51 protein-coding genes (2 of these 51 cut by a window edge) are annotated in these 55341 nt (G+C 74.9%); 25 read left to right on the forward strand and 26 right to left on the reverse strand.

The window, feature by feature from the left end; genetic code table 11:
- A protein-coding gene (locus tag A6F73_RS29580; RefSeq protein WP_063350570.1) for an alginate lyase family protein crosses the window boundary here: on the reverse strand, window positions 1-452 show its start. Its footprint begins 745 nt before the window's first position; the window shows 452 of its 1197 coding nt (coding positions 1-452); it begins with the start codon at window positions 450-452; its stop codon lies off the left edge, out of view.
- A gap of 187 nt (window positions 453-639) precedes the next feature.
- Here A6F73_RS29580 and A6F73_RS41710 point away from each other — a divergent pair, with 187 nt between their 5' ends.
- Window positions 640-807 carry a hypothetical protein gene (locus tag A6F73_RS41710; protein ID WP_159398569.1) on the forward strand — a complete coding sequence of 56 codons (168 nt, stop codon included), beginning with the start codon at window positions 640-642 and terminating at the stop codon, window positions 805-807.
- Window positions 808-997: 190 nt separating this feature from the next.
- Here A6F73_RS41710 and A6F73_RS29585 read toward each other — a convergent pair whose 3' ends face one another.
- Window positions 998-2335, reverse strand: a complete 1338-nt coding sequence (locus A6F73_RS29585) for a DUF5685 family protein (RefSeq protein ID WP_063350571.1) — start codon at window positions 2333-2335, stop codon at window positions 998-1000.
- A gap of 294 nt (window positions 2336-2629) precedes the next feature.
- On the opposite strand from A6F73_RS29585, the gene A6F73_RS29590 reads away from it, so the two are divergent.
- Genes A6F73_RS29590 through A6F73_RS29600 form a run of 3 tightly spaced genes read left to right on the forward strand, consistent with a single transcriptional unit; the run spans window position 2630 to window position 5393 of the window.
- Window positions 2630-3193, forward strand: a complete 564-nt coding sequence (locus A6F73_RS29590; protein ID WP_063350572.1) for an XRE family transcriptional regulator — start codon at window positions 2630-2632, stop codon at window positions 3191-3193.
- Window positions 3190-4668: an MFS transporter gene (locus tag A6F73_RS29595; RefSeq protein WP_244293546.1), complete on the forward strand. Its 1479-nt coding sequence runs from the start codon at window positions 3190-3192 to the stop codon at window positions 4666-4668. The genes A6F73_RS29590 and A6F73_RS29595 overlap by 4 nt, the downstream gene beginning before the upstream one ends.
- A 38-nt stretch (window positions 4669-4706) precedes the next feature.
- Window positions 4707-5393, forward strand: a complete 687-nt coding sequence (locus A6F73_RS29600; protein WP_063350573.1) for an alpha/beta fold hydrolase — start codon at window positions 4707-4709, stop codon at window positions 5391-5393.
- Between the two features lie 56 nt (window positions 5394-5449).
- On the opposite strand, the gene A6F73_RS29605 is transcribed toward A6F73_RS29600, so the two are convergent.
- Window positions 5450-6889 carry a DUF2252 domain-containing protein gene (locus A6F73_RS29605; RefSeq protein WP_079136390.1) on the reverse strand — a complete coding sequence of 480 codons (1440 nt, stop codon included), beginning with the start codon at window positions 6887-6889 and terminating at the stop codon, window positions 5450-5452.
- A gap of 250 nt (window positions 6890-7139) precedes the next feature.
- Here A6F73_RS29605 and A6F73_RS29610 point away from each other — a divergent pair, with 250 nt between their 5' ends.
- Together A6F73_RS29610 and A6F73_RS29615 are read left to right on the forward strand one after the other, a co-directional pair.
- Window positions 7140-8156, forward strand: coding sequence for a LacI family DNA-binding transcriptional regulator (locus tag A6F73_RS29610; protein WP_244293547.1), 1017 nt, complete (start codon window positions 7140-7142; stop codon window positions 8154-8156).
- Window positions 8157-8257: 101 nt separating this feature from the next.
- Window positions 8258-10708 (forward strand): polysaccharide lyase 8 family protein, encoded by a 2451-nt coding sequence (locus A6F73_RS29615; RefSeq protein WP_063350575.1) that lies wholly within the window; start codon window positions 8258-8260, stop codon window positions 10706-10708.
- Window positions 10709-10746: 38 nt separating this feature from the next.
- Here A6F73_RS29615 and A6F73_RS29620 read toward each other — a convergent pair whose 3' ends face one another.
- Window positions 10747-11307, reverse strand: coding sequence for a DinB family protein (locus A6F73_RS29620; RefSeq protein ID WP_063350576.1), 561 nt, complete (start codon window positions 11305-11307; stop codon window positions 10747-10749).
- Window positions 11308-11372: 65 nt separating this feature from the next.
- Window positions 11373-12347 (reverse strand): DUF2690 domain-containing protein, encoded by a 975-nt coding sequence (locus tag A6F73_RS29625; RefSeq protein ID WP_063350577.1) that lies wholly within the window; start codon window positions 12345-12347, stop codon window positions 11373-11375.
- 200 nt (window positions 12348-12547) lie between these two features.
- On the opposite strand from A6F73_RS29625, the gene A6F73_RS29630 reads away from it, so the two are divergent.
- The gene (locus tag A6F73_RS29630; RefSeq protein WP_063350578.1) at window positions 12548-13339 is read left to right on the forward strand and encodes a methyltransferase domain-containing protein; all 792 of its coding nucleotides are present in this window, start codon (window positions 12548-12550) and stop codon (window positions 13337-13339) included.
- A gap of 99 nt (window positions 13340-13438) precedes the next feature.
- On the opposite strand, the gene A6F73_RS29635 is transcribed toward A6F73_RS29630, so the two are convergent.
- The 8 genes from A6F73_RS29635 to A6F73_RS29670 all read right to left on the reverse strand — a co-directional run bounded on the left by A6F73_RS29635 (window position 13439) and on the right by A6F73_RS29670 (window position 22840).
- Complete coding sequence (locus A6F73_RS29635) at window positions 13439-15244, reverse strand: beta-galactosidase (protein WP_063350579.1); 1806 nt, start codon at window positions 15242-15244, stop codon at window positions 13439-13441.
- A 52-nt stretch (window positions 15245-15296) separates the two neighbouring features.
- Window positions 15297-16178 carry a sugar phosphate isomerase/epimerase gene (locus tag A6F73_RS29640; RefSeq protein ID WP_063351655.1) on the reverse strand — a complete coding sequence of 294 codons (882 nt, stop codon included), beginning with the start codon at window positions 16176-16178 and terminating at the stop codon, window positions 15297-15299.
- Complete coding sequence (locus tag A6F73_RS29645; protein WP_063350580.1) at window positions 16175-17347, reverse strand: dihydrodipicolinate synthase family protein; 1173 nt, start codon at window positions 17345-17347, stop codon at window positions 16175-16177. Before A6F73_RS29645 ends, A6F73_RS29640 begins: the two co-directional genes overlap by 4 nt.
- Window positions 17347-18498: a Gfo/Idh/MocA family oxidoreductase gene (locus A6F73_RS29650; protein ID WP_063350581.1), complete on the reverse strand. Its 1152-nt coding sequence runs from the start codon at window positions 18496-18498 to the stop codon at window positions 17347-17349. Before A6F73_RS29650 ends, A6F73_RS29645 begins: the two co-directional genes overlap by 1 nt.
- A gap of 109 nt (window positions 18499-18607) precedes the next feature.
- Entirely contained in the window at window positions 18608-19588 is a 981-nt protein-coding gene (locus A6F73_RS29655; RefSeq protein ID WP_063351656.1) for a hydroxyacid dehydrogenase, read from the reverse strand.
- A gap of 65 nt (window positions 19589-19653) precedes the next feature.
- Complete coding sequence (locus A6F73_RS29660) at window positions 19654-20556, reverse strand: carbohydrate ABC transporter permease (RefSeq protein ID WP_063350582.1); 903 nt, start codon at window positions 20554-20556, stop codon at window positions 19654-19656.
- Window positions 20553-21416: a sugar ABC transporter permease gene (locus tag A6F73_RS29665; RefSeq protein WP_244293738.1), complete on the reverse strand. Its 864-nt coding sequence runs from the start codon at window positions 21414-21416 to the stop codon at window positions 20553-20555. Before A6F73_RS29665 ends, A6F73_RS29660 begins: the two co-directional genes overlap by 4 nt.
- 83 nt (window positions 21417-21499) lie before the next feature.
- Window positions 21500-22840, reverse strand: coding sequence for a sugar ABC transporter substrate-binding protein (locus tag A6F73_RS29670; protein WP_063350584.1), 1341 nt, complete (start codon window positions 22838-22840; stop codon window positions 21500-21502).
- 210 nt (window positions 22841-23050) lie between these two features.
- Here A6F73_RS29670 and A6F73_RS29675 point away from each other — a divergent pair, with 210 nt between their 5' ends.
- Together A6F73_RS29675 and A6F73_RS29680 are read left to right on the forward strand one after the other, a co-directional pair.
- The gene (locus tag A6F73_RS29675) at window positions 23051-25075 is read left to right on the forward strand and encodes a DUF2264 domain-containing protein (protein ID WP_079136127.1); all 2025 of its coding nucleotides are present in this window, start codon (window positions 23051-23053) and stop codon (window positions 25073-25075) included.
- Between the two features lie 9 nt (window positions 25076-25084).
- Window positions 25085-25879: a TIM barrel protein gene (locus tag A6F73_RS29680; RefSeq protein WP_063350585.1), complete on the forward strand. Its 795-nt coding sequence runs from the start codon at window positions 25085-25087 to the stop codon at window positions 25877-25879.
- 142 nt (window positions 25880-26021) lie between these two features.
- Here the strand turns inward: A6F73_RS29680 and A6F73_RS29685 are convergent, their stop codons facing one another.
- From A6F73_RS29685 to A6F73_RS29700, 4 genes are all read right to left on the reverse strand, one after another.
- The gene (locus tag A6F73_RS29685; protein ID WP_063350586.1) at window positions 26022-27086 is read right to left on the reverse strand and encodes a substrate-binding domain-containing protein; all 1065 of its coding nucleotides are present in this window, start codon (window positions 27084-27086) and stop codon (window positions 26022-26024) included.
- 140 nt (window positions 27087-27226) lie between these two features.
- Window positions 27227-27898 carry a DUF3592 domain-containing protein gene (locus tag A6F73_RS29690; protein ID WP_159398570.1) on the reverse strand — a complete coding sequence of 224 codons (672 nt, stop codon included), beginning with the start codon at window positions 27896-27898 and terminating at the stop codon, window positions 27227-27229.
- Window positions 27899-27967: 69 nt separating this feature from the next.
- Entirely contained in the window at window positions 27968-28987 is a 1020-nt protein-coding gene (locus A6F73_RS29695) for a LysR family transcriptional regulator (protein ID WP_159398571.1), read from the reverse strand.
- A gap of 143 nt (window positions 28988-29130) precedes the next feature.
- Window positions 29131-30981 carry an APC family permease gene (locus A6F73_RS29700; protein ID WP_244293739.1) on the reverse strand — a complete coding sequence of 617 codons (1851 nt, stop codon included), beginning with the start codon at window positions 30979-30981 and terminating at the stop codon, window positions 29131-29133.
- Window positions 30982-31587: 606 nt separating this feature from the next.
- On the opposite strand from A6F73_RS29700, the gene A6F73_RS29705 reads away from it, so the two are divergent.
- The gene (locus A6F73_RS29705) at window positions 31588-32079 is read left to right on the forward strand and encodes a DUF5994 family protein (protein ID WP_063350589.1); all 492 of its coding nucleotides are present in this window, start codon (window positions 31588-31590) and stop codon (window positions 32077-32079) included.
- Window positions 32080-32150: 71 nt separating this feature from the next.
- Window positions 32151-32402, forward strand: a complete 252-nt coding sequence (locus tag A6F73_RS29710) for a hypothetical protein (protein WP_063350590.1) — start codon at window positions 32151-32153, stop codon at window positions 32400-32402.
- Between the two features lie 42 nt (window positions 32403-32444).
- On the opposite strand, the gene A6F73_RS29715 is transcribed toward A6F73_RS29710, so the two are convergent.
- The gene (locus tag A6F73_RS29715; RefSeq protein WP_063350591.1) at window positions 32445-32882 is read right to left on the reverse strand and encodes a ribonuclease domain-containing protein; all 438 of its coding nucleotides are present in this window, start codon (window positions 32880-32882) and stop codon (window positions 32445-32447) included.
- Window positions 32883-33016: 134 nt separating this feature from the next.
- On the opposite strand from A6F73_RS29715, the gene A6F73_RS29720 reads away from it, so the two are divergent.
- Window positions 33017-33412: a DUF2809 domain-containing protein gene (locus tag A6F73_RS29720; protein WP_063350592.1), complete on the forward strand. Its 396-nt coding sequence runs from the start codon at window positions 33017-33019 to the stop codon at window positions 33410-33412.
- Between the two features lie 61 nt (window positions 33413-33473).
- Here the strand turns inward: A6F73_RS29720 and A6F73_RS29725 are convergent, their stop codons facing one another.
- On the reverse strand, window positions 33474-34256 hold the full coding sequence (locus tag A6F73_RS29725) for an SGNH/GDSL hydrolase family protein (protein WP_063350593.1): 783 nt from the start codon (window positions 34254-34256) through the stop codon (window positions 33474-33476).
- Window positions 34257-34476: 220 nt separating this feature from the next.
- On the opposite strand from A6F73_RS29725, the gene A6F73_RS29730 reads away from it, so the two are divergent.
- The 3 genes from A6F73_RS29730 (at window position 34477) to A6F73_RS29740 (ending at window position 37402) form a co-directional block, all read left to right on the forward strand.
- A complete protein-coding gene (locus A6F73_RS29730; protein WP_079136131.1) occupies window positions 34477-35370 on the forward strand; it encodes a ferredoxin in 894 nt (297 codons plus the stop codon).
- A 213-nt stretch (window positions 35371-35583) separates the two neighbouring features.
- Window positions 35584-36411: a dimethylargininase gene (gene ddaH / locus A6F73_RS29735; RefSeq protein ID WP_063350594.1), complete on the forward strand. Its 828-nt coding sequence runs from the start codon at window positions 35584-35586 to the stop codon at window positions 36409-36411.
- Window positions 36412-36544: 133 nt separating this feature from the next.
- Window positions 36545-37402 (forward strand): hypothetical protein, encoded by an 858-nt coding sequence (locus tag A6F73_RS29740; protein ID WP_208869128.1) that lies wholly within the window; start codon window positions 36545-36547, stop codon window positions 37400-37402.
- A gap of 15 nt (window positions 37403-37417) precedes the next feature.
- On the opposite strand, the gene A6F73_RS29745 is transcribed toward A6F73_RS29740, so the two are convergent.
- From A6F73_RS29745 to A6F73_RS29765, 5 genes are all read right to left on the reverse strand, one after another.
- Window positions 37418-38107 (reverse strand): LUD domain-containing protein, encoded by a 690-nt coding sequence (locus tag A6F73_RS29745; RefSeq protein WP_063350595.1) that lies wholly within the window; start codon window positions 38105-38107, stop codon window positions 37418-37420.
- Window positions 38104-39549: a lactate utilization protein B gene (locus tag A6F73_RS29750; RefSeq protein WP_063351659.1), complete on the reverse strand. Its 1446-nt coding sequence runs from the start codon at window positions 39547-39549 to the stop codon at window positions 38104-38106. Before A6F73_RS29750 ends, A6F73_RS29745 begins: the two co-directional genes overlap by 4 nt.
- Window positions 39546-40307 carry a (Fe-S)-binding protein gene (locus tag A6F73_RS29755; protein WP_063350596.1) on the reverse strand — a complete coding sequence of 254 codons (762 nt, stop codon included), beginning with the start codon at window positions 40305-40307 and terminating at the stop codon, window positions 39546-39548. Before A6F73_RS29755 ends, A6F73_RS29750 begins: the two co-directional genes overlap by 4 nt.
- An 86-nt stretch (window positions 40308-40393) precedes the next feature.
- Window positions 40394-41572 (reverse strand): globin domain-containing protein, encoded by a 1179-nt coding sequence (locus A6F73_RS29760; protein WP_063350597.1) that lies wholly within the window; start codon window positions 41570-41572, stop codon window positions 40394-40396.
- Between the two features lie 89 nt (window positions 41573-41661).
- Complete coding sequence (locus A6F73_RS29765) at window positions 41662-42105, reverse strand: Rrf2 family transcriptional regulator (protein ID WP_063350598.1); 444 nt, start codon at window positions 42103-42105, stop codon at window positions 41662-41664.
- A 312-nt stretch (window positions 42106-42417) separates the two neighbouring features.
- On the opposite strand from A6F73_RS29765, the gene A6F73_RS29770 reads away from it, so the two are divergent.
- The 3 genes from A6F73_RS29770 (at window position 42418) to A6F73_RS29780 (ending at window position 46039) form a co-directional block, all read left to right on the forward strand.
- Complete coding sequence (locus tag A6F73_RS29770) at window positions 42418-44067, forward strand: YncE family protein (protein ID WP_159398572.1); 1650 nt, start codon at window positions 42418-42420, stop codon at window positions 44065-44067.
- A gap of 153 nt (window positions 44068-44220) precedes the next feature.
- A complete protein-coding gene (locus A6F73_RS29775) occupies window positions 44221-44901 on the forward strand; it encodes a PAS domain-containing protein (protein ID WP_063350600.1) in 681 nt (226 codons plus the stop codon).
- Between the two features lie 7 nt (window positions 44902-44908).
- The gene (locus A6F73_RS29780; RefSeq protein ID WP_063350601.1) at window positions 44909-46039 is read left to right on the forward strand and encodes a pyridoxal phosphate-dependent aminotransferase; all 1131 of its coding nucleotides are present in this window, start codon (window positions 44909-44911) and stop codon (window positions 46037-46039) included.
- A gap of 77 nt (window positions 46040-46116) precedes the next feature.
- Here A6F73_RS29780 and A6F73_RS29785 read toward each other — a convergent pair whose 3' ends face one another.
- Complete coding sequence (locus tag A6F73_RS29785) at window positions 46117-46899, reverse strand: glucosamine-6-phosphate deaminase (RefSeq protein WP_063350602.1); 783 nt, start codon at window positions 46897-46899, stop codon at window positions 46117-46119.
- A gap of 298 nt (window positions 46900-47197) precedes the next feature.
- Window positions 47198-47605, reverse strand: a complete 408-nt coding sequence (locus A6F73_RS29790; RefSeq protein ID WP_159398573.1) for a hypothetical protein — start codon at window positions 47603-47605, stop codon at window positions 47198-47200.
- Between the two features lie 282 nt (window positions 47606-47887).
- Here A6F73_RS29790 and A6F73_RS29795 point away from each other — a divergent pair, with 282 nt between their 5' ends.
- The 7 genes from A6F73_RS29795 to A6F73_RS29825 all read left to right on the forward strand — a co-directional run.
- Window positions 47888-48649 (forward strand): hypothetical protein, encoded by a 762-nt coding sequence (locus A6F73_RS29795; protein ID WP_063350604.1) that lies wholly within the window; start codon window positions 47888-47890, stop codon window positions 48647-48649.
- Complete coding sequence (locus A6F73_RS29800; RefSeq protein WP_244293548.1) at window positions 48646-50244, forward strand: serine/threonine-protein kinase; 1599 nt, start codon at window positions 48646-48648, stop codon at window positions 50242-50244. Before A6F73_RS29795 ends, A6F73_RS29800 begins: the two co-directional genes overlap by 4 nt.
- Window positions 50245-50335: 91 nt before the next feature.
- Entirely contained in the window at window positions 50336-51436 is a 1101-nt protein-coding gene (locus A6F73_RS29805) for an ionic transporter y4hA (protein ID WP_063351661.1), read from the forward strand.
- Between the two features lie 377 nt (window positions 51437-51813).
- Window positions 51814-53136, forward strand: coding sequence for a geranylgeranyl reductase family protein (locus tag A6F73_RS29810; protein WP_063350605.1), 1323 nt, complete (start codon window positions 51814-51816; stop codon window positions 53134-53136).
- Between the two features lie 221 nt (window positions 53137-53357).
- Entirely contained in the window at window positions 53358-54056 is a 699-nt protein-coding gene (locus tag A6F73_RS29815; protein WP_208869129.1) for a TNT domain-containing protein, read from the forward strand.
- 136 nt (window positions 54057-54192) lie between these two features.
- Window positions 54193-54792 carry a GNAT family N-acetyltransferase gene (locus A6F73_RS29820; protein ID WP_063350606.1) on the forward strand — a complete coding sequence of 200 codons (600 nt, stop codon included), beginning with the start codon at window positions 54193-54195 and terminating at the stop codon, window positions 54790-54792.
- Window positions 54793-54928: 136 nt separating this feature from the next.
- Window positions 54929-55341, forward strand: the 5' portion of a protein-coding gene (locus A6F73_RS29825; RefSeq protein ID WP_063350607.1) for a hypothetical protein. It continues 55 nt past the right edge of the window; only the first 413 of its 468 coding nucleotides appear in the window; the start codon lies at window positions 54929-54931; the stop codon falls past the right edge of the window.

Here is a 55341-nt window from a genome sequence, read left to right on the forward strand (position 1 = left end):
GCGTTGCTGTTGGTGTGCTCCTGGATCACGGCCGACCAGGCGTCCATGATCTCGATCGCCTTGTCGGCGTACCGCTGGTCGCGGGTGAGCACCCACTGCAGGGCGTGGGCGTAGGCGGCCATCGCGTCGTTGCGCTCGTCCGAACAGCCGTTGTCGGGGTGGGAGCGGGACCCGCACTCGACGGTGGCGCGCGGCCGGGGCCGCCAGTCCAGCGAGGCGTACGTGCTCGACCGGAGGTCGGCGAAGGCGGACGTCCAGGGTTCGGCCCCGGCCGCCAGCTTGCCCTTGAGGAAGGCGAGTTGCTGGTCGCCGACCAGCACGCCGGGGTGCCGGAAGGCGGCCCGGGCGCCGTGCGCGGCGGGTGCGGCGGCCCCGGCGGGTGTGGTGGCGAGCGGGAGCAGGGCGGCGAGTGCCGCCGCGGCGATCAGTGTCCTGGTGCGGCTACGGCCCATGGGGAGCTGGTCCTCTCGCGGGGGAGGCGGTCGAGCGCTGATGCCATGTTAGGAAAGTTGCCTAACATGAGAAGTGAACCACCAACCCCCGCGCGCGCCAAGAGGACCGGCTCCGTTCACCGCCGCACCCGTAGGCGTGCGTTCCGCATTTATCGCCTGTTGATCGTCGGGGCGTAACGTCGGACTCATGAACGAGATAACGGCCGAGTGGCCGGGGGCGGCGCCCGAGGGGCGGATGACGGAGCAGGACACCGAGCGGTTCCGGGAGTTGCTGGCGCGCTTGGAGAACTCGCTGGCGGCGGACCGGACGGCGGACCGGGCGAGGCGCCGGGCGGCGGCCGGGTCCGATGCCTGACGGGCCGGAGCGGCGCCCGGTGGTGGTGCTGCCGCTCTGGCGGCGCGGCGAGTCGTGCGGGCCGGCGGACCGGCCCGGGGTGCCGCGGGGGCGCTCCGGGCCGGTGGCGGTCGATCAGGTGACGGCGTCGCCGCTGGCGCCGCTGCCGCCGGCGGCGCGGTGGAATCCGGACCGCTGACGGTACGGCACGTCAGCAGCTGCAGTCGCAGCAGTCGCAGCCGTCACAACAGCTGCAACCGTCGCAGCCATCGCAACCGTTGCAGCAGTTGCAAGGGTCACAGCAGTCGCCGCAGTCGCAGTCGTGCCGCTGGCACCAGCCCTCCCGGCGCTCCCGGCTGAACGGGTCGTTGTGGTCGCAGCAGAGCAACTGGCAGGTGCAGGCCATCAGCGCCCACACCGCGCAGCCGGCCAGCAGGTTGCGCGGTCGCGGCGGCTTGGCGCCGATCGGGGTGAAGCCGGGGCCCTGGGGCACCCATGGCGGGAGCGGGGTCTGGCCGGGATCCTGACCGGGGGTCTGCCCGGGCGGCGCCTGGCGCGGCGGCGCGTCGTGCGGGTGCTCCCCGGTGGTGTTGTGCGGGTGCCCGCCGGTCGTTGCGTGCGCGGATCCGTCGGGGGCGGACCCGCCGGCGACGGGTCCGGCGTTCCGGGTGCGGCAGGCGGCCGCGTGGGCGGCCGGGCCGAAGACCCGCTCGACGGCCCGCTCGGTCTCGTGCGCGAGCAGCAGGTGCACCAGGGCCCGGTCGGTCAGTTCGACCTCGCGCAGCGCGAGCCGGATGCCGTGGACGGCGTCGCGGCACAGGCGTTCGGCCTCGGTGCGGTCGGTGCCGGTGGCGGTCAGCGGGTTCCAGGCGCCGCCGGCGGCGTCGGCGGCCTGGTCCTCGGCGGCGTCGAGGAGGTGGGCGAGCCGGCCGAAGAGCCGGCCGGCCTCGGCGAGCGGGGCGGCGTTGCCGGGGCGCCCGGCGAGGACGGCGGTGTGCGCGAACGCGGCCGAGGTGGCGGTCTCGGTGGGCTCGGTGACCAGCAGGACGGAACCGCCGGGCGGCAGTGACCGCTCCAACTCGCCCTGCCGGGAGGCGGCTTCGAGCAGCACGCCGGTGTCGAAGCCGACCGCCGAGGCGCTGCCGGCGCTCTTCCGGTCCCACCGCCGGGTGACCGCGCGGGCCCCGACGGCGACCGGGCGGCGGCCGAACACGCCGTCACGGTCCTCGACGTGGTCGCGGATCTTGACCGAGGCGAGGGCGAGCGAGACGGCGGCGGCGAGCCGGGCGCCCTCGCCCCGGGCGACGGAGGCGGTGCGCATGCCGCGTAGCGGGCAGGGCCCGGCGGTGCGCCGCCAGGAGGCGTCCTCGCGGGCGGCCTGGGCCTCGACCAGGACCGAGATGATCAGGCCGTCGTAGTTGGTGGCGGTGCGGGCGAGTTGGCCGTGGTCGTCGCGCAGCGCGAGGCAGAGCCCGCACAGGTGCGCCAGCCACGATGCCTGAAGCCGTTCGGACAGCCGGTGCTTGCACGGTCTGATGATGCCGAACATGATTCCCCCTCGCCGGTGGGCCGCTGACCAGCCCTGATCCGCCGAACATCATATGATCACCGCCCCTCCCGGGCCGAGGGGTCGGAGGAGCCGAGGAGCCGAAGCCGAGGAGCGGAGGAGCCGAAGGGGCGGAGGAGCCGGAGGAACGGGAGAGGGTGCGAGGAGCACAGGGGCGCGCAGTCGAACGCAGCGCGCAGTCCCGGCCGAATCCACGCCGCCCGCCCTTCCCCACGCCCTGCCCGCAGCAGCCCGCGCCCCTGGGAGTGATCTCATATCCGGGATAGCATCGCGAATATGGGAATCGAGACGGCCGCCGACGAGCGGCTCGCCAACCGGCTCGCCGAATTGAGACTGGAACGGGGCTGGACGCTGGAGGAACTGGCCCGGCTGGCGGACGTCAGCCGCTCCACGCTGTCGCGCGTCGAACGGGCCGAAGTCAGCCCGACCGCCGCGCTGCTCGGGCGGCTCTGCGCCGTCTACGGGCGGACCATGTCCCGGCTGCTCGCCGAGGTCGAGTCGGCGCCGGCCCGGCTGGTGCGGGCCGCGGACCAGCGGATCTGGCGGGACGAGACCACCGGCTTCGTCCGCCGCTCCGTCTCCCCGCCGCACGGCTCGCTGCGCGCCGAGATCGTCGAGGGCCGGCTGCCCGCCGGCGCCGACATCGCCTACGACCGCCCCTGCGTGGCGGACCTGGAACACCACCTGTGGGTGTTCGAGGGGGTGTTGGAGCTCACCGTCGACGGCGAGCGACACCTGCTCGGCCCCGGCGACTGCCTGCGCTACGTCTCCGGAACCAGCCGCTTCCGCGCCCCCGGCCCGGACGACGCCCGGTACGCCCTGGTGGTGGTGGAACCGTGAGGCGCCCGAAGACCCGGATAGCCGCCGCGCCCCGCGAGCGCTTCGACGCCGCCGGGCGCCGCGTCCTGCTGGTCTGCGTCGCCGGCGGCTTCACCACGCTGCTCGACCAGTCCGTCCTCAACACCTCCATCCCGGCCCTGCGCGAGAGCCTGCACGCCCAGCCCGCCCACCTCCAGTGGATCGTCGCCGGCTACTCGCTCGCCTTCGGCCTAGCGCTGATCCCCGGCGGGCGGCTGGGCGACGTCAGGGGCCGCAAGTGGCTCTTCGTCACCGGCCTCGCCCTGTTCACCCTGGTCAGCCTGGTCTCGGCGACCGCCACCGCACCCGAGGTGCTGATCGCGGCCCGGCTGCTCCAGGGCGTGGGCGCCGGGCTCGTCAACTCGCAGATGATCGGCACCCTCCAGGACGTGTTCGACGGCCAGCTGCGGGCCCGCGCCCTCGGCATGTACGCCGTCACGGGCGGCCTGGCCTTCGCGCTCGGCCCGCCGATCGGCGGCGCGGTCCTGGCGGCGGCCGGCCCCGAGCACGGCTGGCGGCTGACCTTCCTGCTCAACGTGCCGTTCGGACTGGCCACCGTCGCGCTGGCAGTGCGTCACCTGCCCAGGCCGCGCCCGAGTGCCCGGCACGCCGACCTCGACCTCGTCGGCCTGCTGCTGGTCGCCGCGCTCACCCTCGCCCTGATGCTGCCGTTCGTCCAACCGCCCGGCTGGACCGGCTGGTTGGCCTTCGTCGCCGTCGCCGTCCTGCTGCTCGGCGCGCTCGCCTGGTGGCAGCGCCGCTACGCCCGCTCCGGCGGCCACCCGCTGATCCACCCGGCACTCACCCGCTCCGCGCCGTACGCGCTCGGCACCGTGACCGCGATGGCCCAGTTCGGCTCCTCGCTCGCCGCCGGACTGGTGCTCACCATGTTCCTCCAGGACGGCCTCGGGCTCTCCCCGATGGGCGCCGCACTCGTTGCGCTGCCCTCGGCGGTGGCCATGGGCGTCGCCTCCGCGCTGGCCTGGCGGGTGGTGCAGCGCTTCGGGCGGCGCACCGTCACCGCGGGCATGACCGGCTCCGCCCTGGTCATGCTGGCGAGCGGACTGGTCGCGCACTGGGCGCCCGCCGCCGTCCTGCCCTGGCTGCTGGCGCTGCTGCAACTGTTCGGCGGCGCCTCGATCGGCGTGATGGGCGCCACCAACCAGGCGTACGTGCTGCGCCACGCGCCCGCCGAGGCGGCCGGGGTGAGCGGGGCCATTCTGCAGATGGCGCAGCGGATCGCGGCGGCGGTCGCGGTCTCGGCGCTGTCCGGCGTCTACCTGCGGCAGACCGCCGGGGGCGGCGACCACCGCTCCGCCTACCTGGCCACCAGCGCGGTGTGCGCGGCGGTCGCCGCCCTCGCGGTCCTGGCCTCGGTGTTCGCCGGCCGGCGCGCGGCCCGGGAGGCGGCCGGCGAGCCCGTCGCGGTGAGCCGTGGGCGAACAGCGGTCCGCTGAGTTCTGTCCGGCGCAGGCCCGCAGTTACGGTGGCGGGCATGACCGAGAACCGGATCGTGGACCTGCCCGAGGTGGCGCTCGCCTACCGTGAGAGCGGCCCGCCGGACGGCCCGGTGCTGGTGCTGCTGCACGCCCTCGGGGAGCGCGCCACGGACTGGGACGTCGTCCTGCCCGGCCTCGCCCCCGGGCACCGCGTGTACGCGCTCGACCTGCGTGGCCACGGCGACAGCGGCCGCACCGCCCGGTACGGCCTGGAGGAGATGCGCGACGACGTGCTCGCCTTCCTCGACGCGCTCGGCCTGGCGCGGGTCGACCTGGTCGGCCACTCGATGGGCGGCGTGGTCGGCTACCTGGTCGCCCAGGCCCGGCCGGATCGGATCGGCCGGCTGGTCCTGGAGGACATCCCGGCACCGCACCCGCGCCCGGCCGGCGCGGTGCCGGACGCGCCGGACGAGCCGGTGCACTTCGACTGGGCCGTGGTGAAGGCCGTCAAGACGCAGGTCGACACCCCCGACCCGGCCTGGCTGGCGGGGATGGCCGGGATCACCGCCCGCACCCTGGTGGTCGCGGGCGGCTCGGCGAGCCACGTCCCGCAGGAGCGGCTCGCCGAGCTCGCCCGGCTGATCCCGGACTGCCGGATGGTCACCATCGAGGCCGGGCACCTCGTGCACAGTGCCCGGCCCGCCGAGTTCGTCGCCGCGGTGGCGCCGTTCCTGTCCGCCTGACGCGGACGTTCTGACGCGGACGTCCTGACGCGGACGCCTCGGGGCGGACGCGCCGGTCAGACGCCGAACTCGGCCGGCAGGCGGCCGGCGCGCACCGCCGCGACCAGGTCGGCGTGGTCGGCCTCGGTCCGGTCCGCGTACGCGACGGCGAAGGCGGCGACCGCCTCGTCCAGCGCCTCGCTCCTGCCGCAGTAGCCGGCCAGCAGGCCGGGGTCGGCGGTGTGCGCGTGCGCCCGGGCCAGCAGGGCGCCGGTGATCCGGGCGTAGTCGTCCAGTTGGCCCGGCAGCAGCGCGGCCGGGTCGACGCTGCCCTTGCGGTTGCGGAACTGCCGGACCTGGTAGGGGAGTCCGTCCACCGTCGTCCAGCCCAGCAGGGTGTCGCTGACCACCTGCATGTGCTTCTGCCCGAGCACCACCCGGCGGCCCTCGTGGCCGTCCTGACCGGCCACCGGGTGGCCCGCGCGCTCCAGGTGCGGCAGCAGCACGGACGGGCGGGCCTCCTTCACCTGGAGCACCAGCGGCTGGTCCCGGTGGTCGGTGAGCAGCACCACGTACGAGCGGGTGCCGACGCTGCCGGTGCCCACCACCCGGAACGCCACGTCCTGCACCCGGTAGCGGGACAGCAGGGTGCGCACCTCGGCGGGCACCGTCGCCACGTACGGGCCGAGCGACTGCGCGACGGCCCGCGCGGTCGCGTCGGTCACCTCGGTGAGCACCGGCGGAGCGGCCGTGAACCGCCGACCGCCGTCCGCCGTACGGGTGGTGCTGCGGGCGGCGAATCTGGCGCTGGTGTTGCCCAGCGCCTTCGCGCCGACCTTGCGCAGCACCTCGGCCAGGTCGTGCGCCTCGGTGAAGGAGACCAACTGCTCGTCCGCGACGGCGTTCCAGGCGTCCAGCGCGGGCAGCTTGGCGAGCGTGCGCATCGTGCGGCGGTAGGAGCCGGCCGCGTGCTGGGCGGCCTCCCGGGCGGTGGTCTCGTCGGCCCCGGTCTCGCGGCCGGCCAGCACCAGGCTCGCGGCCAGCCGCTTGAGGTCCCACTCCCACGGGCCGGGCACGGTCTCGTCGAAGTCGTTGATGTCCATCACCAGTTGCCCGCGGGCGTCCCCGTACAGCCCGAAGTTGGCGGCGTGCGCGTCCCCGCACAGCTGGGCGCCGACCCCGGTGGCCGGGGTGCCCGCCAGGTCGGCGGCCATCAGCCCGGCCGAACCGCGCAGGAACGCGAACGGCGTGGCGGCCATCCGCCCCACCCGGATCGGCACCAACGCGGCGATCCGGCCCGCGTTGGACGCCTCGATCGCCTCGACGGCCGTCGGCCGCCCGGGCACCGGCGAGAACTCCGCGTGCCGCTCCCGGGGGATGCGCCCGCGCAGCGTCTTCCCCCGCTCCCGCGAACGCCCGCCCTGCCCTGACGCGAACCCGGCCACCGCGAACGCCCGCCGCCCCTGCGGCGCAGCTCCGTCCACGTCGGCCGCGGCCCCGTCCGCCACCTCGGTCACCTCGGTCACCTGCGTCACCGCTCCCCACCCGTCCCTTCCGGCTCCCACCCGCCCGCGACCTGCGCGAACGGTTCTGCAGGGGGAGTGACGTCCGACGCCTGACGACGGTTCCTGAGCCCGGCGGACGCGAGGCGGCAGCCGCCCGTATCCTCGGGGCACGGCCCGCCGTCGAAGGCCGGGCGCGGAGTTGGTCGGGACCGGGGGGACAGTGGTGAGCGACGGGGGGAGAGCCCGGCGGGGCAGGCCCACGGTGAACGACGTGGCGGCGCTGGCGGGCGTGTCGATGGCGACGGTGTCGCGCGTGCTGGCGGGCGACTACCCGGTGGCCGGGGCCACCCGGGAGCGGGTGCTGCGCGCGGTGCGCGACCTCGACTACGTCGTGAACGCGCAGGCGCGGGCGCTGGCCGGCCGGCGGTCCCGGACGGTGGCGATCCTGCTGGGCAACCTCGCGGCGCCCTTCCACAACCGGGTCGCGCACGGTGTGGAGCGGCAGGCGGTGGACGAGGGCTGCCTCTGCCTGGTGGCGGCGACCGACGACGACCCCGACCGCGAACTGACGCTGGTCGAGGAGATGCGGGCGCGCGACGTGGAGGCCGTCGTGCTGGTGGGCGGGGTGGAGGACAGCCCGGGGTACCGCACCCGGATCGCCCGGCTGGCGGGCATCCTGGACGCGGCCGGCTCCAGGCTGGTGCTCTGCGGCCGGCCCGCCCCGGGGGAGGAACTGCCGCTGACGGCCGTGCACTACGACAACGCGGGCGGCGCGCGGGCGGCCGTCGACCACCTGCTGACGCTGGGCCACCGGCGGATCCTCTTCCTCGGCGGATCGGCCGTGACCACCACCACCCGGGAGCGCCTCGCCGGGCACCAGGCCGCGCTGGCGGCCCACGGCCTGCGCCACCCGGCCGAATTGACGGTGGAGGGGTGCCACACCCGGGACGGCGCGCGGGCCTGGCTGCGCCGCCGCCTGGCCCAGGGCCCGCCGGACTTCTCGGCGGTCTTCGCGCACGACGACGACGTGGCGGCCGTCGTGCTGACGGTCCTGCGGGAGCACGGGATCTCCGTGCCCGAACAGGTCTCGGTGATCGGCTTCAACGACCTGCCCGGGGCCGAGGACCTCAGGCCCGGCCTGACCACCGTGCGCATCCCGCACCTCGACCTCGGCCGCACGGCGCTGCGCCTCGCGCTGCACCGCCCCGGCCCCGAGCCGCAGCGGGCCGTCCTCGCCACCGAGCTGGTGCCCCGCGGGTCGACGGGGCCGGTCGGGTAGCCGGCCCTCCGGCCACGAGCCCGTGCCGGAAGCGTTGTCCTCGCGATAGAAAGCGCTTACTCTCCCGTCAGACAAGGGAGTTCGCGAGGAAGGACCGCCCGATGGACAGCTCGTGGACGAAGACCGGTGACCCGGCGTCGATACCGCTCCTGAGCAGGCGCGGACTGCTCAGGACCAGCGCCGCCGCCACCGCCGCGGCGGCCGCGTGGTGGCTCGGAGGGCCCACCGAGGCCCGGGCCGCCGACAACTACGACGCGATGCGCGCGGCCTGGTCCGAGCAGCTGACCGGCACCGGGTACGACCCGGCCGCGCCGCCGTTCGCCCGCGCGCTCACCGCGCTGGGCGACCAGGCACGGCGCCACCAGGCCGCGTTGAGCCCGCAGGCCGGGTCGCTCTGGCCCGACCTGCCGGTCGGCTCCGCCTCCGCCGCCGTCACGTCGACGGTCGGGCGGCTGCGGCTGATGGCCCTGGCCCTCACCCGGCCGGCCACCGGCTCGACGGGCGACCCAGGCCTCGGCGCCGCCGTCGCGACCGGCCTGGACTGGGTGCTCCAGCGCGCCTACACCGCCACCACCACGTCGTACGGGAACTGGTGGGACTGGCAGATCGGCGCCCCCCAGGCCCTGCTGGACGTGTGCGTGCTGCTCGGCGACCTCCTGACGGCCGAACGGGCGGCCGCGTGCGGTGCGGCCGTGGACCACTTCGTCCCGTCCTCGGTGGTCGACAAGTACACCGGCACCAGCACCGGGGCCAACCGGGTGGACCTGTGCCGGGTGCTCGCGCTGCGCGGTGTCATCGGCCGCTCGGCGGCCCCGGTCGCCGCCGCGCAGCGGGGGCTGTCACCGGTGTTCCGCTACGTGACCACCGGCGACGGGATCTACGCCGACGGCAGCTTCGTCCAGCACACCTGGGTGCCGTACACCGGCAGCTACGGCGAGGTGCTGCTCGGCAGCCTGAGCCGGCTGCTGCGCCTGCTCGCCGGTACGCCCTGGGCCGTCACCGACCCCGCGCTGCGCAACGTCTTCACCGCCGTGGACCGGGGGTTCCTGCCGTTCCTGTTCAACGGCCTGGTGATGGACGGGGTTTCGGGCCGCGCCGTCAGCCGCGGCGTGCAGGCCGGCGACGCGCGGCGGGCCCGCCTGGACGACCACGTGCGCGGCCACGCCCTGCTCGGGGACGTCCTGCGGCTGGCCGACTCCGGGTCGGTGCCGACGGCCCAGGCGGCGGCCTGGCGCGCCGCCGTGAAGGGCTCCCTCCAGCGCGACCAGGTGCTCCCCCACCTGTCCAACGTCCTCGCCGACATCCCCGAACTCGCCCGCGCACAGGCCCTTCTGGCGGACTCCGGCACCCGGGCGGCGGACGAGGGCACGGGCAGCCGGGTGTTCACCATGGACCGGGCCGTCCACCGCCGGCCCGGCTGGAGCGCGCAGCTCAGCCTGTCCTCGTCCCGGACCGCCTTCTACGAGTGCGGGAACGGCGAGAACCTGCGGGCCTGGCACAGCGGCAGCGGAATGCTCTACTGGTACGGCGGCGAGCAGGGCGACGAACAGTACAGCGACTCCTTCTGGCCCACCGCCGACCCCTACCGGCTGCCCGGCACCACCGTGTCGACGCGCCCGCTGGCCGACGGCGCCGGTGGCGACTGGGGCCAGGCCCGCCCGGCGACCGCCTGGGCGGGCGGGGCGAGCGACGGCGACCGGTCGGTGGTCGGCCAGGACGTCCGGGGCCTCGGCTCCACCCTGGTCGGGCGCAAGTCCTGGTTCTGCCTGGACGATTCGATCGTCTGCCTCGGCGCGGGCATCGGCTGTACCGACGGCGTCGCCGTCCGCACGACCGTCGACCACCGCAACCTCGGGGCCCGCGAGGACCGGGAGTTCGTGCTGGACGGCGTCCGCCAGCCCGCCGACCCCGGCTGGAGTCGGCGGGCCGACGGCGTCCGCTGGGCGGCGCTCGCCGGGTCGGGCGCCTGGGTGTTCCCCGACGGCGCCACCCTCGACCTCGCCCGCGAACGGCGGACCGGGGCGTGGGCCGACATCAACCGGGGCGGGGCGCCCGACCCGATCACCCGGACCTACCTGTCGATCGGCCTCGACCACGGCACCGACCCCGTCGACGGGACGTACCACTACGTGCTGATGCCCGGGGCCGGCCCGGACCAGGCGGCGGCCCGCGCGGCGGCCCCGACGGCCACCGTGCTCGCCAACACGGCCGACGCCCAGGCGATCAGCGCGCCCGGACTCGGACTCACCCTCGCCAACTTCTTCGCCCCAGGCACCGTCGGCCCGCTGACCGTCTCCGCCCCCTGCTCCGTCCTGCTCCGCGAGAACGGCGGCGACCTCTCCGTCGCCGTCGCCGACCCCACCCGGAAGGCGTCCACCGTCCAGCTGACGCTGGCGCTGGACGGCTACCGGCTCGCGAGCGGCGGCACCGGCATCACGGTGCTCTCGGACTCCGGGCCGCTGGTGCTGCGCTGCGCGGTGGCGGGCACCGGGGGAGCGAGCCTGTCGGCGGTCTTCCGGCGGAGCGCCGCCTTCCAGCGGGGCGCCGCCTGACGGGGCCGGCCGCCGAGGTCAGCGCACCGGGACGGGCCTCACTGGCCGACCCGCCCGTCGAGGCACTCGCGCAACAGGTCGGCGTGCCCGCAGTGACGGGCGTACTCGTCGATCCTGTGCACCAGCAGCTCTCGCACCGCGATGCCGCTCTTCCCCAGCCGCGTGCCCAGGTCCGGGTGCGCGGCCAGGGCGGCGTCGGTCGCGGCCTGTTCGCGGGCCAGGTCGGCGAACGCCGCGTCGACCTCGGCCTGCTCGGCGACGGCTCCGTCGAAGTCCGCGTCCCGCTTGCCGTAGAGCTTCGGCAGCGGATCGCCGTCGCTGATCCAGCCGCGCCAGTCCCGTTCCACTGCGGCGAGGTGCCGGACGAGGCCGAGCAGCGACATCGTCGACGGCGGGACGGACCGGCGGGCCAGCTGCTCCGGGTCCAGGCCCTCGCACTTCATCAGCAGGGTGTGGCGGTAGTTCGTCAGGAAGTCGTTCAGGGTGGGGAGTTCGCCGTCCGGGCAGACTCCCTCGCTGTTGCGGGGGTCGTCGTCCGGGTCGGCCCACATGTCGGGGTAGACGGTTGCCTGGGTCCATCGTTCGGGTTGGTCGCTCATGCGGGCCATGCTCGTCCGTGCGGGCCCGAGCCGCCAGTGGGTTTTGCCGCGACGGTGGCGGCTCCTCAGAGCGTGGGTGTCGGCGTGGGCGTCGGCGTGGGAGCGGCGGCCGGAGGAAGGGGGCTGGGGAGGGCGCTCGCGCGGGCCGCGGGGTCGGTGACGACGCCGGTGCAGTTGTCGCCCTCCTTCTGGTGGCCGCACACCTGCAAGGTGGTGTCGCCGGGGCTCGCGTCGACCATCACGGAGTAGTTGTCGTAGCCCCAGTGGATCAGGGCGGTCTCCTGCGAGCCGTGGTTGGTGGTGATGGTGGCGCTGTCCCCGGGGGAGCCGTCGGTGATCCCCGACCAGGCGGCCCGGCAGCGCGGGCTGTAGTGGACGTAGAGGACCACCTTGCCCACGTTGCCGGTCAGCAGGGTGCGCTGGTCGACGTCGCACCGCATGTCCTGGGGGTCCTTGCCCGCGCAGCCGACGCCCTCGCAGAGCGGCGCCGGCCCGGCGGTCGCCGCTGCCGTCGCCGCCGCCGTCTTCGGCGGGAGCGTCGCCGCCGATGCCGTGCCGTTGCCGCCGTGCGGGCCGCGCAGGTACAGGGCCGCGAACAGGATGAGCACGGCGGCCACGGCGGCTCCCACGCCGGCCGCCGGCCGCCGCCACGGGGCGGGCCGCGGCGAGGCGGGGGCGGCGTCGGGCGCTTCGGCCGGCGCTGCGGGCGCGGGCGCCGGGGAGAGCGCCTCGTCCGTGTCGTGCGTGGCCTCGGAGGAGGGCGCCTCGTGCGCGTCGCGCGCGGCCTCGGCCTTCCGCAGCAGGGAGGTGAGCAGATCGGCGTCGCACTCGACCGTGGCGATCAGGCCGGCCAGGGCCTGCGGGGTGATCAGGCGCTTCCCGTTCAACCAGCGTTCCCAGGAGGCCTTGCTGAGGTAGGTCCTCTTCCCGAGTTCGGCCAGGGAGATCCGGTGCGCGTCCTTGACCGCGCGCAGTTCCTCGGCCAGACGTCGAGCGGGTTCTGAAAGATCGTCAGGGAGCGGCTTCCAGGACTGACTCATCGCGGGTACCTCGGGCGGGTCGGTGGAGGATGCAAACTGATCCACTTTCGGATGATCAGTTTAATCGGTCGACTTCCCTCGGTTCCCACCCGCAGCCCGGGGCGCCTTCGCGCACCCGGTACCGATCGCCTACCATCGCGGTCGGCCGCGTCGAGCGACGGGCGGGGCGACGGGCAAGGGCGATCCGAGAGGCGCGGAGCATGGGCGACGAGCGCGGCTACCTGCTGGACAACCGGCAGCGGGAGGCGGGTCGACGGTTCGAGGGCATCGCCGAGCTGTTCGACCCGTGGACGCTGGAGCACTTGGACCGGCTGGGCCCGGCCGACGGGCACCACTGCTGGGAGGTGGGTGCGGGCGGCCCGGGCATCCCGCTGGCACTGGCCGAGCGGGTCGGGCCGGCGGGCCGGGTCCTGGCCAGCGACCTCGACACCAGCTGGCTGACCGGACTGCCCGCCGACCGCGTCGAGGTCCGCCGGCACGACGTCACCCGCGACCCGCTGCCCGACGGGCTGTTCGACCTGGTGCACGTCCGCCTGGTGCTGGTGCACCTGCCCGACCGGGCCGAGGTGCTGCGGCGGCTGGCGTCGGCGGTACGGCCCGGAGGCTGGCTGGTGGTCGAGGACGCGGACCCGGCCCTGCAACCGCTCGCCTGCCCGGACGAGCACGGGCCGGACCAGGAGCTGGCGAACCGGGTGCGCCGGGCGTTCCGGGCCCGGCTCGCCGAGCGCGGCGCCGACCTCGCCTTCGGCCGCACCCTGCCCCGGCTGCTGCGCGAGGCGGGCCTGACGGACGTCGCCGCCGAGGCGTACTTCCCCGTCACCTCCCCGGCCTGTCGGGAGCTGGAGGCGGCGACGGTCCGTCAGCTCCGCGACCAGCTGGTCGGCCCCGACCTCCCCGCCGCCGACCTGGACCGGCACCTGGCCAACCTCCGCGACACCGAGCTGGACGTGACCACCGCCCCGCTGATCACCTGCTGGGGCCGGCGCCGGTAGGTGGCCACCGCAGGACGCTCCGTCCCCGGCCGGCCGGCCGGGTCGAGGCGACGGCGTAGCCGGTGAGCAGGGCGGTCACGATGTCGGTGAGGCGGAGTTTCAGAACTCGGAGCTGGGGGCGTCCGTGACGGGGCCGAGGTCGGGTCGGTCGCGCAGGTCGAGGGCTTCGCCGTGGCGGGTGAGTTCGAGGAGGACGAGGGTGTTGGTGCCCGGGTGCCAGAGCGGGGCGGGGGCGTAGAGGGTGCGCTGCGGGCCCTCGTCGGTGTAGCGGCCGAGGAGGAAGCCGTTGAGCCAGAGCAGGCCGCGGCCCCAGCCGGGCAGGGCGAGGAAGGCGTCGGCGGGGGTGTCGAGGTCGGTCTCGAAGCGGTGGAAGGCCGGGTCGCCGTCGGTGGCGGCGGTGGCCGGGTCGAAGGCCAGGCCGCTCAGGTCGGTGAGGGGGAGCGGGCGGATCTCCCAGTCGTGGAGGCGCTGGCGTTCGTGCGAGACGCCCCGCCGGATGCCCTTGTGGTCGTCGAGTTGGGGGCCGTAGTTGGTGCGGCCGAGCGCCTCGACCAGGATGTCCAGGGTGGTGCCGGCCGGCGCGGTGGCCAGCGGGAGGGTGGCACCGGGGTCGTTGCGGTCGAGGGTGCCGAGGGGGCGGCCGTCGGCGAAGACCTGGGCGCGGTCGCCGAGGCCGTCGATGCGCAGCGGCAGGGTGGGGCGGGGGCCGGGGACGCGGGTGCGGTAGTGGATGAGGCCGAGGGACTGGCCGAGGTTCTCCATGGGTTCCGGGACGGGCCGGTGGTGCGGGGTGGCCAGGGCGTCCAGGGAGTCGAACAGGCGGGCCCGGCCGGTCCTGCGGTCGATGCGGCGCGGGGCCAGGCGGGGCGGCTCGGCGGGGAGTTCGCCGTCGGGCAGGGGGAGGTACCGGCCGATGACGTCGCGCAGGGCGTGGAACTTGGCGGTGAGTTCGCCGGCCTCGCCGATGGGGGCGTCGTAGTCGTAGCTGGTGGTGGTGGGCTCGTAGCCCGGGGTGTCGGGGCTGGTGCCGGTGTGGTTGGCGCCGGACCAGAGGCCGAAGTTGGTGCCGCCGTGGGCCATGTAGAGGTTGACGGAGGCGCCGGTGGCGAGGAGTGCGTCCAGGGAGCGGGCGGACTCCTGCGGGTCGCGGACGTGGTGGGGCCCGCCGACGCGGTCGAACCAGCCGATCCAGAACTCCATGGCGGCCAGCGGCCCCTTGGGCTGCTGGCGGCGCAGCACCTCGAAGCGCTCGGGGGCGCGGGAGCCGAAGGTCGCGGTGGCGAGCAGGCCGGGGATCGCGCCGCCCTGCTGCATGAAGTCCTCGGCGCCGTCGGCGGTGAACAGCAGGCAGTCCACGCCGCGCGCGAGGAGGCCGTCGCGCAGGTGGGCGAGGTAGCCGGCGTCGGTGCCGTAGCTGCCGTACTCGTTCTCGACCTGGACGGCCACGACGGGGCCGCCGCGGCTCGCCAGCAGCGGCAGCAGCTCGGGCACGAGGGCGTCGAACCAGCCGTCCACGGCGGCCAGGAAGGCGGGGTCGGCGCAGCGCAGGCGCAGGCCGTCGACGGCGAGGAGGCGTGCGGGCAGGCCGCCGAACTCCCATTCGGCGCAGATGTAGGGGCCGGGCCGCAGGATGACGTCCAGTCCGTGCTGCTGGGCCAGCCGGACGAACCGGGCCACGTCCCGCCAGCCGGTGAAGTCGATCTCACCGGTGGGCAGTTCGTGGAAGTTCCAGGGGATGTAGGTGTCCACGGTGTTGACGCCGAGGGCGCGCAGGCGGCGCAGCCGGTCGTCCCAGAGCTCGGGGTGGACGCGGAAGTAGTGCAGGGCGCCGGCGACGATCCGGTGCGGGGCCCCGTTGCGGCGGAATCCGGAGTCGTCGTAGTCGAGTTCGATCGTTTCGATCATCGCGTGACCAGCTTTCGAGGGTGTGGCACGGGCTGCCAGGGTAGGCCAACGGCTACCGGTGTGGCGCGGTGGCCACGTGGGTGCGGTGGCGGTCGGCCACGGTGGCGAGGGTCTGCGCGCCGGGGGTGGCCCAGATCCGCTCGTTGAAGATCTCGACCTCGATCCAGCCGGTGTAGCCCGCCGCCGTGACCTGGTCGGTGAGGGAGCGGAAGTCGATGTGGCCGTCGCCGACGTGGCCGCGCCCGAGCAGGACGTCGGCGGGCAGCGGCAGCGTCCAGTCGCACACCTGGTAGGCGGCGATGCGGCCGTCCCGGCCCGCCCGGGTGAGTTGCTCGGGCAGCGCCGGATCCCACCAGACGTGGTAGCTGTCGACGACCACGCCGACCTGGGCGGCCGGGTGCGGCGCGGCGAGGTCGAGCGCCTGGCCGAGGGTGGAGACCACGGCGCGGTCGGCGCAGAACATCGGATGCAGCGGTTCGATGGCCAGTCGTACGCCGAACTGCCCGGCGTACGGCGCGAGTTCGGCGAGCAGGTCGGCGACCCGGGCACGCGCGCCGGGCAGGTCGCGGCTGCCCTCGGGCAGGCCTCCGACGACCAGCACCAGGGTGTCGGTGCCGAGTTCGGCGGCCTCCTCGACGGCCCGCCGGTTGTCGTCGAGCGCGGCGCGGCGGCCTTCGGGCCCGGCGGCGGTGAGGAAGCCGCCCCGGCAGAGGCTGCTGACGGTCAGGCCGCTGTCGCGGACCAGCCGGGCGGCGCGGGCCGTTCCGGTCTCGGCGACCTTGTCCCGCCACAGGCCGATCGCCGGGATGCCCGCCTGCGCGCAGCCCCGGACGGCCTCGGGCAGGGACCAGTGCTTGGTGGTGATCTGGTTGAGCGAGAGCCGTTCCAGACCGGGGGCGGCGGTACCCCGTTCGGCGGGGTGGGGTGCGGTCATGCCGACCACCCGGCCAGGGCGAGGTAGCGGCGCATCCGGTCGGCCGCGAGCTCGGGGTCGGGGAGCACCCCGGCGGCGTCGGCGAGCCGGAGCAGTTCGACGAGGTGCGGTACGGACCGGCCGCTCTGGGCGCCGGCCACCATGGTGAAGTGCTCCTGGTGGCCGGCCAGGTAGGCGAGGAAGACCACGCCGGTCTTGTACTGGAAGGTCGGCGCCGCGAAGAGGTGCCGGGCCAGCGGCAGCGTCGGGCCGAGCAGCGCGTCGTAGCGGGCGGTGTCGCCGGCGTCCAGGGCGTGCAGGGCTGCCGCGGCGTGGCCGGCGATCGGGTCGAAGACGCCGAGCAGGGCGTCGCTGTGGCCGAGTTCGTCGCCCTTGATCAGTTCGGGGTAGTGGAAGTCGTCGCCGGTGTAGAGCCGCACCCCGGCGGGCAGGGCGCGGCGCAGCGCGACCTCCCGGTCGGCGTCCAGCAGCGACACCTTGATGCCGTCGATCCGACCGGGGTGTTCGCGGATGAGGGTGAGGACGGTGTCGGTGGCCGCGTCGAGGTCGGCGGAGCCCCAGTAGCCGTCCAGTGCCGGGTCGAAGGCGGCGCCGAGCCAGTGCAGGATCACCGGCCGGGCGGACTGCCGGATCAGCCCGTCGTAGACGCGGAGGAAGTCCTCCGGGCCGCGGGCGCGGGAGTTGAGGGCCCGGCTGGCCATCAGGACGGGCTGCGCTCCGGCCGCCTCGACCACGGCGAGCTGCGCCTCGTAGGCGTCTGCGACCTCGCTCAGGGCGGCGGCCGTGATGTCGCTCAAGGAGCCTGCCGGGTCGGTGAGTTGGTCGGTGCCGACGCCGCAGGCGAGCCGGCCGCCGACGGCGCGGGCCGCCGCGCCGGAGCGGGTGATGAGTTCGCGGGTGGCGGCCCAGTCCAGGCCCATGCCGCGCTGGGCGGTGTCCATGGCGTCGGCGACGCCGAGGCCGAGCGACCAGAGGTGGTGGCGGAAGGCGAGGGTGGCGTCCCAGTCCAGGGCGGCCGGGGCGCCGGCGGCGTTGGCGCCGAGCGGGTCGGCGACGACGTGGGCGGCCGCGAAGGCCGTGCGGGAGGCGGGCGGGTGTGCGGGCAGGTCGAGCGGTGCGGGCTCGCGCAGCCGCAGCCGGCCGTGTCCGGGCAGGTCGAGTTCGGCCATCAGAGCACCAGCTCGGGGACGTCGAGCCGGCGGCCCTCGCGCGCCGAGCGCAGGCCGAGTTCGGCGAGCTGGACGCCCTTGGCGCCTTCCAGGAGGTCCCACGGGTAGGCGGAGCCGGTCGCCACGTGGCGCAGGAACAGCTCCCACTGCACCTTGAAGCCGTTGTCGTACTCCTCGTTGGCGGGCACCGGCTGCCACTGGGCGCGGAAGGGGTCGGTGGCCGGGAGGTCCGGGTTCCAGACCGGCCGGGGGGTGGTGGCCCGGTGCTGGATGCGGCACTCGCGCAGCCCGGCGACGGCGCTGCCCTCGGTGCCGTCGACCTGGAACTCGACCAGTTCGTCCCGGTCGACCCGCACCGCCCAGGAGGAGTTGATCTGCGCGACGACGCCGCCGGCCAGCTCGAAGACGCCGTACGCGGCGTCGTCGGCGGTGGCGGGGTAGGCCCGGCCCTGTTCGTCGACGCGGCGGGGGATGTGGGTGGAGGCGTGCGCGTACACCGTGCGGACGGGCCCGAAGAGGTTGTCCAGCACGTAGCGCCAGTGCGGGAACATGTCGAGGATCACGCCGCCGCCGTCCTCGGCGCGGTAGTTCCAGGACGGGCGCTGGGCGCTCTGCCAGTCGCCCTCGAAGACCCAGTAGCCGAACTCGCCGCGCACGGACAGGATCCGGCCGAAGAACCCGCCGTCGATCAGCCGCTTGAGCTTGCGCAGCCCGGGCAGGAACAGCTTGTCCTGGACGACGCCGTTGCGGACGCCGGCCGCCCGGGCGAGGCGGGCCAGCTCCAGGGCGGCGTCGAGGGATTCGGCGGTGGGCTTCTCGGTGTAGACGTGCTTGCCGGCGGCGATCGCGGCGCGCAGGGCGGCCTCCCGGGCGGGGGTCACCTGGGCGTCGAAGTACACCTCGGTGAGCGGGTGGGCGAGCGCCTCGTCGAGCGAGGTGGTCCAGTGCTCCAGGCCGTGGCGTTCGGCCAGGGCGCGCAGCTTGGCCTCGTTGCGGCCGAGCAGGATCGGTTCGGGCCAGAGCACCCGGCCGTCGTCGAGGTCGAGGCCGCCCTGCTCGCGGATGGCGAGGATCGAGCGGACGAGGTGCTGGCGGTGGCCCATGCGGCCGGTGACGCCGTTCAGGACGACGCCGATCACCTTGCGGTCCACGGGTGTTCTCCTTGCAGCTGGTGGTGTTGGTGCTGGCGGGGGCGCGGTCAGGCCGTGCAGCTGGTGACGGGGGCGCGGTCAGGCCGTGCAGCTGGTGACGGGGGCGCGGTCAGGCCGTGCGGTGGATGCCTTCGGGGTGGACGGCGTGGGCGAACGGCAGGCCCCGCGCGTAGCGGGCGAGCTCGTCGGCCGCGGCGGCGGCCATCCGGTGCAGCTCGCCGCCGAGCGAGCCGGCCACGTGCGGGGTGAGCAGGACGTTCGGCAGCTCGTACAGCGGTGAGTCGGCGGGCAGGACCTCGGGGACGGTGACGTCGAGGACGGCGTCCAGGCGGCCGGCGACGAGTTCGTCGGTGAGCGCCTGCTGGTCGACCAGCGAGCCGCGGGAGGTGTTGACCAGGGTGGCGCCGTCGCGCATCAGGGCGAGCCGGCGGCGGTCCACCAGGTGGTGGGTCTCCGGCAGTTCGGGGGCGTGCACGGTGACCACGTCGGAGGAGGCGCACAGGTCGTCCAGGCCGACGGCCCGGGCGCCGAGCGCGGCGGCCTCGGCGGCCTCCACGTACGGGTCGTACAGCAGCAGGTCGAGGTCGTGCGGGCCGAGCAGTTCGAGCACCCGGCGCCCGATCCGGGAGGCGCCGACGACGCCGACCGTGCGCCGGTAGTTCCCGGCGGCGGCGTAGGCGCCCTGCCAGTCGTGCGGGGCGCGCCGGTGCCGGTAGTCCTCGCGGATCGCCAGCAGCCGCTTGTTGGCGAGCAGCACGGCGGCGACGGTGTACTCGGCGACGGGCAGCGCGTTGGCCCAGGCCGCCGAGGTCACCTGGAGGCCGCGCCGCCAGCAGGCGTCGGTGACGTGGTGCTTGACCGAGCCGGCGGCGTGGATGACGGCGCGCAGCCGGGGCGCGGCGGCCAGTACGGCCTCGTCCAGCGGCGGGCAGCCCCAGCCGCTGATGATGACCTCGGTGCGGGCCAGCGCGGCGGCGGCCTCGGGGGTGGCGAAGTCGTCCACGACCAGGTCGGGGTCGAGGTCGGCGAGGTCGGTGAGCCGCTGGACGGCGTGCCGGTCGAGCAGCCGGGCGGGCAGGGCGCGGTCCATCGCGAGCAGGGCGCGGGGCCGGCGGGCCGGGGCGGCGGGGGAGCGGATGTCGGCTGTGGTGGTGGTCATTTGACGCTTCCTGCGGTCAGGCCGGCCCGCCAGTGGCGTTGCAGGCCGAAGAAGGCCGCCACCAGCGGGAGGACGGCGAGCAGCGAGCCGCTGACGACGAGGGGGTAGTACTCGGGGAAGGCGTGGGTCTGGGCGTTCCAGCTGAACAGGCCGAGGCTGACCGGGAAGAGCCGGTTGTCCGAGAGCATCACCAGGGGGAGGAAGAAGTTGTTCCAGATCGCGGTGAACTGGAAGAGGAACACCGTGACGAAGCCGGGCGTCATCATCCGCAGGCCGATCGACCAGAAGGTGCGCAGTTCGCCCGCGCCGTCCATCCGGGCCGCCTCCAGCACCTCGCCGGGGACGTAGCCCGCGCAGAACACCCGGGCGAGGTAGACGCCGAAGGGGTTGACCAGGGAGGGCACGAAGACCGCCCAGAAGGTGTTGACCACGCCGAGGTCCGAGGCGAGCAGGTACATCGGCAGGGCCAGCGTGGTGGTGGGCACCAGCACGCCGAGCAGCACCAGGCCGAACAGCTTCTCCTTGCCGGGGAAGGAGTGGACGTGGAACGCGTACCCGGCGCAGACGCAGACCAGGGCGCAGGCCAGTGCGCCGAGCCCGGCGTACAGCAGGGAGTTGAGGTACCAGCGGAAGTAGATGCCGTCCCCGGTGGTGGCCAGCGCGTGCAGGTTCTCGCCGAGGTGCCAGGTGGCGGGGGAGAGGGCGCGCCCGCCGAGCAGGTCGCCGGTGTTCTTGGCGGCGGCGGTCACCAGCCACAGCAGCGGCAGCAGGGTGTAGGCGGTGGCGAGGACGAGGGCGCCGTTGACGGCGGCCTTGGAGAGGCTCCACGGCCGGCGGGGCGGGTGGCTGCGGGCGGCGGAGCGCTGCCGGGGGCGGCGTCCGGGGGCGAGCGTGGTCATCCGGTGGCCTCCGTCCGGCGGTCCGGGCGCGGGCGGGTGGCCCGGGTGACGAGGAAGGACAGCGCGGCGGCGGCGAGCGCGAGCAGCACCGAGGCGGCGGCGGCCAGGCCGTAGTCGCCCCGGTCGAAGGCGGCGGTGTAGGCGTACATGCTGGGGGTCCAGGTGGAGACGACGCCGGGGGAGGCGCCGTGCAGGATCATCGGTTCGGTGAAGAGCTGGAGCGAGCCGATCAGGGTGAACAGGCCGACCAGCACGATCGAGGCGCGGATGAGCGGGATCTTGACGCTGACGGCGGTCCGCAGCGGTCCGGCGCCGTCGACGACGGCCGCTTCGAGGACTTCGCGCGGGACGGCCTGGAGTGCGGCGTAGAAGATGACCATGTTGTAGCCGGTCCACTCCCAGAGTGCGATGTTGACCACGGCGGGCAGCGGCGCGCCGAACGGGTCGGGGTGGGCGCCGCCGGCGTTCAGCAGGTCGATGACCGGGCTGATGCCGGGCGTGTACAGGTAGACCCAGATCAGCGCGGCGATGATGCCGGGTACCGCGTGCGGCAGGAACAGCGCCAGCTGGAAGAAGCGGCGGGCGCGGGCCAGTGCCGAGTCCAGCAGCAGCGCGAGGAGCAGCGCCAGCCCCGTCATCAGCGGGATGTAGAGCAGGCAGTACTGCGCGGTGGTCCAGAAGCCCGAGCGGAACGCCTGGTCGCCGAGCGCCCGGGCGTAGTTGCCGAGGCCGGTGAAGACCGTCTCGCCGCCGCCGAAGCCGAGCCCGGAGCGGTGCTCGGTGTACAGGCTGAGGTGGACGGCGTAGCCGATCGGGACGAGCGTGCAGGCGGTGAACAGGAGCACGAACGGGGCGAGCAGGACGGCCGGCGCCCCGTACCGCCCGCGCCGGCGGGCGCGGGCGGCGACGGCGGGCCCGGGCCCGGTGCGGGGCGGCTGGGCGGTCACTGCTTGACCTTGAGGCCGCGGTTCTTCAGCTCGGCCAGGGTGGACTGCTGCGCGGCGTCGAGGGCCGCCTGGACGGTGCCGCCCTGGGTGAGCTTGCCGAACGCGTCCTTGAGCGCGTTGTTGGTCGCGTTCATCGTCGGGCCCCACTGCCAGTTCGGCTTGATCGACTTCGCGGCGTCCGTGTAGAGCGCGTACACGTCCTGGCCGCCGTAGAAGTCGGCCTTGAAGGCCTCCTCGGCCACCGGGACGAGCGCGGGCGCGGCCGGGAAGGCGGAGGAGGTGCCGGAGGCGATCCGGGCCTTGATGCCCTCCGGCGTGGTGGTCGCCCAGGTGGCGAACTCGACGGCGGCCTTGGCCTTCCTGCTGTTCTTGGAGACGGCGAAGGTGGTGCCGCCGACCATGCCGCTGGCCGGGGCGCCGTCCCAGCTGGGCACCGGGGCGACGGCCCACGTGCCGGCCGCGTCGGGCAGGGTGCCCTTCAGCACCCCGCCGCCCCAGGAGGCGCCGAGGTAGCCGGCGGTCTCGCCCTTCTGCAGCGAGGCCGTCCACGGCTGGCTGAACGAGGGCTGGACGCGGACCAGGTCCTCGGCGATCAGCTGCTGCCAGTAGTCCGCGGTCTGCTTGGTCCCGGCGCCGTTGAGGTCGACGCTCCAGGCGTCGTCGCGGCCGGTGAACCAGTGGGCGCCGGCCTGCCAGGCCATCGCCTCGAAGGTGGCCGGGTCGTCGGGGAAGAAGGTGGCGATCCGGGTGTCCGGCTGGGCCTGCTTCAGTTTCTGCGCGGCGGTGCGGAATTCGTCCCAGGTCTTCGGCGGGGTGAGGCCGGCCCGGTCGAAGAGGTCCTTGCGGTAGTAGAAGGCCTGCGGCGAGGCGTCCAGTGGCAGCGCCCAGGTGCGGCCGCCGAGGGTGGTCAGGTCCATGGTCTGCGGCAGGTACTTCGCCTTGAGCTCGCCGGGGACGAGCCCGGAGATGTCCTGGACGGCGCCCTGGCTGACGAAGTCCGGCAGTTGGGCGTACTCGACGTTGAACACGTCGGGGGCGTTGCCGGCCTTCACCGCGTTGGAGATCTTGGCGTACCCGCCGGCCGTGCCGGACGGTATCTCCTCGTAGACCACGTTGACGTCGGGGTGGGAGGCGTTGAAGGCGGCGACGACCTCCTTCGTGCCCTTGGACCAGGCCCAGAAGGTCAGCGTGACCGGCTTGCCGTCGTCGGCCTTCGGGGCGCCGCCGCCGCCGCTGCCGGCGCAGGCGGCGAGGAGGACGGTGGACAGCAGGCCGCCGGCGGCGGCGCGGAGGAGTCTGCGCCGGGGGTGGGGGAGGGGGAGCGGGAGTGAGGGCATGCACGACTCCGGGAGAGGGGGGCGCGGCCGGGGGGTCAGTGGGGCTGCCGGTGGCCGCGACCGGGCGGGCAAGTGGTCGCCATCCTGGGCGGGCGATCGATCGAAGTCAAGAGATTGGGATCAAATGATCCGTTGCGATCAAAAGCCTTGACGAACGATCAACCGCTTTCTAGATTCCCCGCACGGGGCACGACTCCCGAGCCCCGGGCCATGGAGGACACCGCCGTGCTGCTGCCCCCGGAAGACCACGCCCTCAGCCCCCGCACCGGCTGGACCAGAGCCCACTGGGAGGCCGCCGCCGACGGGCTGCTCGACGCCGTCCTCCCCTGGGCCGGCCCCGGACACGCGCTGATCGACCTCCCCCGCGCTACGCCGAGCTGGTCCGGCCGCCGCTCCGACGCCCACGAAGGCTTCGCCCGCACCTTCCTCCTCGCCGCCCTGCGGATCGCCGGCGCCGGCGGCGCCGACCCGCACGGCCTGCTCGACCGCTACGCCGCCGGACTCGACGCCGGCACCCGCCACCCCACCACCGCACGCGACCTCACCGACGACGACCCGGCGTCCTGGCCCGTCGTCACCGACCGCGGCCAGGCCATGGTCGAGGCCGCCGCCATCGCGTTCGCCCTGCGGCTGACCCGCCCCTGGCTCTGGGACCGCCTCCCCGCCGACGTCCGGACCAGAACCGCCCGATGGCTCGCCGAGACCCTCCACCGCACACCCAACGACAACAACTGGTGGCTCTTCCCGCTCGCCGTCGGCGGCTTCCTCGCCGAGGCCGGCGTCGAGGAGCCCGCCGCCCGCGCCGCCGTCCGGCGCGGCCTCGAACGCATCGACCGCTTCTACCTCGGCGACGGCTGGTACACCGACGGCCGCCCCCGCGCCTTCGACCACTACAACGGCTGGGCCCTGCACCTCTACCCCGTGCTGCACGCCCACCTCGCCGACGACCGCGCCCTGCTCGCCGAATACGGCCCCCGGCTCGCCGCCCACCTCGCCGACTACGCCCACCTGTTCGGCGGCGACGGCGCGCCGGTGCACCAGGGCCGCTCGCTGATCTACCGGTTCGCCGCCGCCGCCCCGCTCTGGGCCGGCACCCTCACCGGCCACACCCCGCTCACCCCCGGCACCACCCGCCGCCTCGCCTCCGGCGCCCTGCGCCACTTCCTCGACCGCGGCGCCACCGGCCCCGACGGCCTGCTCACCCTCGGCTGGTACGGCCCCCACCCCCCGCTCGTCCAGCCCTACTCCGGCCCCGCCTCGCCCTACTGGGCGGCCTCCGGCTTCCTCGGCCTGCTGCTGCCCGCCGACCACCCCGCCTGGACCGACCGCGAGGAGCCCGCGCCCGCCGAACGCCGTGACACCGTCCGGGCGCTGCCCGGCCCCGGCTGGCTGGTCCAGTCCACCGCCGCCGACGGCCTGGTCCGCCTCCACAACCACGGCAGCGACGACCAGCCCGCCGACCGCGTCCACCCCGACGACCCGCACTACGCGCGGCTCGCCCACTCCACCGCCACCGGCCCCGTCCACACCGGCCCGGCCGACAACCACCTCGCCCTGCTGGTCGACGGCGAACCCACCGAACGCGGCCCCATCACCCCGCTCGCCACCGGCGACGGCTGGGCGGCCTCCACCCACCGCCCCCGGGCCGCCGGACAGCCCCTGCCCGGCGTCACCGTCACCTCGCTGACCCTCGCCCACGGCGCCGACGAGGTCCGCGCCCACCTGGTCGTCGGCGCCCCGCCCGGCACCCCGCTGCGCGAGGGCGGCTGGGCCGTCGCCGGAGACCACCTGCCGCCCGCCCGGCCCGGCACCGGCACTGCCGCCGCCGCCACTGCCACCGCCCACACGCTGGACGGCCGGCTGCTGACCAGCGAACTGCGCACCCTGCACGGCTACACCGCCGCCCGCACCAGCCCCGTCCCGGACGGCACGGCCTTCGGAGCGGCCGCCGCCCTGCCGGTCCTGACCGGCGCCACCGGCGGGGCCGCCCACCTGCTGGTGTGCGCCGCCCGTCTCACCGCTGTCCGCCTCACCACCGCTCACCTCACCGCAGCCCGTCTCACCGCCGCCGCGGACGAACTCCCGCCGCTCGACGGCCTGACGGCGGACGTGGCGGCCGCCCCCGACGGGGCCTACCGGCTGCGGGTGCGGTGGCCCGACGGCGCCGTCCACGAGGCGGAGCTGTCGCCGGGAGCGGCCTTCGCCCGCCGGCTTCCGCCCGGCGCCCGGACCTGAGGAGCACCCGTGCCACTCGCCCTGTCCACCCTCGGCCTGCCCGACCTGCCGCTCGCCGCCGCCGCGCGCCTCGCCGCCGACCACGGCTGGCACGGGCTGGAACTGCGCTGCGCCCCGGGCCAGCCGGTCCACCCCGGACTGACCGCCGACGAGCGGCGCGCCGCCGTGCGCGCACTGGCGTCCACCGGGACGGTTCCGCTCGCGCTGGCCTCCTACCTCGGCATCGCCGCCCCGGGCGCGGACGCCCCGCTGCTCGCCGACCTCGGCGGACACCTGGAACTCGCCGCCGACCTGGGCTGCCCGGCCGTCCGGGTCTTCCCGCGCGGCGGCGCCGCGCCCGGCCCGGCGGCGGCCGACGAACGGGCTGATGGGCGCGCCGCCCGGCGGCTGGCCGCCGTCGCCGGCCGCGCGGCCGCGCTCGGCGTCCGGGTCCTGGTCGAGACGCACGACTCGCACCCGACCGGCCGCGACCTCGCCCGGCTGCTCGCCCCCGTCGACCACCCGGCCGTCGGCGCCCTGTGGGACCTCCAGCACACCGTCCTCGGCGGGGAGCCGCCGCAGGCCACCCACCGGGCGCTGGCCGGCCGGCTGGGCCACGTCCAGGTCAAGGACGTCGCCTCGGCCGCCGACCGCACGCCACTGCCGCTCGGCGCCGGCACCCTGCCGATCGCCGCCTGCCTCGCCCTGCTGCCGGCCGACGCCTGGGTCTGCTGGGAGTACGAGGCGCCGTGGTACCCCGAGGCCGCCCCGCTGGCTCCGCTGCTCGGCGCGGCCGCCGCCTGGCTGGCGGGACTGCGGCGGTAGGTCCTGTCCGACTGATCTCGCCGGGCCCGCGACGCCCCCCCAGCCTGGCGGCCGGGAGGTGCATCCAGGCATCCCGCCTGGCTGCACGCCCGAATCGCCCAAGTACGGCCAGTACGAGGGCTCCCCGGCCGAGGCTGGGGGTTCAGCCGCCGCAGGAGGTGCGGATGCGCAGGGCCGGGAGCAGGGAGATCCGGTGCACCGGCAGGTCGGGCCCGGCGGTGAGGCGGCGCAGCAGGAGGCCGACGGCGGTCTCGCCGACCGCGCGGGTCGGCGGGGCGACGGCGGTCAGCGGCGGGGCCGCCAGGGCGGCGAACACGTCGTCGTAGGCGATCAGCGCGAGGTCGTCGGGCACCGCGAGGCCGCGGGCGCGGAGCAGCGGGAGCAGCTGGATCGCGTCCTGGTCGTTGTGGATGAGGGCGGCGCGGACGCCGTCGGACACGGCGTCGGCGATCAGCCCGGCGAGCCGGTCGGAGTCGGCGGGGCGGCCGTCGTCACCGAGGGTGTCCAGGACGGGCAGGGCGGCCAGTCCGAGCAGCCGGGTGCCGTGCTGGTAGCCGGCCCGGACCTCCCGGGCCGTCCAGGAGTCGCCGCGGGCCGCGAGCAGGACCCGGTCGTGGCCGAGGTCGGCGAAGTGGCGCAGCGCGAGGAGGACGCCCTGCCGGTGGTCCGAGCCGACGGAGTCCAGGCCGGCGCCGGGGCCCCCGTACTCGGGCGCGCCGCGTTCGACCAGGATGGCGGGCACCGGCAGGTCGTCCAGCCAGTCGTGGGCCTGCGCGGGCCGGCCCGGCAGGAGGTTGGGTGCGAGCAGCAGCCCGTCGAGGCCGGATTCCAGCAGCCGTTCGGCCTGTGTGTGGTCGTCGCGGGCCTCGTAGGGGGCGATGCCGAGGACGAGTCGGGCGCCCGCCGCCGTCGCGGCGGCCCGGGCGCCGTTGATCAGCTCGTCGAAGTACGACCCGACGGAGGGCACCAGCAGCCCGAGGGTGCGGGTCTCGCCCTCGGAGTCCGTCGGCTTCTCCGGTGTGCGCCGTACGACGAACCCGTGCGAGCGCCCCACCCGGCCGGCCTCGGCCAGCGCGGCGACGTCCCGCCGTACGGTCACCGCCGGAATGGCGAGCCGCGCCGCGAGGTCGGCGAGCCGCAGGGGCCCGCTCGCCTCGCCGACGGCCTTGAGGATCAGGTCCCGACGTTCCTCGGCCGAGATGGTCATCGCCTGTCCCCCGTACTGCTCCGAACCGTGGCTGGTTGATCGGACCATATCTTTCGATCGACTTCCGATCAAGTATGACCGCGATGCCGCACCTCATACCCCGCCGGGCCCGCCGTCGCCGTTGCCGCCCCGGCGCGGCGTCAGTAGTTCGCGGACTCCTCCAGGACCCACCAGACGCCCAGGCTGAACGGGGTGCCGAGCCCGCCCACGACGACCGCGATCCACAGCGGCCAGTAGCTGCCGTCGGTGACGGGAGCGCGTTGCGGGTGGACGGGATCGATCCGCACGTCGACCCGGTGCCCGTCGGGCCACTGCACGTCCGCGCCCTCGGCGGCGCGGTACTCGTGCCCGTCCGCCGTCCAGAGGAAGGTGCACTCGGTGCTGGTGTCGCCGCTGCTGTGGCAGCCGGTGACGGTGGCGGACACCCGCAGCGTGGCGTGCCGGTCCAGGTCGCGCTCGTGGAACCAGCCGCTGAGGGAGAAGGCGAAGCAGCCGGCGAAGGTGCAGAGCATCAGGGCGAGCATGGCGCCGTGGAACAGGGCGGAGACGGAGCCGGAGCGCGGGCTCTCGCCCAGGGCCGGCCGCACCGGCGAGGCCAGCGCCGCGAGTGCCGCCGCACCGGCCGCGCCGATCCAGCCGGCGTACCAGGGCGTGGATCCCCATGGCGCGCAGGCCGTCGTCACCGTGCCGACCAACATGGTGGCCCAGGCCGTCCGTTGGAGCAGACGCGTGGCGGCGCGCGCCCGGCGGCGCAGCCGGTCGGAGGGGGGAGGAGCAGGGACGGGGGGGCGCTCGTCCGCGATGGTGGTCACCCGGCCACGCTGGCAGAGGGCCGGGCCGGGCACCAGCAAGCGGCGCTCACCCCCGGCGTTCAGCAGCGCTTACGGCGCCCCGGCGGGCGGCTCGGCGGGCGGGCCCTCGGGCGTGCTCGGCGCGCTGGGGTCGACCAGGTGGCCGTTCACGCGCGGCTCGCTCTCGGTCAGGCCCTGGGCCGCCAGCCGCTGGCTCGCCGCCAGCAGTGCGCTCTGCAGCGCCTCGGCCGCCGCCCGCACCGCCGGCGGCGCCCCCCACGGTCCGGTGCGGCGCAGCAGGCGCACCAGGTAGGCGCCCGGCACCGGCAGCGTGGTGACGGTGCCGGCGCCCGGGCCGATCAGGGCGGCGGCGTTCGCGGGCAGGATCGCCGCGCCCAGCCGGGCGGCGAGCATGGTGTAGACGGCGAAGCGGTAGCGGGCGGTGTGCTCGACCAGGGGCACGATGTCGTGCCGGGCGGCCAGGCGTCGGAAGGCCAGCTGCCGGGGTGAGCCGGTCGGGGCGGCGATCCAGGGGCGGCCGGACAGCTGGGCGGGGTCGGTGGGCGGGGTCCAGTCGGAGGGGACGACCAGGCGGTAGGCGTCCTCGAACATGACGCTCGCCTCGACGCCGGGCGGCAGCGGGGTGGGTTCCTGCCGGTCGTCCTCGATGACCAGGACGTCCAGTTCGCCCAGGCGCAGCGCGCGCAGGCCCTCCTGCCGTCCGGTCTCCACCAGGCGGGGGGCCAGGTCGGGGTGGGTGCGGGCGAGCAGGTGGACGGCGGTGGTGGCGAAGAATGTGATGGCGGGTGGTGGCACGCCGATGGCGACCGGGCCGGCGGCGGCGGCGCCGAGTTCGCGCAGGTCGCGGGCGGCGTCCTGGAGCGCCTGGCCGATCCGGTCGCCGTAACCCGCCAACAGGCGGCCCGCGGCGGTCAGTTCGGCCCGTCCGCCGGTGCGGTCCACCAGCGGGACGCCGACCTCGCGTTCCAGCCGGCCCAGTTGCTGGGACACCGCGGAGGGAGTGTGTCCCAGCGCGCGCGAGGCGCCCGCCACGCTGCCGGCGTCGGCGATCCGGCGCAGGATCAGCAGCCTCTTCGGGTCGAGTTCCACCACTGTGCCGCCCTTTCGCCGCGCCCGGGGTCGAGGCTGCCCATCCTGGCAGAGGCCGCGGGCGCCGGTCCGGGCCGGGCGGCAGGCCTGGCCGGTCGGGGATCGGCGGGTCAGCGGCGCCCGTGCGGACACCCGGACGGGCCTCAGACGTGGAACGGGACGGTGGTGACGACGATCTTCGGCAGCGGGCGGAGCGCCCTGCGCAGGCGGGGGGCGAGTCGGTTGTGCAGGAGGCGGTGGCGCCGATGCCGTACGACGATCTCCGGGAGGACGACGGTCAGGGTGAGGTCCGGGCGCTGGTCGTGCAGGGACTCGATGTAGTTGACCAGGGGCGCGACGATCGTGCGGTAGGGGGAGAGGAGGATCTTCAGGGGCAGGTGGTCGCCCCACAGGTTCCAGTACGCGCGGAAGCGCCGGGCCTCCTCCTCGCTGGCGCTGATGTGCAGGGCGAGGACGGGCTGGCGGAGCGAGGCGGCGTAGGCGAGGGCGCGCATGCCGGCCAGGTCCAGTGCGGCGATCGGCACGATCAGCAGGGGGTGGATCTCCTCGGGAGTCTCCTCGCTCTCCGCCTCGCGCTCACCCTCCGCTTTCGCCTCCGCGGAGGGTGCGGGCGGCGCGCCGTCCCGTGGGCGTGGCCGGGTGAGAGCGCGGCCGGGGACCTCGACGGCGTGCGGGTGCAGGGCGAGCGCCGCGGCGACCTGCTCGTAGTGGTGCCGGATCCTGGTGGCCACCAGGATGAACAGGCCCACCACGAGCGCGGCGAACCAGGCGCCCGAGGTGAACTTGGTGATCGCGGCGGTGACGAGCACGATCGCCGAGAGCAGCGCGCCGACGGCGTTGAAGATCAGACTCTTGCGCCAGTGGCGGTCGCGCAGGCGCCACCAGTGCACGACCATCCCGGTCTGCGACAGCGTGAAGGCGAGGAACACGCCGACCGCGTACAGCGGGATCAGCGGCGCCGTCATGCCGTCGAACGCCGCGTAGATCGCGGCCGCGGCGACCGAGAGCACGACGATGCCGTTGCTGAAGGCCAGCCGGTCGCCCAGCCGTAGGAAGATCCGCGGCGCCTGGTTGTCGCGTGCCAGGAGGTAGAGGACGCGGGGGAAGTCGTTGTAGGCGGTGTTGGCCGCCAGGAGCAGGATCGCGGCCGTGGCGGCCTGGGTGAAGACGTAGCCGAAGCCCGGGCCGAAGGCGCGGTGGGCGAGTTGCGACAGCACCGTCTCCTGGGCGTCGGGGACGACGCCGTCGAGGTGGACCAGCGCGACCGTGCCGGCGAAGAGCACGATCAGTAGGCCGACCATCCAGGTCAGGGTGGTACGGGCGTTGCGCCACTCGGTGGGCTGGAAGGCCGGGACGGCGTTGGAGATCGCCTCGATGCCGGTCATCGCCGTCGAGCCGGAGGCGAAGGCGCGCAGGACCAGGAGTACGCCGACCCCCTCGGTCGCGGTCGACTGCGGAGTGGCGGTGGGTTGGAAGCCGTGGCCGGCCGCGTCGTACAGGCCGAAGGCGATGAGGGCGAGGACGGCGACGACGAAGGCGTAGGTCGGTGCGGCGAACAGGACGCCCGCCTGCCGTACGCCGCGCAGGTTCCCGGCGAGCAGCACGCCGATCACGGCGAGGCCGATCGGCACGACGTCGCCCCGCAGCGAGGGGACCGCCGAGGTGACGGCCTCCATGCCGGAGGCGATCGAGACCGCGACCGTGAGGATGTAGTCCGTCAGCAGACCGGCGGCCGCCGCCAGCCCGGGGAGGCGGCCGAGGTTCGCGGTGGCGACGATGTACGAGCCGCCGCCGTGCGGGTAGGCGCGGATCGTCTGACGGTAGGACACCCCGACCGCCAGCATCAGGAACGCGATCGTCGCCGCGATGGGGACCGAGTAGCGCAGGCCGGCGGTGCCCGCCAGGACCAGGACGGCCAGCATCGCCTCGGGCCCGTAGGCGACGGACGAGAGCGCGTCGGCGGAGAGCACCGGCAGCGCCACCAGCTTGCGCATCCGCTCGTGCGCGATCGCGGTACTGCGCAGCGGGGCCCCGAGCAGCACGTGCCTGACCCCGGCGCCCGCCCGGCCGAGTCGGGAGGTCGGGGTGTCCTTGCCGCCCGCCTCGACCGGCGGCTGCCCGCCGACCGTGGCCACCCGCACGAAGCGGCCGAAGCGCACCGGCCGGATCTCGGAGGAGGCCGGAAAGCGGCCGAGCTCCGGGTCCACCGGCAGCGCCCGGCGCCACGCCTGCGGATCCCCGGCCGCCCGGCCCCATTCCCGGCCCACCCGGCGCAGTACCCCGACCTGCTGCCGGTCGAGGACCGGCAGCGTGGCGTCGGGACTGGGTGCGCCGCCCGCCCCGGCGCCACCGCCGTCATTCTTCGTATTCGACACGACACACAGTGTTACGCATCGCGGCTCCCGGTGGCGCAGGACCGCCGCCGGGTCGTCGAGCAGGACCGCGCCCTCCCGCGCGGGCGTCCGGCGGCGCCCGTTCGCGCCCGTTCGGCCCCGGTGCGGTCGGAGTACCGTGGGAGGGCGGGGCGGCCCGAGCTGCGGAACCGAAGGGCCGGCCCCGTTCAGCGGGCCCGATCCGCGCCCGCGGAGAGGCGGCGAGCCATGTCGGACGATGCCGGTGCCCCGCACTCAGGGCTTCTGCCGGACCGCTTCCGGCAGGCGGTGAAACCGGGGACGGTCCTGCTGCGCCTGGAGACCACGCGGTCCCGCGAGGGCGCACTGGACGGCGCCTGGTGGCCGCGGTCGCGGAACATCGGCGCCGAACTGCCAGGTCTGGTCGGCGCGTTGACTGAACACCTCGGCCCCGTGGCGAGCGTGGGCCTGGACGCGGACGCCTGGGACGAGGTGCCGGCCCGGATCGTCGTCGACGGCCGGTCGGTGCGCATCGACCGGTATCCGGTCGGCGACGACACGGTGATCGTCACGCGGGGCGACCGTGATCACTTCAGTCTGCTCGTGGTTCCGCCGCAGGCGGGCCGGGAAGCGGCCCTGACCGCGATGGCCCACGCGGTCCGGGCCGGCGGCACCGACTCGGCGCGGCAGATCCTGCTGGACACCGGCATCGGTTCCGAGCCCACGACCGGAGTGCCCTGACCGGATTGCGCTGGCCGGACTGCGCTGGCCGGACTGTACCGAGGAGCGGCCCCGGGCCGGAGGAGGTCAGGATGCGGCACTACCGATGGGTCCTGGAGACCCAGAACGACGACGGCCACTGGGCCCGGCAGGGCGGCGAGCCCATGCCGAACCCCCTGGAGTACGACGGGCCGCCCCAGCAGGCCGCCAACCACGTCCGCGAGGTGTTCGTGCGCACGCTGTCCCGACCGGCCCCGGGGCCCCGGGCGGTCAGGGTCCGGGTCTGGGGCGGGTCCGACGCCGTCGGCGAGCCCGAGGCCGAGACCGAGTGGTCACGCGAGTGACGTGCCCGGGCCCGGCCTGCGGGCGGTGTCCGTGGGGTCGGATCAGGAGCATCCCGAGCTGATCTCGCGGAAGTTGGCGTAGTGGTCGTCGCTGTACCAGACGTGCTGGGTGGCGGGGTCGCGCACCAGGCGTTCGGCGTCGCGGTGCTGGCCGGGCGAGCGCGGGTTGACGTCGTACTCGCGGTAGTGGCCGGTCTGGGGGAGGTCGCCGCTGCGGTTGCCGTAGACGTTGCTGCCGCGGATCACGTAGGGGGAGTCGGCCACCGGGTAGTCCCGAGGGGCGTTCGCGGTCGGCCAGTGCAGGTCGTGCCAGATGTGGCACGCCTCCTCGACCTGGGGCGGGAACTGGTCGATGGGCAGCGGGGGTTCGAGGATGCCGCGGACGATCCGCGGTGCGGGGTGGGTCGTGTGGGCGGCGGCGCCGGCCGGGGCAGCGGAGGGGATGGTGGCGGCCGTCAGGAACAGGGCGGCGGCGGCCATGCGGAGCAGGCTTCGGTGTGTGGTCACGCAGCGGCCAACGACGCCCGGGCGTCACGGATGCGCGAAGTCACCCGTCCGGGCCAGCCCCGGCATCGGACGCCGGTGGCCGACGGGCGGGTCGTAGGGTGGGGCGGGTGGATGATCTCTGGGGGCGCCTGCGGGTGCGGGCGGTGCCGCTGCTGGCGGCCGGGGCGACGGTGGCGGCCGGGCTGGGCGTGCGGGCCGGGCTGGGCGGGGACGTCGCCAAGTACGCCGGGGACGCGCTCTACACGGTGCTGGTGTACGCGCTGGTGGTGCTGGTCGCGCCCAGGGTGCGGCCGGGGCGGGCGGCGGTGGTGGCGGCGGGGCTGAGCTGGGCGGTGGAGTTGTTCCAGATCACTGGTGTGCCCGACGAGTTGGGGCGGCGCAGCGGGCTGGCCCGGCTGGTGCTGGGGTCGACGTTCAACCCGCCGGACCTGTTCTGGTACCTGGTCGGCGCCGCGTTCGCTGCGCTGGTGCACCGGGTGCTGCGGACCGCGAAGGCCGTGTAGACCGCGAGGGCCGCAAGGACTGCGAGGAGGACCGCAGCGCCCGGTGCCGCCTGACGCGACGTCAGAGCGGGAGCAGATCAGGCCGCTTGGCCTCGACGTGGTCCCCCGAGGACTCCCCGCGCAGTCGTCGGCCGACCCAGGGCAGCAGGTACTCGCGGGCCCACTGGAGGTTCTCGCGCCGCTGGTCGGCGGCGGACAGCTCCGGGGTGGCCGGCCAGGGCGCCTCCGGGTCCTGCTCGGTGCGCAGCCCCAGGGAACGGGCGGCCAGCAGGGCGACCCGCTGGTGGCCTTCGGGGGAGAGGTGCAGCCGGTCCTCGCTCCAGGCCCGGCGGTCCTGGACGGCGCGCAGCGACCACAGGTCGGCCACCTTGCAGCCGTTGCGGTCGGCGACCGCCCGCATGTGCCCGTTGTACGTGGCGATCTTGCCGCGCAGGTGCTTGAACAGCGGTACGTCCCGGGTGTCGAAGCCGGTGCAGATCAGCACCGTCCCGGCGGAGGCGGTGAGTTGGACGATCGCCGCCTCGAATCGCTCGGCGACCTCGTCCGGGTCGCTGCCGGGCCGCAGGATGTCGTTGCCGCCGGCGCAGAAGGTGGCCAGGTCGGGCTGGAGCCGGCGGACCTGCGGCACCTGCTCGGCCATGATCTGGTCCAGCAGTCGGCCGCGCACCGCCAGGTTGGCGTAGCGGAACCCGCCCGGCGGCCGTCCGTCGGCGAGCAGCCCGGCCAGGCGGTCGGCCCAGCCGGCGAAGGCGCCGTCGGCACCGGGGTCGTTCAGGCCCTCGGTGAAGCTGTCGCCGAGGGCGGCATACGAACTGAGGTCAAGGGTCTCCTGGAGGTTCGGCATGAAGGAGATAGTTCACCCATTCAAGTGACCTACGCCACCGTAGGTGACCCCGGCGGCACGTGAGATGGGCCACGTGCCCCACCCGGAATACAGCCGGAGTGCAGAGCGACGGCCCCCGGAAACCACAAGATCCCGCCCCCCTAGCACTTTTGGGCCCACCCGGCCGATGCTCGAAGGGCGCGGCCGGCCCGGCCGCCGTCCTTCCAGGGGGAAGACATCCATGGCTCTGAATCCGACCTCCGGCCTGCCCGGGCAGTGGTCCGTCGACGACCGCTGCACCAACTGCGACGTGGCCCGGCAGCTCGCGCCAGGACTGATCCGTGAGCGCGCCGGCCGCTCCGAGCTGGTCCGCCAGCCGCAGGACGAGGCCGAGCACGGCCAGCTGCTCGCCGCCGCCCACGCCTGCCCCACCCGCTCCATCCGGCCGGGCACCGGCCCGCTCGACCCGGCCACCGACCCCTTCCCGCTGGCCCTCGACGACGGCCTGCTGCTGCTCGGCCACAACTCCCGCCACAACGCCGGGGCCAACTCCTACCTCTGCCGCCGACCCGCGGGCTGGCTGATGGTCGACACGCCCCGCTACGCCGAGCCGCTCGCGGCCCGGTACGAGGCCCTCGGCCCGGTCACCGACATCCTGCTGACGCACCGCGACCACGCGGCGCACGGCCGGGCGTACGCCGACCGGCTCGGCGCCCGGCTCTGGATCCACGAGGGCGACCTGGACGCCGCGCCCGACGCCGACCGGGTGCTGCACGGCGTCGAACCGGTGGAGGTCGCCCCCGGCGTCACCGCCCACCCCTTCCCGGGCCACACCCGCGGCAGCGTGCTGTACCTGGTCGACGAGTGGTACTGCTTCACCGGCGACACCCTGTACTGGTCCCGCACCACCGGTGACCTGGAGGTGTACGACACCGTCACCTGGTACTCGATCGAGGAGCTCTCCGCCTCGCTGGACCGCAGCCTGGACGCGCTGCGCTTCGAGTGGCTGCTGCCCGGCCACGGCCAGCGGCACCGGATGCCCGCCGAGGAGGCGGCGGCCCGGCTGCGGGCGCTCGCCGACCGCTGTCGGGGCCTGCGGCCCGCGCCGGTGGACTTCGGCGCGGTCCGCTGGTGACGGTCTGCTGGTGACGTTCGGCGCGGCCTGCCAGTGACGCTCGGCGCGGTCCGTCCCGTGGCACTCGGCCGCGCGTGCGCCGGAGCCCGCGCCGGGTGCGCGGGGGCCTGCGCCCGCCGGGGGCGCCCGCGCGGGTGTGCGAACAGCCCTGCCGGGGCAGCGGCCTGGGGAACGGAATCCCCGAACTCCCCTGCACCCGAGGACGGTTGAGGAATGCCCACGCAGACCCCGGAGCGCACCGCCAGGCCGCGGCGCTACCTGATGTGCCGGCCGACGTACTTCACCGTCGACTACGCGATCAACCCGTGGATGGACCCGGCGCAGCCCACCGACACCGCGCTCGCCGTCCGCCAGTGGGAGCGGCTGTACTGGCTGTACCGCCGCCTCGGCCACACCGTCGAGCTGATCGACCCGGTGCCCGGCCTGCCCGACATGGTCTACGCCGCCAACGGCGCGACCGTGCTGGACGGCCGGGCGCTGGTCGCGACCTTCCGCTACCCGGAGCGCGCCGCCGAGTCCGAGGCCTACCAGGCCTGGTTCCGCTCGCACGGCTACCGCGAGGTGCAGCGCGCCGGGCACGTCAACGAGGGCGAGGGCGATCACCTGGTGGCCGGCGGCCGGGTGCTCGCCGGGACGGGCTTTCGCACCTCCCGGGCCGCGCACGCCGAGGCGGGCGAGTTCTTCGGCGTCCCGGTGGTCGGCCTGACCCTGGTCGACCCGCGTTTCTACCACCTGGACACGGCGCTGGCCGTGCTCGCCGACGACCACGTCATGTACTACCCGGAGGCCTTCGACGCCGACAGCCGGGCCGTGCTGCGCACCCTGTACCCGGACGCGCTCCTCGCCGACCGGGCCGACGCCGAGGTGTTCGGCCTCAACGCGGTCTCGGACGGGCGCCGGGTGCTGCTGCCCGAGGCGGCGAAACACCTGGCCGGGCGGCTCGTCGAGCACGGCTACCAGCCGGTCCCGGTGGACGTCTCGGAGCTGTTGAAGGGCGGCGGCGGAGCCAAGTGCTGCACGCTGGAGCTGCGGCCCGCCTGAATCGGACCCTGCCGTCCGCACTGCCCTCCGCACTGCCCTCCGCGCTGCCCTCGCGGACCTTCCCGGCCGCCCCGCCGTCCGGTAGAGCTTGGCCAGGGCATCCGGGGCGGTGCCGTGCCGACGGGAGGGCCACATGCGCGATCAGGCGTCCACATCCGAGGACGAGGCGGCGCGGCGGCGCAGGGCGGCGCCCGAGCGCCGGAGCGCGGACCTCCCGGCCGAGGGCGCCCGGGAGGCCGCGGCCGCCGGCCCGCTGTCCCCCACGATGGCCCTGCCCCTGCAACGCACCCTCGGCAACGCCGCGGTGGCCCGGCTGGTCGAGCAGCAGCGGCACGGCCAGGAGGCCTCCGGCGGCGCGGGGACGCCGGTCCAGCGGGCCCCCACACCCGGGGCCGGGCCGGCGACGCAGATCGCGCTCACCCACCTGACGGCCGACGACCTGGAAGGCGAGTGCGGCTACTTCGAGCGCAGGCGGCAGTTGAGCGTCGCCGCGCCCCAGCAGGGCGTCATCATCCAGGAGATCAACCGCGTCTTCGCCGTGGAGGAGTGGGACGGCACAAACTGGAACGCGATGTCGGGCAGCCGGATCGACTCGTACATCACCGCGAAGGGGTCGAGCGCCCACGCCACGGTCGCCCGCTACTGGGAGCTGTGGACGGTGGACGCGGCGGGCAACGTCTCGGACGGCGCCGAGGACACCTTCTCGCTGTGCTCGGTCATCCCCGGCCGCAAGCGCAAGGACACCACCCGGGGGACGTACACGATCACGGGCCGGGCGGTGTTCTACCCCACGGCCGTCGCGCCCGCGGACCTGGGCTTCGCACCGGGCGGCGCCCCGCCGGCGGGCGGCCTGTTCAGCACGCTGGCCGACCCGACGGCGGCCATCGCGGGGCAGGGGCTGGCCGCTTCCGGGCGGCCGGTCGACTGCCGGGTGCAGGTCGCCTGGGACAGCTCGCAGGACGACAGGTACAGCGTCGTGACGATGAGCTGAGCCGCGGCGGTCCGGTCAGCCCTCGACCAGCAGCACCTCCAGGGTGCGCGGGCCGTGCACGCCCTCGACCCGGTCGAGCTCGATGTCGCTGGTCGCGGACGGCCCGGAGATCCAGGTCTGCGGGCGGGCCGGGTCGAGCCGGGGCAGTGCGAGCGGCACGGAGGCGACGACCTGCCCGGGTGTCCGGACGACGCACACGTGGTGGTCCGGGACGAGGGTGAGCAGCCGCCGCCCCTGGCCCGGTCCGGCGTCCAGCACGATCGTCCCGGTCTCGGCGATCGCGAGCGCGCAGCCGGTGACGACGCTGTCCACGGCGTCGAGCCGGGCGGCGGTGAGCGTGCCGTCGTCGGGGACGGCCGTGACGGCGGTGGCGCTGAGCCAGGCGGGCGGCAGTCCGGGCGGCACGGCGACCGTGCGGCTGCCGCGTTCGGCCAGCAACCGGGCCAGGACGGCGGGCAGTTCGGCCTCGGTGCAGCGGTGCACCCGGGCCCGGTAGTCGGCCAGGTTGTGGTGCAGCAGGTCGAGCAGGGCCGCCGGATCGTCCGGACTGTGCGTACGCAGGTAGTCCCGGGCGACCGGCTCCTCCGCTGCCCGGTCCCGGTTCCGGTCGGGGTCCCGGTCCGGGCCAGGGTCAGGGCCAGGGTCGGGGTCGGGGTCGGCGAGTGCGGCGCGGATCCGGGCGAGGATGAACTCCCGTGCGGTCATGAGCGGTTCCTTCGCCACCAGTCGCGGAACGGTGCGGCGGGCACCTCCGGGAGGTCCCGGGTGTCGGTCCAGGCCCGGCCCGGGCCGGGTAGCCGGTGCGGGTGCAGCGCGCGGGTGCGCCCGGCGAGCCGCTCGGCGGCCGCGAGCGCCGCCGGGTGGTCGAGCACGTACCCGGCGGCCGCGATCGCGGCCCGCTCCAGCGGGTGCCCGCCCTGCTCGGCGACCCGCTCGCGCAGGTGCACCAGCACCTCGGGGATGTCGATCGCCACCGGGCAGACCTGGTAGCAGGCCCCGCAGAGCGAGGAGGCGTACGGCAGCGAGGCGTCCAAGGGGCTGGTGGTGCCGCGCAGTTGGGGTGTCAGGATGGCGCCGATCGGGCCCGGGTAGACCGAGCCGTAGGCGTGGCCGCCGGCCCGCTCGTACACCGGGCAGACGTTGAGGCAGGCCGAGCAGCGGATGCAGCGCAGCGCCTGGCGGCCGACCTGGTCGGCGAGCGCGGCGGTGCGCCCGTTGTCGAGCAGCACGAGGTGGAAGGCGGACGGGCCGTCGCCTTCCGTGGTGCCGGTCCACAGCGAGGTGTACGGGTTCATCCGCTCGGCGGTGGAGGAGCGGGGGAGCAGTTGCAGGAAGACCTCCAGGTCCTGCCAGGTCGGCACGACCTTCTCGATCCCGACGACGGAGATCAGCGTGCGCGGCAGGGTGAGGCACATCCGGCCGTTGCCCTCGGACTCGACGACCACCAGGGTGCCGGTCTCGGCGACCATGAAGTTGGCGCCGGAGACCGCGACCCGGGCGCGCAGGAACTTCTCCCGCAGGTGCAGCCGGGCCGCTTCGGCGAGTTCGGCGGGGGAGTCGGTCAGGCCCTCGGGCGCGGGGCGGCCCCAGGCGGCCATCCGTTCGGCGAAGATCTCCCGGATCTCGGTGCGGTTGCGGTGGATCGCGGGCACCAGGATGTGCGAGGGCCGGTCGTCGCCCAACTGCACGATGAGCTCGGCGAGATCGGTCTCGTAGGCGGTGATCCCCTCGGCGGCGAGCGCCTCGTTGAGCCCGATCTCCTGGGTGGCCATCGACTTGACCTTGACGACCTCCGTCTCTCCGGTGGCACGGACCAGGTCGGCGACGATCCGGTTGGCCTCCTCGGCGTCGGCCGCCCAGTGCACGACGCCGCCGGCCGCGGTGACGGCCTCCTCCAACTGGACGAGGTAGCGGTCGAGATGGCGCAGCGTGTGGTCCTTGATCGCCTTGCCGGCGGCGCGCAGTTCGGCCCAGTCGTCGAGTTCGGCGACGGCGCGGGCCCGCTTGTCCCGGATGGTGTGGGTGGCGTGCCGCAGGTTGGCGCGGAGCCGCTCGTCCCGGACGGCCTCCGCCGCGGCCTGCGGGAAGGTCGCCTGCGCAGAGGTCGCCTGTGGGAAGGCGGGCATGCCGAGGAAGGTGCCGGTCATGCGGGCCTCCACGGGTGTTCCTCGGTGCTGGCGAGGATCTCCGCCAGGTGCAGCGGGCGCAGTGCCGCGCCCCGGCGGCGCAGCGTGCCGCCGAGGTGCAGCAGGCAGGAGTTGTCGGCGCCGCACAGGACTTGGGCGCCGGTGCCGAGCGCGTGGGCGATCTTGTCCTCGGCCATGGCCGCCGAGACGGCCGCGTTCTTGACGGCGAAGGTGCCGCCGAAGCCGCAGCACTCCTCGGCGCCGGGCAGTTCGACCAGCTCCAGTCCCCGGACGGCGCGCAGCAGCCGCAGCGGCCGTTCGCCGAGGCCGAGCACCCGCAGGCCGTGGCAGGAGGGGTGGTAGGTGACGGTGTGCGGGAAGTGCGCGCCGACGTCCTCGACGCCGAGCACATCGGTGAGGAACTCGGTCAGTTCGTACACCCGGGGCGTCAACGAGGCTGCCATGGAGTCGAGTTCGCCGCCCCGGCCGTCGGCGGCGGCCCGGGCTCCGATCCGCGGGTAGTTGTCCCGGACCATGGCCACGCACGATCCGGAGGGCGTCACCACGTGCTCGTACCCGGCGAAGGCCCGTGCGGTGCGCCGCAGCAGCGGCTCGCACGCCTGCCGGTAGCCGGTGTTGTACTGCGGCTGCCCGCAGCAGGTCTGCCCGGCGGGGAAGTCCACGGTCACGCCGAGGCGTTCGAGCAGCCGGACGGTGGCGACCGCCGTGGCGGGGAACAGCGCGTCGTTGACGCAGGTGGCGAACAGTGCGACCCGCATCGGCCCTCCTTTCGTCCGGCGACACCGGCCGGCCCGCTCGTGATCGTACCGAGCGGGCCGGGGGATGTCGGGGACCTCAGGGGGTCTCAGGCGAGCCAGAGGTCGGGGCCGAACACCTCGTAGTGGATGTCCGCCGCCGGGACGCCCGCCGTGAGGAGCTGCTCGCGGACGGCGCGCAGGAAGGGCAGCGGGCCGCACAGGTAGGCGGTGGTGCCGGCCGGGACGTCGACGGTGGAGAGGTCGACCAGGCCGGTGCGCTCGGCGGGCCAGTCGCCGAGCGGCCGCTCGTAGAAGACGTGGGCGGTGGCGTTCGGCAGCTTGGCGGTGAGCTGGGCGAGGTCGGCGCGGAAGGCGTGGGTGAGCTGGTCGCGGTCGCCGTGCACCGAGACGACCTGCCGGGGGGAGCCGGTGGCGGCGAGGTGGTCGAGCATGGCGGTCATCGGGGTGTTGCCGATGCCGGCGGAGGCGAGCAGCACCGGCCCGTCGCCGCCGGCGAGGGCGATGTCGCCGAGCGGGGGCGCGAGGTGGACGAGGCCGCCGGTGTGCAGGTGGTCGTGCAGGTGGGCGGAGACCTCGCCGCCGGGCTCGCGCTTGACGGTGAAGCGCAGCGCGCCGTCGGCGGTGCCGGAGAGGCTGTACTGGCGGATCTGCCGGGCGCCGTCGGGCAGTTCGGTGCGCACCGAGACGTACTGGCCGGGTCGGGCGGCGGGGACGGGGCCGCCGTCGGCGGGGCGCACCAGGAAGGTGGTGACGGTGTCGGTCTCCTGGTAGCGGGCGACGACGGTGTAGGGGCGCCAGAGGTCGGCCTGGTCGCCGCCGGCGGCGACCTCGGCGCGCAGCCGGTCCTCGACGGCGACGAGGGCGTTGGCCATCAGCCAGTACACCTCGTCCCAGGCGGCGGCGACCTCGGGGGTGACGGCTTCGCCGAGCACGTCGACGATGGCGGCGAAGAGGTGCTCGTGGACGATCCGGTACTGGCTGCTGTCGATTCCGACGGAGACGTGCTTGTGGGCGATCCGGGCGAGCATCGCGTCCGGCCGCTGGTCGGGGTGGGCGATCAGCGCGCCGGCGAAGGCGGCTATCGACCCGGCGAGCGCCTGCCGCTGGGTGCCGTTGGCCTGGTTGCCGCGGTTGAACAGGTCGCGCAGCAGCTCCGGGTGGGCGGCGAACAGCCGGTCGTAGAAGAGCGGGGTGATGTCCCCGATGGCGCCGCCCACGACGGGCAGGGTGGCCTCGATGACCTCGGCGGACTTGGCGGACAGCATCAGTCCGGCTCCTAACTGGTATGTGAGATTCGCATTAAAGGCCGTGCGTGAGCCCGGCCCCGGGGGGATGGGGGATGGGGAGTGGGGGATCAGGCGGTGGGTCTGGTGGTGAGGCCGAGCAGCACGGGCCCGGTGGGCGCGGCCACCAGGTCGTCGATGCTGAGCGGGTCGAGCGAGGCGAAGAACGCCTCCTGGGCGGTCCGCAGCGCACCGCGCAGACGGCACGCGGCCCGCAGCGGGCACGGCGGGTCGTCCTCGCAGCCGACCACGTCGCCGACCCCCTCCAGCTCGCGCAGGAGCAGGCCGAGTGAGCCGGTCCGGCCGGCGAAGGTGAGCAGCAGCCCGCCGCCGCGTCCGCGCCGGGCCTCCACCACCCCGAGGTGCTGCAGGCGGCTGACCACCTTCGCCGCGTGGGTGTACGGCACGCCGACCGCCTCGGCCACCTCGCGGGTGGTCGGGTTGGCGTCCTCGCCCAGGACGGCCAGCCGCATGGCGATCCGCAGGGCGATGTCGGTGCTCTTGGTCAGCCTCACGTTCGAAACGCTATCGAATGCGACTCCACAACTCCAATTTCCTGCACGCCCCGCCCCGACCGGTCCCGACCCACCCGAGACCAGCCCGCGCCCGGCCCGCGCCCGGCCCCAGACCGACCCCCGGTCGCGACGGGGAGGGGGGCGGGCGGCTGCTGGTGTCCGAATCTCGGTCGAATCTGAACAGTTGGCGACATTACCGATCAGTCCCTGACGGATGGTCATACCGGCTTCTACGCTTCGTGCGGCTCCGGATCCGCAGGGGGCTGGAGCGACCGGCGTTGCATCCCTTGACCGACCATGCTGGAGAGACTCGTGAGAACACGTCGCGCACCCGGGCGCACCTGGACGGCCGTGACCGCGATAGCCGCGGCCACGGCCGCACTGCTGTCGCAGCCTGCCACCGCCGAGGCCGCCACACCGCCGCCGACCGTCAAGGCGCATGTGCCGGTGGCGCCCTACCCGGCGGGCGTGGCGCTCACGCCGGACGGCGGCCACGCCTACGTGACCAGCCAGAGCAGCGGCACCGTGAGCGTGCTGGACACCACGAGCAACACGGTGGCCGCCACCTTCACCGCCGGCACCGGCTCCTACGCGGTCGCCCTGTCGCCCGACGGGCACCGGGCGTACCTGACCCACCACCTCGACGGCACCGTCAGCGTCGTGGACACCACGAGCAACACCGTGACGGCCACCGTCCCGGTCGGCGCCCAGCCGTGGGGCCTCGCGCTCTCCGCGGACGGCTCGCGCGCCTACGTCGGCAACGCCGGGGCCAACACGGTGAGCGTGCTGGACACCACCACCAACACGGTCACCGCCACCGTCCCGGTCGGCGCCGAGCCGCACGGGCTGGCCGTCTCGGCGGACGGCAAGCGGCTCTACGTCGCCGCCTCCGGTGCGAAGGCGGTGAACGTGATCGACACCGCGAGCAGCACGGTGAGCGCCACCGTTCCCGTCGGCCACAGCGTCTTCGGCCTCGCGCTCAGCCCGGACGGCACCCGACTGTGGGCCGCCGACGCCGACGACGCCACCGCGAGCGTGGTCGACACCACCGGCAACACGCTCGTCGGCACCGTCGCCGTCGGCGCCGGCCCGTACGCCGTCTCGCTCGCCCCGGACGGCAGCGCGGCGTACGTCTCCAACTACGCCGACAACACGGTCAGCGTGGTGGACACCGCCAGCCGGACGGTCACCGCGACCGTCCCGGTCGGCGCGAGCCCGTACAGCCTGGCGATCACCGGCGACGGCCGGCGCGGCTACCTCACCGACTTCACCGGCGGCGCCGTCGACGTGCTCGACTTCCCGCTGCCCGTCCCGGCCGTCACCGGGATCAGCCCGTCCGGCGGCTCGGGGGTCGGCGGCACGACGGTGACCGTCACCGGCACCGACCTGAACGGCGCCACCGCCGTGACCTTCGGCGCGGCGGGCGCCGCCACCGCCTTCAACTGCACCAAGACCAGCTGCACCGCCACCGCCCCCGCCACCACGGTGACCGGGCCGGTGGACGTCCGGGTCACCGCGCCCGGCGGCACCAGCGCCGCCGTCGCCGCCGACCGCTTCAGCTACACGGCCCCCAGCGCCCACCTCGGCGTCGCCCTGACCGCCACGCCGGTGTCCAACCTGCTGAGCGGCCGGGTCGACTACACCGTCACGCTGACCGGCCAGGGCCCCGACACGCTGACCTCGGGCACCGTCTCCGCCGACCTCCCGGCCGGCCTCGCGGCGACCTCCAGCGACTGCACCATCGCGGGCACCAAGCTCACCTGCAAGCTCACCGGGCCGCTCGCCAAGGGGGCGAGCACCACCCGGCACTTCTCGATCTCGGTCGGCCTGCTCAGCCTGATCCGCAGCTTCGACGTCACGGTGGCCCGCACCGCCGGCGTGCCCGCCGACCCGACCCCGGCCACCAGCCGGGACACCCGCAGCTGCACCGCCGTCCTCGGACTGCTGATCACCTGCCACTGACCCTCCCCGATCACCGAAGGCCCCGCCGGCGTCACGGCGGGGCCTTCGTCGTCGCCGTCGCCGCAGGCGCCGGATGCCCGGACGAAACGCATCAAGGAAACGCCTGAACGAAACATCTGGACTAAACGTCCGGTCTGGACGTACAGTCCGAACATGACCACCGAAACCCCCGACCCACGCGTCCGGACCTGGACACCGGTCTGCCGCGCCGTGGCCCTGCTGCTCGGGCCGTACGCCGAGGTGGTGCTGCACGACGCCACCGCCGACCGGGTGCTGGCCATCTGGAACCCGATGACCCTCCGCACCCCCGGCGACCCGTCGCTGCTCGGCGAACTGGACACCCTCGACCCGTCCGCCCCCGACGTCTACGGGCCCTACGAGAAGCTGCTGCCCGACGGGCGCCGGCTCTCCTCCGTCAGCGCCGTGCTGCGCGACGATGCCGGACGGCCCTCGGCGGTGCTCTGCGTCAACCTCGACCGGGGCCCGTTGGAGCACGCCGCCGCCCTGCTGGCGGGTTTCGCCGCGCCCACCGCGCCCCGCCCCGAACCGCTCTTCGAACGCGACTGGACGGAGCGGATGAACGACGTGATCGGCGGCTACGTCCGCGCGCACGGCCGCCCGCTCGAACGCTTCGGCCGCGAGGACCGGCTCGCCGTCCTGCGCGAACTCGACCAGGCCGGGGTGTTCGCCGTCCGCCGCGCCGTCCCGGCCGTCGCCACCGCACTGCGGGTCTCCCGTTCGACCGCCTACACCCTGCTCGCCGAGCTCAAGCAGGCCCCCGAGCCCCGGCACCCCGACACAGACGCCGACGCCGGCGCCGACGAGAGCGAGTGACAGAGAGATGACCAGGCTCCCCGACTTCAGGCTCGAAACCTACTTCTCGCGCTGGGAGTTCAGCGCCCGCCACCACCTCGCCGCCTCCGACGCCCAGACCATGACGATGGCCGAACTCCTCGCCCTGGCCGGCCCCGAGGACCGCCGGGCCTGGGACGGCCTCGCCCTCGGCTACACCGAGACCTACGGCGATCCGGAGCTGCGCCGCGCCATCGCCGGGATGTACCAGGAGGTCGACGCCGACGACGTGCTCTGCTTCGGCGGCGCGCAGGAGGGGCTCAACCTCGCCATGCAGGTGCTCCTCGACCGGGGCGACCACGCCGTGGTGGTGACCCCCAACTACCAGTCCGCCGAGACCATCCCGCTCTCGCTCTGCGAGGTCACCGGCGTCGCCCTGGACGAGAAGGACGACTGGGCGCTCGACCTCGACGCGGTCACGGCCGCGCTGCGCCCGAACACCCGGGTGCTGTCGGTGAACTTCCCGCACAACCCGACCGGCAAGGTCATCGACGCGGCCGACTTCACGCGTCTGGTGGAGCTGTGCGACGAGCGCGGCATCCGGCTCTTCTCCGACGAGGTCTACCGCGGTCTGGAGCGCGACCCGGCCCGTGCGCTGCCGCAGGCCGCCGACCTCTCCACGCGCGCCCTCTCGCTCAACGTCACCTCGAAGTCGCTCGGCCTGCCCGGCCTGCGGATCGGCTGGATCGCCTGCCGCGACCGGGAGTTGCGCTCCCGGCTGGAGCGGGCCAAGCACTACACCACGATCTGCAACTCGGCGCCGAGCGAGGTGCTGGCCCGGATCGCGATCAACGCCCGTGAGCAGATCCTGGCGCGCAACCGCGCGATCATCGCGGAGAACCTGCCGCGGTTCGACGCGTTCTTCGCCGAGTTCGGCGACCTCTTCGAGTGGCGTGCCCCGGACGGCGGCTGCGTCGCCTACCCGCGCTACCTCGGGGCGGACGGGGTCGAGGACTTCTGTACCGCGCTGGTCGAGCAGGCGGGCGTCCTGCTGCTGCCCGCGAGCATGTTCCACTCCGACCTGACGCCCGCCCCCGTCGACCGCTTCCGGATCGGCCTGGGGCGCCGCGATCCGGGCCCCGCCCTGGCGGCCTTCGGCGACTGGCTCCGCGGGCGCTGACCGCCGGGTGCTGCTGGAAAGGAATGCGGTTCGGGCCCGTTCGGAAGGCGACTGCCTCCCGAACGGGCCCGCCGACCTCAGAGCTTCTGCCAGGCCGGCTTGGCGGCGTAGGTGTCGCGGAAGTAGTCGGCGAGCTTGAGGCCGGAGGCGGCGGCCTCGTCGACCACCACGGTGGCGTGCGGGTGGAGCTGCAGCGCCGAGGCGGGGACGGCGGCGGACAGCGGCCCCTCGACGGAGAGGGCGACGGCCTCGGCCTTGGCCTCGCCGGTGGCGAGCAGGACGAGGTGGCGCGCCTCCAGGATGGTCCCGATGCCCTGGGTGATGACGTGGTGCGGGACCTCGTCGAGGCTGTCGAAGAACCGGGCGTTGTCCTCGCGGGTCTGCCGGGTGAGCGTCTTGATCCGGGTCCGGGAGGCCAGCGAGGAGCAGGGCTCGTTGAAGCCGATGTGGCCGTCGGTGCCGATGCCGAGCAGCTGGAGGTCCACGCCGCCGGCCGCGGCCAGCGCGCGGTCGTAGGCGGCGGCCGCCGCGGCGATGTCCGTCGCGTTGCCGTCCGGGCCGAGGAAGGAGTCCTCGGTCAGGCCCAGCGGCTCGACGACCTCGCGCAGCACCACCGAGCGGTAGGACTCGGGGTGGCCGGCGGGCAGGCCGACGTACTCGTCGAGCTGGCAGATGCGCGCCCGGGAGGCGTCGAGCCGGCCGTCGCGGACCCGCTCGGCGAGGGCCTGGTAGATCGGCAGCGGCGTCGAGCCGGTCGCCACGCCGAGCAGGGCCTCGGGCTTGCCGGTCAGCAGATCGGTGATCGCCGCGGCGATGAGTTCGCCGGCCGCTGAGGCGTCAGGGACGATCACGATTTCCATACTGGTCCACCGTTCTGAGCCGGGTGCTTGGTCTAGACCCTTGAGGTCTAGACCAGTTTGCCGTGAACGGGTGCTCCAGGTCCACTCGGGCCCTGGTCGGAGCCGCTCTGCCGGCCCCTGGACCGCCGGGAGCCGGCCTGCGGGGCTGCACATGCCGACGGGCCGGCCGCCGGGTGCGCTGGCGGCCGGCCCTGGAGCCGGGGCGCGGACGCCCCGGCGGTGGGGTGGGTCGGGTCGATCGAGGACCTCGGTGCTGGTGGAGCGGCGCAGTCCGTCAGGACGGGTCGGGAGCCGCCCGTCAGAACGGGTTGGTACAGGTGGTGACCTGCTGGGCCGCCTCCAGCGCCGGGCCGGCGGTGGCGCAGATGATCCGCAGGTCGGTGGTGACGACGCGCGGGGTGACCGCCTTCGCGGAGCCCAGGCGCACGGTGGTCGCGGAGGCGACCGTCTCCCACGGGCTGCCCCAGGCCTTCTGGGTCCGCATCTCGACCTGAACCATCGTCAACTGGCGCGAGTCGGCGGAGACCTGGGCGACGCCGAAGAAGCCCTCGCCGTCGTGCTGGTGCGAGATGCAGGGCGTGTTGAGCACGGCGGCGCAGGCCACCGCTTCGTTCTCGGTCGTCGCCGGGGCCGCGATGGCCGGTCCGGCCGCCAGGCCTGCTATCCCTGCCACCATCATCGTCACAGCTGCGATCCGAGCGCGCATGATATGAACCTCCTTGGAAATTAAGGGAATCTCACTCCTTGAGATGAGTCTTGCACAGAACGTGGTCATGTCGCGTGTGTGTTGCGTCACACTCAAGGTGACCATTCAACTACGTGCTGCAACCGCCTGTCGGGCGGTCGACGGACCGCCAGGTGGGAGGCCTGCGGGCAACTCGGCGACGCCCGGGCCGGGTTGGCGGTGTCCCTTCACTCGTCCGAGTGGCGAACTGCCGTCGGGGCGAATCGGGCCGTTAGCATCGACCCGAACCACGGAGGTGTCTGCGTGGACACGGTCATCGTGCAACTGCCCGACCGGGGGCCCGTGATGGCACCCGGCGAACCGCCCGGCCTGCTGCGGATGGGCCCCGGCGAGGCCGCGGTGTTCGGGCGCGGCGAGCCCGGCCGCCCGGCCCCCATCCCGCTGCCCGACCAGGGCGTCTCCCGGCGCGCGGGGGAGGTCACCGCCGCCGAGGACTACTGGCGGCTGTCCAACTTCAGCACCTCCGCCACCTACGTGGTGGAGAACCTGGAGGGCGCGGGCGAGCACGTCAAGGTGGCGCCCGGCCGGCTCGGCGCGCCCGTCCCGTTCGAGTTCTCCCGGGTGCTGCTGCCCGCCCTCGGCGAACCCGCCTCGTTCAAGGTCTTCGCCCCGCAACACGCGTACCTGGAGGGTCGGCCAGGCGGCGTCGAGGGCGAACTCACCGTCAACCCGTTCGCCCTCGACCCGACCGCCAAGTACTTCCTGGTGCTGCTCGCGCTCTGCGAGCCCCGGCTGCGCTCGCCCTCCGCCGCCGTCGTCCCCGGCGTGACGGACGTGCTGGCCCGGCTGCGCGCCCTGCCCTCCTGCCACGGGCTGACCCGCTCGGCGGTCAACTACCACATCGACTACCTGGTGTGGACGAAGCTGCGGCTGCGCGAGCCGTACGAGGACGGACCCGGAGGCGGCAAGCGCGAAGAACTCGCGGCCCTGGCACTGAAGTTCGACCTCGTCCGGGAGGAGCACCTGGCCCTGCTCCCGCCCCGGCGCCCGGTCGCCCGACCGTGAGGCCCGCCGGCCAGCCGCCCGTCGAGCCGGTACCCGTCGAGCCGGCGTCCGAGCAGCGGGTGCCGGAGAAGGACCAGCCCCTGCCGGAGCGGCAGTTCGAGGTGCCGGCCGGCTACCGGCTCGCGGGCTACCGCACCGGCGCCTACCTCGGGGCCGGCGCCTGGGGCAGCGTGTACGCGGCCGAAGGCCCCGACGGCACCCCGGCCGCCGTCAAACTGCTCAGCCCCGCCCGGCTCAGCCCCGGCCAGCGCCGGACCATGACGGAGGTCGCCCGCAGCGAGATGCGCTTCAGCCGCCGCGCGGACCACCCCCACCTGATCCGCACCCTCGCCGTGACGGTCGTCGACGACCCGGCCCACCCCGGCCTGGACGGCGCCGTCGCCCTGGTGATGGAACGCGCCGCCCGCAGCCTCCAGGACGTCCTCGCCGCCGCCCGCCCCGGCGCCCCGGTGCCCGGTGCCGAACGCGTCCTCACCGAGGTCTGCGCCGGGCTCACCCACATGCACCGGGGCGGCTGGGTGCACGGGGATCTCAAACCGGCCAACATCCTGCTGATGCCCGACGGCACCGCCAAGATCGCGGACTTCGGCCTCACCGCCGAACTGGAGGGCACCCACGCCTACGCGCCGCCGCTCGGCTCGCCCGACCACGTCCCGCCCGAGTGGTGGTCCGAGCGCACCGGCGCGCGCGGCGTCGCGGTGCGCCCCAGTGCCGACATCTGGGCCTTCGGGGTGATCGCCCACCAGGTGCTCACCGGCGGCCTGCACCCGTTCCTCGGCGCCACCGCCCGGGCCCGCTCGCTGGCCGCCCAGGCGTACGCGCGCGGCGCGGCGCCGCTGCGGCTGGACGAGGCGCTGCCCGGGCCCTGGCGGGCCGTGGTCACCGCCTGCCTGGCCCCAGGGCGGGAGGAGCGGGCCCGCACCGACCTCGCCGCGCTGGTCGCCCGGGCCGTCGCGCGTCCGGCCTGCCGCCGCGGCGCCGCCCTGCGGGCCGCCACCGGCCTGCTGGCCTGCGCCGCCACCGTCCTCGTCCTGACCGGGGCCCCCGAGCCGGAGGCTGCGGAGCAAGGCGCCGCGGTACCCGCCGCCGGACCCGCCGCGGGGTCGGCCGCCCACCCGGCCGCGCCCCCGCTGCCCGGCGCGATCCCGGCCGGCTCCGACGTCCCGGTGGCCTACCGCGGCATGATCGAGGACGCCGCCCGGCGCTGCCCCGAGCCCGAGATCACCCCGGTGCTGCTGGCCGCGATGCTCAAGGCCGAGAGCGGCTTCGACCCGAACGCGGCCCGCCCCGAGACCGGCGAGTACGGCATCGCCATGTGGACGCCCGCCGTCTTCGACGCCTGGGCGAAGGCCGCGGCCCACGACGGCCCCAAGTCCTACCTGGAACCGGGCGACGCGATCGCCGCGATGGGCAACTACGTCTGCTGGCTGGACCAGCAGCTCAAGCACCGGGGCTTCACCCGCGACCTGCCGGCCCTGGTCACCGCCGCCTACCGGACCAGCGACAAGACGGTGGCGGCCGCCGAAGGTGTCCCGGAGCGGGTCCGCCCGCACGTCGACAAGGTGCTCCGGTATCTCGCCGACTACGGCGGGTGAGCGGGCAAAACGGGATGAGTTGTACCACATCCCTACGTATCCCGGCGCGGTCAGCCGGGTGGGCGGCCCCCGGTCTGGGATGCTCGGCGGCATGATCACGAAGCTCCGCGCGGCCACCGCGCAATGGACCGTCGTCGTTCCGGTGGTGTCGTTCGTCGTCCTCGCCCTGACCTGGCACCGGGACCTGCCCGGTTGGGTGGTGGGCGTCGTCGCCTGCTTCCTGGCCGGCGCCGTGCTCGCCGCCGTGCACCACGCCGAGGTGATCGCGCACCGGGTCGGGGAACCCTTCGGATCGCTCGTGCTCGCGGTGGCGGTCACCGTGATCGAGGTCGCGCTGATCGTGACGCTGATGGCCGACGGCGGCTCCAAGTCCGCCACCCTGGCCCGGGACACCGTGTTCGCCGCCGTGATGATCACCTGCAACGGCATCCTCGGCCTGTCCATCCTGGTCGCCGCGATCAAGTACCGGACCGCCGTCTTCAACGCCGAGGGCACCGGCGCCGCGCTCGCCTGCATCGGCACCCTCGCCACCCTCAGCCTGGTGCTGCCGACCTTCACCACCAGCTCCCCGGGCCCGCAGTTCTCCACCACCCAGCTGGTCTTCGCGGCCACCGCCTCGATCGTGCTGTACGGGCTGTTCGTGACCACCCTGACCTTCCGGCACCGGGACTACTTCCTGCCGGTCACCCCCGAGGGCCGGGTGCTCGACGAGGAGGACCACGCCGCGCCGCCGACCGCCAAGGCCGCCTGGATCAGCCTGCTGCTGCTCGGCGTGGCCCTGGTCTCCGTGGTCGGCCTCGCCAAGGGCGTCTCGCCGACCATCGAGCACGCCGTGGACGACGCCGGACTGCCGCACTCCGTCGTCGGCGTCGTGATCGCCCTGCTCGTCCTGCTGCCGGAGACCATCGCGGCGCTGCGCGCGGCCCTGCGCAACCGGGTGCAGACCAGCCTCAACCTGGCCCTCGGCTCGGCGCTCGCCAGCATCGGCCTGACCATCCCGGCCGTCGCGATCGCCTCCTCCTGGCTCTCCGGCCCGCTCGTCCTCGGTCTCGGCCCGGCGCACATGGTGCTGCTGACCCTGACCATCGTGCTCGGCACCCTGACGGTCATCCCGCGCCGGGCCACCCCGCTCCAGGGCGCCGTGCACCTCGCCGTGCTGGCCGCCTACGTGGTGCTGGCGCTCAACCCCTGACGCCGCCGCAGCAGTTCCCCAGAGCCCCTGCCTCCGACACCGCCGTCGGAGGCAGGGGCTCTGCGGTCTCCCGGGGGAGCGTGCCGGACGGCGGCCCACCGACGGGCCGGGCGCCGTGTCCGGCGCGGTGGTCAACGGCGGGCTCCGAACCGGCGGGTGACCGCGCGCCCGCCCCGGTGGCCGGTATTGACCGGTCATCGGGGCGGGCCCGCGTGTCGGGGCGGCGGGCGGGTGCCGTGGTTCTCTATCGTCCGTCTCGGACCGCCGAGTCCGGCCGTGTCCGAATGGCCCCGTCCGAATGACCCTGTCCGAGTCCGTCCGGGGCCCCCTGCGGCCCCGTCGGGCCCGCAGCCGATCCGACCCCGTGGGAGTGCGTGATGCCCGGCCCAGAGCAGCAGGTGCCCGCAGACGGCGGTCGGGCCCCCCGGCCCGCCCGGACCGAGGAGGACGCCGACGTCATCGTGGTCGGCGCCGGCCCGGCCGGCTCCACCGCCGCCTACCACCTCGCCCGCACCGGCCTGGACGTCCTGCTGCTGGAGAAGTCCGCGTTCCCGCGCGAGAAGGTCTGCGGCGACGGCCTCACCCCGCGCGCCGTCAAGCAGTTGACCGACCTCGGCATCGACGTCTCCGAGCAGGCCGGCTGGCTGCACAACCAGGGGCTGCGGCTGATCTCCGGCCGGCGCGCGCTGGAGTTCGACTGGCCCGAGCTGTCCGCCTACCCCGGCCACGGACTCGTCCGCCGGCGTGCTGACTTCGACGAACTGCTCGCCCGCCGGGCCGCCTCGGCCGGCGCCCGGCTGATCGAACGGGCCAACGTGGCAGGCCCGTTGGTGGACGAGCGGAGCGGCCGGATCACCGGCGTCACCGCGAAGCTCGGCGACGAGCGCCGGCCCGTCAGCTACCAGGCGCCGGTCGTGGTCGCCGCCGACGGCAACTCCACCCGCCTCTCCGTCGCGATGAAGCGCTACCGCCGCACCGACCGCGCCATGGGCGTCGCCTACCGCACCTACTTCACCACCCCCCGCCACCAGGACCGCTACCTGGAGGCCTGGCTCGACCTGCGCGACCCGGGCGACCCCGCCCGCCGCCTGCTGCCCGGCTACGCCTGGGTGTTCGGCATGGGCGACGGCACCGCCAACGTCGGCCTCGGCGTCCTCGACACCGCCCACGTCGACCTCGACTGGCGCGACCTGCTCCGCCGCTGGTGCGACAGCCTGCCGCCCGCGTACGGCTACACCCCCGACGCCGTCACCGAGCCCGTCCGCGGCTCCGCCCTCCCGATGGGCCTCAACCGCCAACCCCACTACGCCGACGGCTTGTTGCTCATCGGTGACGCCGGCGGCACGGTCAGCCCCGGCACCGGCGAAGGCATCGCCTACGCGATGGAATCCGGCCGCTACGCCGCCGAGACCATCGTCCAGGCCCTCGCCCGGCGCACCGACCGCGGCCGCGAACTGGCCCTGCGCGCCTACCCGCAGGCGCTGCGCTCCGCCTACGCCGGCTACTTCGCGCTCGGCCGCCTCGCCGCCGACCTGCTCGGCCGGCCCAGGCTGCTCGGCGCGGCCGGCGCCGCCGGGCTCGGCCACCCGGCGTTGCTGAAGGTGGCGTTCCGGCTCATGGTCAACCTCACCGAGCCCAACTCCAACGACGCCCTCGACCGGCTGCTCCACCTGATCGGGCGGGTCGCGCCGGGGCGCTGACGGGTGGTTGCGCGGCGTGCCGGGGTCGGTGCCGGACCGCTCAGTCTTTCGGGTGAACCGGTCCGGCGTCCCGGGGTTGGCCGGAACCGGGGAATTCGGTGCGTCTTCGGCCTAGTCGTGTTGACGGATGATCAGCTGATCCGCTTGCCTGGTGTCGAAACGGACACGGAGGGTGAGCAGGACGTCCCCTCCGTGCGACCCCCCCTCACGACGGAGACACCGTGCGCCTTCGCCTTCGCCTGCTCGTCGCGCCACTCGCCGCAGCCGCCGCCCTGATCGCCCCGAGCATCCCGGCCGCCGCGGCCGACACCGCCACCGCGGGCGCCTCCACCGCGGGCGGCTCCGCCCGGGCCGCCACGCCCCCCGACGAGTGCTCCGCCGACTTCTACCAGGGTGACAAGCGGCTCGGCCCCGCCGACCTGCCCACCACCGGCCGGGTCGGCCGGGAACTCGTCGGCTACCAGCGCACCGGCTCCCTGAGCGAGCAGCAGTTCCTCACCACCTACTACGACCCGGCCGGCAACAACGGCGCCGGCGGCTGGATCTACCCGCCGTCCGACGGCTACGTCACCCTGCCCGACGGCACCCCGGTCGAGTTCGATCTCACGCTCTACCCGAACCAGAACATCGACCGCTACGGCAGCGAGTACGGCGCCTTCCTCGCCCCCGAGGGGCTGCCCTACTCCACCCGCTCCATCCCGCCGCAGAGCCTCGACGGCACCCCGCCGGCGGGCTGCAACTACCACGACTACAAGGTGGTCAAGCCCTTCAAGGTGCACGCCGGCCCGATCGCCCCGTGGTTCGGCCAGCCCGGCTGGGGCCTGCAGTACCAGCTCGACGCGGCCCTGGTGCCCGGCGGCCCGGCCAAGCTGAACGTGCTCTGGCTGGTCGACAACGGGTACCTGTCCCGGATCGTCTGACCCGGCCGTCCGGACGGCGCACGGCGGGCCCGCCGTGCGCCGTCCCGCTCACCGGACGTCACCGGGCGGCGGGGGCGGATTCCCGGCCGGGGAAATTCGCTGGCGGGCACCGGAGCGGGCGGGATAGGAAGGCCGGATGAGCACCACCGAGAACTCCGCCGAGCGGCGCGTCCTGCGGCCCGCCACCCTCGACCTGGGCGACTTCGCGCTGCGCCCCTGGGGCAGGGCCCTCGACCTGCCCGGCGGCACCGTCCCCGCCCTGGTGGCGGCCGCGGCCGACCCGGAGATCGCCCGCTGGAACCCGCTGCGGATCGCCGACCCGGCCGACGCCGAGGCCTACCTCGACCGCTGCGACACCGGCTGGGCCGAGGGGCGCGCGGCCGCCTTCGCGATCACCGACGCCCTCGACGGGACCCTCCACGGCAACGCCTTCCTGGGCTGGACCAACCAGTCGGACGGCATCGCCACGGTCGGCTACTGGCTGCTCCCCACCGCCCGCGGCCGGGGCATCGCCACCCGCGCCGCCACCGCCGTCACCCGCTGGGCCGTCGCCACCGCCGACGCCCGCCGCATCGAGCTCTGGCACGGAGTCGGCAACGAGGCCTCCTGCCGCGTCGCCGTCCGCGGCGGCTTCCGCCACGAGGGCACCACCCGGGCGTCCTACCGCTACGGCGACGGCGACTACGTCGACGAACACCTCCACGCCCGCCTCGCCACCGACCCGGACGCCGGGTAGGCCCGCCGACCGGCCGCCGCGCGGGTCCTCCCGGTGCCGGGAAACCGGTGGGCCGCAGGCTGCGCGCACGGCGGGGGAGCGGCCTAACCTGGAAGGGCGCGTACGGTGCGTGGCCCGGGAAGGGAAACGGTCGGCCATGACGGTGATCTCGGCGGCTCTCTTCGGTACCGATTGGCGCCCTGCGCCGGCCGGTTCCGCCGAACTGCTGCGGGAGTGCGCCGCCCGGGGCTGGACGGTCGTGCTGACCGGGCCCGGGCCCGGCGGGGCACCGGCCCTGACCGTGACCGCCCCCGGGCGTGACCCGGTGCGGGCCGCGCTGGAACTGGTCGGCGGCACGGCGTCGCACGCCGTGGCGGTGGCCGGCAGCGTGCGCGAGGTGCTGGCGGCGCGGCGGGCCGGGGTGCCGTGCGTCGCCCTGGCGGCCGGTGCGGACGCCGGCCCCGAGCTGCGGGCGGCGGGCGCGGTCGAGGTCCACCGCGACGCCGACGCCCTGCTGCGCGTCCTGGACGACAGCCTGCTGGCCCGTCCCCGGGCCTTCGGCCCCGTGGG

It is taken from the genome of Streptomyces sp. MJM8645 (assembly GCF_001625365.1).
GTDB lineage: Bacteria > Actinomycetota > Actinomycetes > Streptomycetales > Streptomycetaceae > Kitasatospora.

What these genes read in the sequence shown, in the direction of transcription:
- A6F73_RS41710 (WP_159398569.1), top strand. Translation starts at nt 640, where the DNA reads ATGAACGAGATAACGGCCGAGTGGCCGGGGGCGGCGCCCGAGGGGCGG.
- A6F73_RS29585 (WP_063350571.1), bottom strand. Translation starts at nt 2,335, where the DNA reads ATGTTCGGCATCATCAGACCGTGCAAGCACCGGCTGTCCGAACGGCTT.
- A6F73_RS29590 (WP_063350572.1), top strand. Translation starts at nt 2,630, where the DNA reads ATGGGAATCGAGACGGCCGCCGACGAGCGGCTCGCCAACCGGCTCGCC.
- A6F73_RS29600 (WP_063350573.1), top strand. Translation starts at nt 4,707, where the DNA reads ATGACCGAGAACCGGATCGTGGACCTGCCCGAGGTGGCGCTCGCCTAC.
- A6F73_RS29615 (WP_063350575.1), top strand. Translation starts at nt 8,258, where the DNA reads ATGGACAGCTCGTGGACGAAGACCGGTGACCCGGCGTCGATACCGCTC.
- A6F73_RS29620 (WP_063350576.1), bottom strand. Translation starts at nt 11,307, where the DNA reads ATGAGCGACCAACCCGAACGATGGACCCAGGCAACCGTCTACCCCGAC.
- A6F73_RS29625 (WP_063350577.1), bottom strand. Translation starts at nt 12,347, where the DNA reads ATGAGTCAGTCCTGGAAGCCGCTCCCTGACGATCTTTCAGAACCCGCT.
- A6F73_RS29630 (WP_063350578.1), top strand. Translation starts at nt 12,548, where the DNA reads ATGGGCGACGAGCGCGGCTACCTGCTGGACAACCGGCAGCGGGAGGCG.
- A6F73_RS29635 (WP_063350579.1), bottom strand. Translation starts at nt 15,244, where the DNA reads ATGATCGAAACGATCGAACTCGACTACGACGACTCCGGATTCCGCCGC.
- A6F73_RS29640 (WP_063351655.1), bottom strand. Translation starts at nt 16,178, where the DNA reads ATGACCGCACCCCACCCCGCCGAACGGGGTACCGCCGCCCCCGGTCTG.
- A6F73_RS29645 (WP_063350580.1), bottom strand. Translation starts at nt 17,347, where the DNA reads ATGGCCGAACTCGACCTGCCCGGACACGGCCGGCTGCGGCTGCGCGAG.
- A6F73_RS29655 (WP_063351656.1), bottom strand. Translation starts at nt 19,588, where the DNA reads ATGGACCGCGCCCTGCCCGCCCGGCTGCTCGACCGGCACGCCGTCCAG.
- A6F73_RS29660 (WP_063350582.1), bottom strand. Translation starts at nt 20,556, where the DNA reads ATGACCACGCTCGCCCCCGGACGCCGCCCCCGGCAGCGCTCCGCCGCC.
- A6F73_RS29670 (WP_063350584.1), bottom strand. Translation starts at nt 22,840, where the DNA reads ATGCCCTCACTCCCGCTCCCCCTCCCCCACCCCCGGCGCAGACTCCTC.
- A6F73_RS29675 (WP_079136127.1), top strand. Translation starts at nt 23,051, where the DNA reads ATGGAGGACACCGCCGTGCTGCTGCCCCCGGAAGACCACGCCCTCAGC.
- A6F73_RS29685 (WP_063350586.1), bottom strand. Translation starts at nt 27,086, where the DNA reads ATGACCATCTCGGCCGAGGAACGTCGGGACCTGATCCTCAAGGCCGTC.
- A6F73_RS29700 (WP_244293739.1), bottom strand. Translation starts at nt 30,981, where the DNA reads ATGCGCAAGCTGGTGGCGCTGCCGGTGCTCTCCGCCGACGCGCTCTCG.
- A6F73_RS29705 (WP_063350589.1), top strand. Translation starts at nt 31,588, where the DNA reads ATGTCGGACGATGCCGGTGCCCCGCACTCAGGGCTTCTGCCGGACCGC.
- A6F73_RS29710 (WP_063350590.1), top strand. Translation starts at nt 32,151, where the DNA reads ATGCGGCACTACCGATGGGTCCTGGAGACCCAGAACGACGACGGCCAC.
- A6F73_RS29715 (WP_063350591.1), bottom strand. Translation starts at nt 32,882, where the DNA reads ATGGCCGCCGCCGCCCTGTTCCTGACGGCCGCCACCATCCCCTCCGCT.
- A6F73_RS29725 (WP_063350593.1), bottom strand. Translation starts at nt 34,256, where the DNA reads ATGCCGAACCTCCAGGAGACCCTTGACCTCAGTTCGTATGCCGCCCTC.
- A6F73_RS29730 (WP_079136131.1), top strand. Translation starts at nt 34,477, where the DNA reads ATGGCTCTGAATCCGACCTCCGGCCTGCCCGGGCAGTGGTCCGTCGAC.
- ddaH (WP_063350594.1), top strand. Translation starts at nt 35,584, where the DNA reads ATGCCCACGCAGACCCCGGAGCGCACCGCCAGGCCGCGGCGCTACCTG.
- A6F73_RS29740 (WP_208869128.1), top strand. Translation starts at nt 36,545, where the DNA reads ATGCGCGATCAGGCGTCCACATCCGAGGACGAGGCGGCGCGGCGGCGC.
- A6F73_RS29745 (WP_063350595.1), bottom strand. Translation starts at nt 38,107, where the DNA reads ATGACCGCACGGGAGTTCATCCTCGCCCGGATCCGCGCCGCACTCGCC.
- A6F73_RS29750 (WP_063351659.1), bottom strand. Translation starts at nt 39,549, where the DNA reads ATGACCGGCACCTTCCTCGGCATGCCCGCCTTCCCACAGGCGACCTCT.
- A6F73_RS29755 (WP_063350596.1), bottom strand. Translation starts at nt 40,307, where the DNA reads ATGCGGGTCGCACTGTTCGCCACCTGCGTCAACGACGCGCTGTTCCCC.
- A6F73_RS29760 (WP_063350597.1), bottom strand. Translation starts at nt 41,572, where the DNA reads ATGCTGTCCGCCAAGTCCGCCGAGGTCATCGAGGCCACCCTGCCCGTC.
- A6F73_RS29775 (WP_063350600.1), top strand. Translation starts at nt 44,221, where the DNA reads ATGACCACCGAAACCCCCGACCCACGCGTCCGGACCTGGACACCGGTC.
- A6F73_RS29780 (WP_063350601.1), top strand. Translation starts at nt 44,909, where the DNA reads ATGACCAGGCTCCCCGACTTCAGGCTCGAAACCTACTTCTCGCGCTGG.
- A6F73_RS29785 (WP_063350602.1), bottom strand. Translation starts at nt 46,899, where the DNA reads ATGGAAATCGTGATCGTCCCTGACGCCTCAGCGGCCGGCGAACTCATC.
- A6F73_RS29790 (WP_159398573.1), bottom strand. Translation starts at nt 47,605, where the DNA reads ATGCGCGCTCGGATCGCAGCTGTGACGATGATGGTGGCAGGGATAGCA.
- A6F73_RS29805 (WP_063351661.1), top strand. Translation starts at nt 50,336, where the DNA reads ATGATCACGAAGCTCCGCGCGGCCACCGCGCAATGGACCGTCGTCGTT.
- A6F73_RS29810 (WP_063350605.1), top strand. Translation starts at nt 51,814, where the DNA reads ATGCCCGGCCCAGAGCAGCAGGTGCCCGCAGACGGCGGTCGGGCCCCC.
- A6F73_RS29820 (WP_063350606.1), top strand. Translation starts at nt 54,193, where the DNA reads ATGAGCACCACCGAGAACTCCGCCGAGCGGCGCGTCCTGCGGCCCGCC.